This window comes from Vagococcus sp. QWL-13 (assembly GCF_058683555.1).
Map to the genome: position 1 here is coordinate 1 of NZ_CM178746.1, position 57,671 is coordinate 57,671.

Annotated in this window: 54 protein-coding genes (1 of these 54 running past the window's edge); 23 read left to right on the forward strand and 31 right to left on the reverse strand. The window is 40.5% G+C overall.

Annotation, left to right across the window (positions count from 1 at the left end):
• Positions 1 to 12 precede the first annotated feature (12 nt).
• Both rpsG and rpsL read right to left on the reverse strand, forming a co-directional pair.
• Positions 13 to 483 carry a 30S ribosomal protein S7 gene (rpsG, locus tag AC4PHI_RS00005; protein ID WP_492200307.1) on the reverse strand — a complete coding sequence of 157 codons (471 nt, stop codon included), beginning with the start codon at positions 481 to 483 and terminating at the stop codon, positions 13 to 15.
• A gap of 58 nt (positions 484 to 541) precedes the next feature.
• Positions 542 to 961, reverse strand: a complete 420-nt coding sequence (gene rpsL / locus AC4PHI_RS00010; protein ID WP_126809014.1) for a 30S ribosomal protein S12 — start codon at positions 959 to 961, stop codon at positions 542 to 544.
• A 381-nt stretch (positions 962 to 1,342) separates the two neighbouring features.
• Between rpsL and rpiA the strand changes: the two genes are divergently transcribed.
• Both rpiA and gpmA read left to right on the forward strand, forming a co-directional pair.
• Positions 1,343 to 2,020 (forward strand): ribose-5-phosphate isomerase RpiA, encoded by a 678-nt coding sequence (gene rpiA / locus AC4PHI_RS00015; RefSeq protein ID WP_492200308.1) that lies wholly within the window; start codon positions 1,343 to 1,345, stop codon positions 2,018 to 2,020.
• Between the two features lie 24 nt (positions 2,021 to 2,044).
• A complete protein-coding gene (gpmA, locus tag AC4PHI_RS00020; RefSeq protein WP_492200309.1) occupies positions 2,045 to 2,731 on the forward strand; it encodes a 2,3-diphosphoglycerate-dependent phosphoglycerate mutase in 687 nt (228 codons plus the stop codon).
• A 101-nt stretch (positions 2,732 to 2,832) separates the two neighbouring features.
• Here the strand turns inward: gpmA and AC4PHI_RS00025 are convergent, their stop codons facing one another.
• The 11 genes from AC4PHI_RS00025 to AC4PHI_RS00075 all read right to left on the reverse strand — a co-directional run bounded on the left by AC4PHI_RS00025 (position 2,833) and on the right by AC4PHI_RS00075 (position 14,619).
• Positions 2,833 to 4,002 carry an iron-containing alcohol dehydrogenase gene (locus tag AC4PHI_RS00025; protein WP_492200310.1) on the reverse strand — a complete coding sequence of 390 codons (1,170 nt, stop codon included), beginning with the start codon at positions 4,000 to 4,002 and terminating at the stop codon, positions 2,833 to 2,835.
• 112 nt (positions 4,003 to 4,114) lie between these two features.
• The gene (gene deoD / locus AC4PHI_RS00030; RefSeq protein WP_492200311.1) at positions 4,115 to 4,822 is read right to left on the reverse strand and encodes a purine-nucleoside phosphorylase; all 708 of its coding nucleotides are present in this window, start codon (positions 4,820 to 4,822) and stop codon (positions 4,115 to 4,117) included.
• 19 nt (positions 4,823 to 4,841) lie between these two features.
• Complete coding sequence (locus tag AC4PHI_RS00035; RefSeq protein WP_492200312.1) at positions 4,842 to 5,663, reverse strand: purine-nucleoside phosphorylase; 822 nt, start codon at positions 5,661 to 5,663, stop codon at positions 4,842 to 4,844.
• A gap of 16 nt (positions 5,664 to 5,679) precedes the next feature.
• Positions 5,680 to 6,852, reverse strand: coding sequence for a phosphopentomutase (deoB, locus tag AC4PHI_RS00040; protein ID WP_492200313.1), 1,173 nt, complete (start codon positions 6,850 to 6,852; stop codon positions 5,680 to 5,682).
• 97 nt (positions 6,853 to 6,949) lie between these two features.
• A complete protein-coding gene (locus tag AC4PHI_RS00045) occupies positions 6,950 to 7,912 on the reverse strand; it encodes an ABC transporter permease (protein WP_492200314.1) in 963 nt (320 codons plus the stop codon).
• 2 nt (positions 7,913 to 7,914) lie between these two features.
• The gene (locus tag AC4PHI_RS00050; RefSeq protein WP_492200315.1) at positions 7,915 to 8,973 is read right to left on the reverse strand and encodes an ABC transporter permease; all 1,059 of its coding nucleotides are present in this window, start codon (positions 8,971 to 8,973) and stop codon (positions 7,915 to 7,917) included.
• Positions 8,963 to 10,513 (reverse strand): ABC transporter ATP-binding protein, encoded by a 1,551-nt coding sequence (locus AC4PHI_RS00055; RefSeq protein WP_492201610.1) that lies wholly within the window; start codon positions 10,511 to 10,513, stop codon positions 8,963 to 8,965. The genes AC4PHI_RS00050 and AC4PHI_RS00055 overlap by 11 nt, the downstream gene beginning before the upstream one ends.
• A 69-nt stretch (positions 10,514 to 10,582) precedes the next feature.
• Complete coding sequence (locus tag AC4PHI_RS00060) at positions 10,583 to 11,665, reverse strand: BMP family lipoprotein (RefSeq protein WP_492200316.1); 1,083 nt, start codon at positions 11,663 to 11,665, stop codon at positions 10,583 to 10,585.
• 76 nt (positions 11,666 to 11,741) lie between these two features.
• On the reverse strand, positions 11,742 to 12,155 hold the full coding sequence (locus AC4PHI_RS00065) for a cytidine deaminase (RefSeq protein ID WP_492200317.1): 414 nt from the start codon (positions 12,153 to 12,155) through the stop codon (positions 11,742 to 11,744).
• A gap of 11 nt (positions 12,156 to 12,166) precedes the next feature.
• Positions 12,167 to 13,468 carry a pyrimidine-nucleoside phosphorylase gene (locus AC4PHI_RS00070; RefSeq protein ID WP_492200318.1) on the reverse strand — a complete coding sequence of 434 codons (1,302 nt, stop codon included), beginning with the start codon at positions 13,466 to 13,468 and terminating at the stop codon, positions 12,167 to 12,169.
• 131 nt (positions 13,469 to 13,599) lie between these two features.
• Positions 13,600 to 14,619, reverse strand: a complete 1,020-nt coding sequence (locus AC4PHI_RS00075) for a LacI family DNA-binding transcriptional regulator (RefSeq protein WP_492200319.1) — start codon at positions 14,617 to 14,619, stop codon at positions 13,600 to 13,602.
• Between the two features lie 452 nt (positions 14,620 to 15,071).
• Between AC4PHI_RS00075 and AC4PHI_RS00080 the strand changes: the two genes are divergently transcribed.
• From AC4PHI_RS00080 to AC4PHI_RS00090, 3 genes are read left to right on the forward strand one after another with little or no spacing between them, the layout of a single operon-like run.
• Positions 15,072 to 16,052 (forward strand): ABC transporter substrate-binding protein, encoded by a 981-nt coding sequence (locus AC4PHI_RS00080; protein ID WP_492201611.1) that lies wholly within the window; start codon positions 15,072 to 15,074, stop codon positions 16,050 to 16,052.
• Positions 16,053 to 16,084: 32 nt separating this feature from the next.
• Positions 16,085 to 17,020, forward strand: a complete 936-nt coding sequence (locus AC4PHI_RS00085; RefSeq protein ID WP_492200320.1) for an ABC transporter permease — start codon at positions 16,085 to 16,087, stop codon at positions 17,018 to 17,020.
• Positions 17,020 to 17,820 (forward strand): ABC transporter ATP-binding protein, encoded by an 801-nt coding sequence (locus tag AC4PHI_RS00090; RefSeq protein ID WP_492200321.1) that lies wholly within the window; start codon positions 17,020 to 17,022, stop codon positions 17,818 to 17,820. The genes AC4PHI_RS00085 and AC4PHI_RS00090 overlap by 1 nt, the downstream gene beginning before the upstream one ends.
• Positions 17,821 to 18,056: 236 nt before the next feature.
• Here AC4PHI_RS00090 and AC4PHI_RS00095 read toward each other — a convergent pair whose 3' ends face one another.
• The gene (locus AC4PHI_RS00095; RefSeq protein ID WP_492200322.1) at positions 18,057 to 18,317 is read right to left on the reverse strand and encodes a hypothetical protein; all 261 of its coding nucleotides are present in this window, start codon (positions 18,315 to 18,317) and stop codon (positions 18,057 to 18,059) included.
• A 156-nt stretch (positions 18,318 to 18,473) separates the two neighbouring features.
• Between AC4PHI_RS00095 and AC4PHI_RS00100 the strand changes: the two genes are divergently transcribed.
• A complete protein-coding gene (locus AC4PHI_RS00100; protein WP_492200323.1) occupies positions 18,474 to 19,445 on the forward strand; it encodes a biotin--[acetyl-CoA-carboxylase] ligase in 972 nt (323 codons plus the stop codon).
• 43 nt (positions 19,446 to 19,488) lie between these two features.
• Here AC4PHI_RS00100 and menA read toward each other — a convergent pair whose 3' ends face one another.
• From menA to pplA, 3 genes are all read right to left on the reverse strand, one after another.
• Positions 19,489 to 20,436, reverse strand: a complete 948-nt coding sequence (gene menA, locus AC4PHI_RS00105) for a 1,4-dihydroxy-2-naphthoate polyprenyltransferase (RefSeq protein ID WP_492200324.1) — start codon at positions 20,434 to 20,436, stop codon at positions 19,489 to 19,491.
• 12 nt (positions 20,437 to 20,448) lie between these two features.
• The gene (locus tag AC4PHI_RS00110) at positions 20,449 to 21,546 is read right to left on the reverse strand and encodes an FAD:protein FMN transferase (protein ID WP_492200325.1); all 1,098 of its coding nucleotides are present in this window, start codon (positions 21,544 to 21,546) and stop codon (positions 20,449 to 20,451) included.
• A 141-nt stretch (positions 21,547 to 21,687) separates the two neighbouring features.
• Entirely contained in the window at positions 21,688 to 22,599 is a 912-nt protein-coding gene (gene pplA / locus AC4PHI_RS00115; RefSeq protein WP_492200326.1) for an extracellular electron transfer flavoprotein PplA, read from the reverse strand.
• 248 nt (positions 22,600 to 22,847) lie between these two features.
• Between pplA and AC4PHI_RS00120 the strand changes: the two genes are divergently transcribed.
• From AC4PHI_RS00120 to AC4PHI_RS00130, 3 genes are all read left to right on the forward strand, one after another.
• The gene (locus AC4PHI_RS00120) at positions 22,848 to 24,779 is read left to right on the forward strand and encodes an NAD(P)/FAD-dependent oxidoreductase (protein ID WP_492200327.1); all 1,932 of its coding nucleotides are present in this window, start codon (positions 22,848 to 22,850) and stop codon (positions 24,777 to 24,779) included.
• 116 nt (positions 24,780 to 24,895) lie between these two features.
• On the forward strand, positions 24,896 to 25,423 hold the full coding sequence (locus tag AC4PHI_RS00125; RefSeq protein WP_492200328.1) for a Gx transporter family protein: 528 nt from the start codon (positions 24,896 to 24,898) through the stop codon (positions 25,421 to 25,423).
• 86 nt (positions 25,424 to 25,509) lie between these two features.
• Positions 25,510 to 26,496, forward strand: coding sequence for a polyprenyl synthetase family protein (locus AC4PHI_RS00130; RefSeq protein WP_492200329.1), 987 nt, complete (start codon positions 25,510 to 25,512; stop codon positions 26,494 to 26,496).
• A gap of 84 nt (positions 26,497 to 26,580) precedes the next feature.
• Here the strand turns inward: AC4PHI_RS00130 and AC4PHI_RS00135 are convergent, their stop codons facing one another.
• Entirely contained in the window at positions 26,581 to 27,603 is a 1,023-nt protein-coding gene (locus AC4PHI_RS00135) for a phosphotransferase enzyme family protein (RefSeq protein WP_492200330.1), read from the reverse strand.
• A 691-nt stretch (positions 27,604 to 28,294) separates the two neighbouring features.
• On the opposite strand from AC4PHI_RS00135, the gene AC4PHI_RS00140 reads away from it, so the two are divergent.
• The 5 genes from AC4PHI_RS00140 (at position 28,295) to AC4PHI_RS00160 (ending at position 33,027) form a co-directional block, all read left to right on the forward strand.
• Complete coding sequence (locus tag AC4PHI_RS00140) at positions 28,295 to 29,917, forward strand: ABC-F family ATP-binding cassette domain-containing protein (protein WP_492200331.1); 1,623 nt, start codon at positions 28,295 to 28,297, stop codon at positions 29,915 to 29,917.
• A 243-nt stretch (positions 29,918 to 30,160) separates the two neighbouring features.
• On the forward strand, positions 30,161 to 30,958 hold the full coding sequence (proB, locus tag AC4PHI_RS00145; protein WP_492200332.1) for a glutamate 5-kinase: 798 nt from the start codon (positions 30,161 to 30,163) through the stop codon (positions 30,956 to 30,958).
• Positions 30,959 to 30,974: 16 nt separating this feature from the next.
• On the forward strand, positions 30,975 to 32,222 hold the full coding sequence (locus tag AC4PHI_RS00150; protein WP_492200333.1) for a glutamate-5-semialdehyde dehydrogenase: 1,248 nt from the start codon (positions 30,975 to 30,977) through the stop codon (positions 32,220 to 32,222).
• A gap of 275 nt (positions 32,223 to 32,497) precedes the next feature.
• Complete coding sequence (locus AC4PHI_RS00155; protein WP_492200334.1) at positions 32,498 to 32,668, forward strand: helix-turn-helix domain-containing protein; 171 nt, start codon at positions 32,498 to 32,500, stop codon at positions 32,666 to 32,668.
• A gap of 20 nt (positions 32,669 to 32,688) precedes the next feature.
• Positions 32,689 to 33,027 carry a hypothetical protein gene (locus AC4PHI_RS00160; RefSeq protein ID WP_492200335.1) on the forward strand — a complete coding sequence of 113 codons (339 nt, stop codon included), beginning with the start codon at positions 32,689 to 32,691 and terminating at the stop codon, positions 33,025 to 33,027.
• A gap of 73 nt (positions 33,028 to 33,100) precedes the next feature.
• Here AC4PHI_RS00160 and AC4PHI_RS00165 read toward each other — a convergent pair whose 3' ends face one another.
• The 13 genes from AC4PHI_RS00165 to dnaA form a co-directional block, all read right to left on the reverse strand.
• On the reverse strand, positions 33,101 to 33,961 hold the full coding sequence (locus tag AC4PHI_RS00165) for a DegV family protein (protein WP_492200336.1): 861 nt from the start codon (positions 33,959 to 33,961) through the stop codon (positions 33,101 to 33,103).
• A gap of 78 nt (positions 33,962 to 34,039) precedes the next feature.
• Positions 34,040 to 35,332: an adenylosuccinate synthase gene (locus AC4PHI_RS00170; RefSeq protein ID WP_492200337.1), complete on the reverse strand. Its 1,293-nt coding sequence runs from the start codon at positions 35,330 to 35,332 to the stop codon at positions 34,040 to 34,042.
• A gap of 160 nt (positions 35,333 to 35,492) precedes the next feature.
• The gene (dnaB, locus tag AC4PHI_RS00175) at positions 35,493 to 36,854 is read right to left on the reverse strand and encodes a replicative DNA helicase (protein ID WP_492200338.1); all 1,362 of its coding nucleotides are present in this window, start codon (positions 36,852 to 36,854) and stop codon (positions 35,493 to 35,495) included.
• Between the two features lie 32 nt (positions 36,855 to 36,886).
• On the reverse strand, positions 36,887 to 37,339 hold the full coding sequence (gene rplI, locus AC4PHI_RS00180) for a 50S ribosomal protein L9 (RefSeq protein ID WP_492200339.1): 453 nt from the start codon (positions 37,337 to 37,339) through the stop codon (positions 36,887 to 36,889).
• 217 nt (positions 37,340 to 37,556) lie between these two features.
• Positions 37,557 to 37,799 carry a 30S ribosomal protein S18 gene (gene rpsR / locus AC4PHI_RS00185; RefSeq protein WP_492200340.1) on the reverse strand — a complete coding sequence of 81 codons (243 nt, stop codon included), beginning with the start codon at positions 37,797 to 37,799 and terminating at the stop codon, positions 37,557 to 37,559.
• A gap of 18 nt (positions 37,800 to 37,817) precedes the next feature.
• Positions 37,818 to 38,330: a single-stranded DNA-binding protein gene (ssb, locus tag AC4PHI_RS00190; RefSeq protein WP_492200341.1), complete on the reverse strand. Its 513-nt coding sequence runs from the start codon at positions 38,328 to 38,330 to the stop codon at positions 37,818 to 37,820.
• Positions 38,331 to 38,376: 46 nt separating this feature from the next.
• Positions 38,377 to 38,676: a 30S ribosomal protein S6 gene (gene rpsF, locus AC4PHI_RS00195; RefSeq protein WP_492200342.1), complete on the reverse strand. Its 300-nt coding sequence runs from the start codon at positions 38,674 to 38,676 to the stop codon at positions 38,377 to 38,379.
• A gap of 154 nt (positions 38,677 to 38,830) precedes the next feature.
• Positions 38,831 to 41,302 carry a DNA gyrase subunit A gene (gene gyrA, locus AC4PHI_RS00200; RefSeq protein WP_492200343.1) on the reverse strand — a complete coding sequence of 824 codons (2,472 nt, stop codon included), beginning with the start codon at positions 41,300 to 41,302 and terminating at the stop codon, positions 38,831 to 38,833.
• 38 nt (positions 41,303 to 41,340) lie between these two features.
• Positions 41,341 to 43,281, reverse strand: a complete 1,941-nt coding sequence (gene gyrB / locus AC4PHI_RS00205; RefSeq protein WP_492200344.1) for a DNA topoisomerase (ATP-hydrolyzing) subunit B — start codon at positions 43,279 to 43,281, stop codon at positions 41,341 to 41,343.
• Between the two features lie 51 nt (positions 43,282 to 43,332).
• Complete coding sequence (gene recF, locus AC4PHI_RS00210) at positions 43,333 to 44,439, reverse strand: DNA replication/repair protein RecF (RefSeq protein WP_492200345.1); 1,107 nt, start codon at positions 44,437 to 44,439, stop codon at positions 43,333 to 43,335.
• Entirely contained in the window at positions 44,426 to 44,689 is a 264-nt protein-coding gene (yaaA, locus tag AC4PHI_RS00215; protein ID WP_492200346.1) for a S4 domain-containing protein YaaA, read from the reverse strand. Before yaaA ends, recF begins: the two co-directional genes overlap by 14 nt.
• A 253-nt stretch (positions 44,690 to 44,942) precedes the next feature.
• Entirely contained in the window at positions 44,943 to 46,073 is a 1,131-nt protein-coding gene (dnaN, locus tag AC4PHI_RS00220; RefSeq protein WP_492200347.1) for a DNA polymerase III subunit beta, read from the reverse strand.
• A gap of 170 nt (positions 46,074 to 46,243) precedes the next feature.
• Entirely contained in the window at positions 46,244 to 47,587 is a 1,344-nt protein-coding gene (dnaA, locus tag AC4PHI_RS00225; protein WP_492200348.1) for a chromosomal replication initiator protein DnaA, read from the reverse strand.
• A gap of 487 nt (positions 47,588 to 48,074) precedes the next feature.
• Between dnaA and rpmH the strand changes: the two genes are divergently transcribed.
• From rpmH to AC4PHI_RS00270, 9 genes are all read left to right on the forward strand, one after another.
• Complete coding sequence (gene rpmH / locus AC4PHI_RS00230) at positions 48,075 to 48,209, forward strand: 50S ribosomal protein L34 (protein WP_126808899.1); 135 nt, start codon at positions 48,075 to 48,077, stop codon at positions 48,207 to 48,209.
• Between the two features lie 247 nt (positions 48,210 to 48,456).
• Positions 48,457 to 48,795 (forward strand): ribonuclease P protein component, encoded by a 339-nt coding sequence (rnpA, locus tag AC4PHI_RS00235; protein WP_492200349.1) that lies wholly within the window; start codon positions 48,457 to 48,459, stop codon positions 48,793 to 48,795.
• A gap of 62 nt (positions 48,796 to 48,857) precedes the next feature.
• The gene (locus tag AC4PHI_RS00240; RefSeq protein WP_492201612.1) at positions 48,858 to 49,649 is read left to right on the forward strand and encodes a YidC/Oxa1 family membrane protein insertase; all 792 of its coding nucleotides are present in this window, start codon (positions 48,858 to 48,860) and stop codon (positions 49,647 to 49,649) included.
• A gap of 45 nt (positions 49,650 to 49,694) precedes the next feature.
• On the forward strand, positions 49,695 to 50,435 hold the full coding sequence (gene jag, locus AC4PHI_RS00245; protein WP_492200350.1) for an RNA-binding cell elongation regulator Jag/EloR: 741 nt from the start codon (positions 49,695 to 49,697) through the stop codon (positions 50,433 to 50,435).
• A 288-nt stretch (positions 50,436 to 50,723) separates the two neighbouring features.
• Complete coding sequence (gene mnmE / locus AC4PHI_RS00250; protein ID WP_492200351.1) at positions 50,724 to 52,115, forward strand: tRNA uridine-5-carboxymethylaminomethyl(34) synthesis GTPase MnmE; 1,392 nt, start codon at positions 50,724 to 50,726, stop codon at positions 52,113 to 52,115.
• 14 nt (positions 52,116 to 52,129) lie between these two features.
• Positions 52,130 to 54,028, forward strand: a complete 1,899-nt coding sequence (mnmG, locus tag AC4PHI_RS00255) for a tRNA uridine-5-carboxymethylaminomethyl(34) synthesis enzyme MnmG (protein WP_492200352.1) — start codon at positions 52,130 to 52,132, stop codon at positions 54,026 to 54,028.
• Positions 54,029 to 54,324: 296 nt separating this feature from the next.
• Positions 54,325 to 55,299: a diaminopimelate dehydrogenase gene (locus AC4PHI_RS00260; protein ID WP_492200353.1), complete on the forward strand. Its 975-nt coding sequence runs from the start codon at positions 54,325 to 54,327 to the stop codon at positions 55,297 to 55,299.
• Positions 55,300 to 55,450: 151 nt separating this feature from the next.
• Positions 55,451 to 56,437: an aldo/keto reductase gene (locus tag AC4PHI_RS00265; RefSeq protein ID WP_492200354.1), complete on the forward strand. Its 987-nt coding sequence runs from the start codon at positions 55,451 to 55,453 to the stop codon at positions 56,435 to 56,437.
• A 537-nt stretch (positions 56,438 to 56,974) separates the two neighbouring features.
• Positions 56,975 to 57,671 carry the 5' portion of an SMP-30/gluconolactonase/LRE family protein gene (locus tag AC4PHI_RS00270; RefSeq protein WP_492200355.1) on the forward strand. Its footprint extends 263 nt past the window's final position, so only the first 697 of its 960 coding nucleotides appear in the window; the start codon lies at positions 56,975 to 56,977; its stop codon lies beyond the right edge, outside the window.

Sequence of the window (57,671 nt, forward strand, 5' to 3'; positions counted from 1 at the left end):
CTGTAGAGGATTTTACCAACGGTAGTGAGCAAATGCTCTGTTAGCTTCTGCCATTTTATGAGTGTCTTCACGTTTTTTAACTGAAGCACCTGTGTTGTTGGCAGCATCCATCAATTCTTTTGCTAAACGTTGTTCCATCGTATGCTCTCCACGATTGCGTGAATAGCTGACGATCCAACGTAAAGCTAAAGTGATTTGACGTTCTGGGCGAACCTCAACCGGTACTTGATAGTTTGAGCCACCTACACGGCGAGCTTTTACTTCTAAATCAGGTTTTACGTTATCCATTGCTTGCACAAACACTTCCAACGGATCGTTTCCTGTAGATTCTTTAATGATATCAAAAGCACTATAGATGATATTTGATGCCGTACCGCGTTTTCCGTCAACCATAACTCGGTTGATTAGACGGGTCACATCTTTTGATTGATAAATAGGATCTGGTAAAACTTCACGTTTCGCAACAGGACCTTTTCGAGGCATTCAAATTCCTCCTTCCAAAAATTCTTATTCCATGTATTTTAATAGTTCAGTTAATTATTTATTTTTTTGCTTTAGGTTTTTTCGCACCATACTTAGAACGACTTTGTTGGCGATCAGTAACACCCGCCGTGTCAAGCGCTCCACGAACGATATGATAACGTACCCCCGGCAAGTCTTTCACACGTCCGCCGCGGATCAATACCACACTGTGCTCTTGAAGGTTATGCCCGATCCCAGGGATATAAGCAGTCACCTCAATATTATTTGACAAACGAACACGAGCAAATTTACGTAAAGCTGAGTTTGGTTTTTTAGGTGTCATCGTACCTACACGTGTACATACTCCGCGTTTTTGAGGAGAGTTAGTGTCTGTATGAGACTTTTTCAAACTGTTATAGCCTTTACCCAATGCTGGTGAACCAGATTTAGTCGGCTTTGATTTACGAGATTTACGAATCAATTGGTTAATTGTTGGCATCCTTTTTTCCTCCTTCCCTAGCTGTCTTTCTAGTACCACACATCCTGGTGGTTCATTTTTTACGATAAAAAAGAATGCAAGTTTTCTTGCAATGACAATTACCGTGTAAAATGCTTTTTCTGAACAGTCAGAACGTCTATTCGAAATAGAAACCTGTACATAAAGCACCTTTAAAATCTTATCACAATTAAAAAAAACTGTCAATCACCACCTCGCACTTTTTTTAAGAATATGCTTTCAACTATTTCCAGTCATTTTCTCCCAATAATTATCTCTTCCTATTTTAATAAGAAAGATAAGCTCAATCAGACAGTTTCCCTATCTTTTTTCAGCAAACAAGGATAAAATAGTAGCAGAAAGTTAAAGGAGAGAGTGGAATAAATGAACTTAAAACAATTAGTCGGCATTGAAGCTGCCAAATATATCGAGGACGGTATGATCGTCGGTTTGGGAACCGGCTCAACTGCCTATTATATGGTAGAAGAAATCGGACGCCGGGTAAACGAAGAAAACTTAAAGATTATCGGTGTGACCACATCCAAGGCCACCGAAAAGCAGGCACTTGCTTTAAATATCCCTTTGAAAAGTATTGATGAGGTCACCCATGTGGATGTTACTATCGACGGGGCAGATGAAATCAGCAAAGATTTCCAAGGCATCAAAGGCGGCGGTGCGGCACTTTTATTCGAAAAAATTGTGGCAGAAAGTTCAAAGAAAAACATCTGGATCGTCGATGAATCAAAAATGGTCGACTATCTTGGCGCCTTTCCTCTACCCGTGGAAGTCATCCCTTACGGTTCACTGCAATTATTAAATTTATTCGCAGAAAAAAATCTGCAGCCAGTACTGAGAAAAGATGACCAAGGGACTGTCGTACAAACTGACAGCCAAAACTATATTATTGATTTGCATATAGGGAAAATCGAAGACCCTCATCAGCTGGCGGACTGGCTGATCAAGCAAGCAGGTGTTGTTGAGCACGGTTTATTTCTTGATACAGTGTCCACCGTCATCGTGGGACATCCTGAAGGGGTCGAAACCATTCACGTTCGGGATTAAATTTTTTTACGGAGGTACATATAAATGAAGACGTTAGTATTTATTCGTCACGGACAAAGCCAATGGAACCTTGAGAACAAATTCACCGGTTGGACAGATGTTCCTTTAAGCAAACAGGGAATGATGGAAGCAGCAGAAGCAGGCAAAAAACTAAAAGAAGCAGGTCTTACATTTGACATCGTCTATACTTCCTTGTTAAAACGTGCCATCAAAACCGCCCACATCGTCATGGAAGAAATTGATCAGCTGTGGCTGCCTGAAGAAAAATCATGGCGTCTGAACGAAAGACACTACGGCGCTCTTCAAGGTTTGAACAAAGCAGAAACTGCTGAAAAATACGGCGATGAACAAGTGCTGATGTGGAGACGCTCCTATGACATTTTACCGCCATTGCTAGATGATGACGACAAACGTTCTTCAACAAAAGAAGCAAAGTATCAGCACCTTGATTCCCATATCATTCCAAAGGGCGAAAGCTTGAAAGTCACCTTGGAGCGGACACTGCCATACTGGGAAGACGCCATTGCCCCATCCCTGTTGGAAAACAAAAGTGTACTGGTCGTGGCTCACGGAAATTCCTTACGTTCCTTAGCGAAATATCTGGAAGATATGACAGACGAGGAAATTTTGAAGTTTGAGATACCTACCGGAAAACCTCTCGTGTATGAATTAAAGGATGACTTAAGTTTCTCAAAAAAATATTATTTGTAATCTTTGTCTAAAAAACTGCTGTGCATGGGGTCTCCTTGCACAGCAGTTTTCATAATATCTCGGAAATTTTTTATAAAATATTGCCGGAAATCAAAGCATCGTCAACTGTTTAAGCTGGCTTTCAAAATACTAAGAACGTCCGCCACACCCAGCGGAACAAATCCTTTATCAAGGGTATTATGTTCTACAGCTTTTTCCGCCATCAGCTCAAGCTTTTCTTCATTGATACCCACTTCGACCAATGACATTGGGATGCCCCACGAGAGAAAATGATTTTTCAGGCAGCGGATGCCTTCCCTTGCTAAAGCAAAACGGTCGTCTATCAGCGACAAGCCCATCACATTGACCGCAAAGGAAACAAATTTATCCACCGTCGCTTCATTTAGTACGTGCGCCATCCAGCGTGGAGTGATAATCGCCAATCCTACCCCATGAGTGATGTCATAAAAAGCACTAAGTTCGTGTTCGATAGCATGACAGGACCATGAACCGCCTTTGCCCCGTCCGGTCAACCCGTTCAGCCCTAAGGAACTGGCCCACATCAAATTTGCCCGGGCCTCGTAGTTATCCGGCGTTTGCAAAGCGACCGGCGTGTATTGCAGCACCGTGCGCATCAATCCTTCTGCTATGCGATCCTGAACTTCCGCCCCCTTCGTCTGCTTAAAGTAATTCTCAATCAAATGACTCATGATGTCCGCAGACCCAGCGGCCGTTTGATACTGAGGCACCGTAAAAGTATAAGTAGGGTCTAAAATAGAAGCTTTGGGAATGGTGAGAGTGTTCCCTAAAGATAATTTTTCATTTTTAGCCATGTCGCTTATCACTGCTCCTGAATTCATCTCCGAACCAGTCGCAGATAATGTCAACACACTGACTAATGGTAAAGCTTTCGTGATCAAACTGCTGTCGGCGGTGAAGTCCCAAGGGTCCCCGTCATAAAAAACACCCGCAGCAATTGCTTTGGCACAGTCGATGGTCGAGCCGCCACCTACTGCTAAAATCACATCTATTTTTTTCTCCCGGCAAATAGCAACACCTGCCCGCACAGTTTCGATACGGGGATTTGGCTCTACACCAGACAGCTCATAAAGGTCAAAGGCATCTTCCGACAGTGACAAAACAGCGTCATACAAACCGTTTTTCTTGATGCTCCCCCCGCCGTAAACAAGCAGCACTTTTTTGCCATACTCATTTAAAATAGCAGGCAGATTTTCTAACTGTTCTTTACCAAAAAAAATTTTCGTTGGTGCATAAAATTCAAAGTTTTCCATTACACGATACCTCCTAGATAATCCTATCAATCGCCATCACCATTATACTATGCCCAACTCTGTCTTGGCTATTATTAACAAAAAAGCATCTGGTTTTACCCAGATGCCCAGACTATTCTTCTATGATTGTTTCCAGTGCCACGATGATCATCTCATCAAATGTTTTTTGCCGTTCTTCCGCAGACGTTTCTTCACCGGTAATGATATGATCGCTCACTGTCATCAGAGCTAGTGCTTGAACATGATATTTCGCTGCCAAATAATAAATGATCGCAGCCTCCATCTCAATACCCAACACCCCGTGATCACCCAAACGAAAAACATCATCCATGTTGTCTTTATAAAAGACATCATCTGACAAAACATTCCCCACATGGATATTGAATCCTTTTTCCACTGCCTTCTCATAAGCTTTCATCAGCAATTTGAAATCAGCGATTTGAGGGAAATCATGCTTAGGGAAATCGTTGCGAATAATCGCAGAAGACGTAGCTGCCGCTTGTGCCAAAACCAAGTCGCGAACGTGGACATCCTTTTGGATTGACCCACAAGTACCCACACGAATCAATTTCTTTACGTCATATTCACGAATTAGTTCCGTCACATAAATAGCCGCCGACGGAATCCCCATCCCCGTGCCTTGAACAGAAACAGGCACTCCTTTATAGGTCCCGGTATATCCTAACATACCTCGGACTTCATTATATAATTGAGGGTCATCCAAAAAGTTTTCAGCAATATATTTTGCCCGTAATGGATCGCCCGGCAATAAAATTTTATCTGCGATGTCGCCTTTTTCTGCACCGATATGCACGCTCATAATACACTTCTCTTCCTTTCTATAATCGTTTTAACGTTTCTTTTACTAATGATTTGAAGTCCTCTTTCACTCGTTCTGTGGTTTCTACCACTTCTTCATGATTTAGATTTGCCTGCATCCCTGCAGCCAAGTTAGTGACGCAAGTGATTCCTAATACCCGCATACCGCCATGACGGGCCACGATTACTTCCGGCACCGTAGACATCCCCACAGCATCTGCTCCCATTGCCCGGGACATGCGGATTTCTGCCGGTGTTTCATACGTTGGTCCAGAGTAGCCCATGTAAACTCCTTGCTGCAAGGTGATTTTCAATTCTGCCGCAACTTCACGGGCTGTTTTGCCATAAGCTTTGTCATAAGCTTCTGACATATCCGGGAAACGCGGACCTAAGTCTTCATCATTTTCCCCAATCAATGGGTTTGTTCCAGTAAAGTTGATTTGATCAGTGATCAGCATCAAATTCCCTGGAGTGAAAGAAGTGTTGACGCCCCCCGCGGCATTGGTCACAATGATTGAATGGGCAGAGAGAGCTTTCATCACGCGTACTGGAAATGTTACTGTCGCCATACTGTGCCCCTCATAATAGTGGAAACGGCCTTGCATAGCTAAAACTTTTTTCCCTGATAAGACACCGTAAACCAGCTGACCGGCATGCCCGGTAACCGTCGATACAGGAAAATTAGGGATTTCCTCGTAGGGGATAACGATGGGTTCAGCAATTTCTTCAGCCAGCTCTCCCAAGCCGGAACCCAGTATCAAACCAAAATCGACTTCTTTAACACCTTTAGATTGAATAAAGGCAGATGTTTCGTTTAATCGTTCACTCAAATTTTTTGTCATTTGTTTTCCCCTTTCGTTAGTTCAACTCTTTCAAGAAACTGACGCCATTTTCAGTTGCAGGAACATTAAAATTCTCTGCGATGGTTGCGGAGATATCTGCAAAATAACCTTGCTGCAATGCCCCTTGTCCGTTGAATTGTTTGCTGTAAACGACCAGAGGAACATACTCTCTCGTGTGATCTGTCCCTTTGAATGTGGGGTCATTCCCATGATCAGCAGTGATAATCAGCAGATCATCTTCTGCCATCTCATCGATAATTTCAGGCAAACGGTAGTCAAAATCTTCTAAAGCTTGGGCATATCCTGCCGTGTTGCGCCGATGACCGAACAGAGCATCAAAATCCACTAGATTGGTAAAACTCAATCCTTCGAAATCTCTTTTCATCACTTCCAGCAACTTATCGACCCCGTCCATATTGGAAGAAGTGCGGACAAAGTCAGTAATGCCTTGCCCATTGAAAATATCGTTGATTTTCCCCACAGCAATGACTTCTTTGCCCCCATCTTTCAAACTATCCAAGACAGTTTTGCCAAACGGATTCAGAGCATAATCATGCCTATTGGCTGTCCGGGTAAAATTCCCAGGCTCTCCTACGTAAGGCCGGGCAATGATACGGCCAATCATGTAAGGGTCGTCTTTAGTAATTTCACGCGTGTACTCGCAAATCTGGTACAGTTCTTCCAGAGGGATGATTTCTTCATGAGCAGCAATTTGCAAAACAGGGTCAGCTGAAGTATAAATAATCAAATCCCCGGTTTTCATTTGCTCTTCGCCGAAATCATCGATTACAGCCGTACCGCTGTACGGCTTGTTAGCTTCCATGATAATGCCCCGACCTGAAAACTCAGAAATTTTATCTAACAGCTCTTGGGGAAATCCTTGCGGAAACACTCGAAAAGGTGTTTGAATATTTAAGCCCATGATTTCCCAGTGCCCTGTCATCGTGTCTTTTCCAACAGAAACTTCTTCTAATTTTGTCACATAGCCTTTGTGGTCTTCGATTGCCGCCACTCCTTTAAGGGGAGTGATCATCCCTAGGCCCAAACGTTCCAAATTAGGCAGACGCAGTCCTGCAGTCTCAGCAATATGTCCTAACGTATGACTGCCTACATCGTCGAATTTAGCCGCATCGGGCGCCTCGCCGATTCCTACTGAATCCATCACAATTAAATGTACACGTTTAAACATCTAACAGCCTTCTTTCTATTGAAAAATTTTCTTATAATAAACGTGCCATAAGCTGCCTTTCTATGATGATAAAAAAGTCGCTTGGCACGTTTAAGGATTATTTAGATTTGATATACGTTTTCCCGCCGGCTTTAGGTCCTTGGGATTTTCCGATGAACACTACCAGCACGATAATCGTCAATACATAAGGTGCTGCCTGCAGATAAACTTCCGGCAAAGCGGCAAGGAACGGAATCTGTTTGCCGATGATTGCCAGACTCTGGGAAACACCGAAGAAAATCGCTGCTCCCATGACGCCGATAGGATTCCATTTTCCGAAAATCATCGCTGCCATGGAAATAAATCCTTGTCCTGCGATTGTCGAAACAGAAAATTGACCGGATATCGCCTGAACCACAATGGCACCGCCAATCCCTCCCAATAAACCTGAAATCAATACTCCGGCATATTTCATGGCATAGACATTTACACCTAGTGTGTCTGCCGCTTGAGGGTTTTCCCCCACAGAGCGCAGCCGCAAACCAAATTTGGTTTTGAAAATGATAAAATAGGCTAAAAATGCCACGAAAATCGCCACGTAAGCAGGTGCAGATGTATTTTTAAAGAAGATATCACCCAAAATAGGAATGTCCTTTAAAATCGGAAAACTGAATTTACCAAAACGCTGACGGATGATTTCAGTCTGTCCCTTACCGTCAAACAGCTGTTTCGTTAGAAACACAGTCAATCCCGGAGCCATCAAGTTGATAACCGTTCCGCTGACGATATGATCTGCTCTTAGATTGATTGTCGCTACCGCATGGATTAATGAAAAGAGCACTCCTACTAAACCGCCGAATATCATAGCGATCCAAGGCGTTGCTGCACCGAACAGATGCACTGTGTTCAAGTTAAACACTGCTGCACTAAAAGCACCGATGGTCATAATCCCTTCCAAACCAACGTTCACTATCCCGCTTCGTTCAGAAAAGGTACCGCCCAAAGCTGTAAATATCAAAGGAGCAGAATAAACCAATGAAGAGGAGACAATCATTGCTAAAATACCAACAAGTCCTTCCATAATTATGCCTCCTCCTTCTTCGGACTAAATTTGTCCATGAGATAACGAATGGCAAAACTGATACCGATGAAGAAGATGATGGAAGCGACCACCACATCTACAATTTCATTTGGAATATCCACACTCGACATCTTCAATCCGCCCGTTTTCAACGTTCCGAATAAAATCGCTGACAAGAGGATGCCAATCGGATTGCCTCCGCCAAGCAATGATACAGCCATACCGTCAAATCCTATGGCAGGCGCCGCGTCTAAAATATACAGATTTTCAAAAGTCCCTAGACCTTCAACGACACCGCCCAAACCGGCCAATGCCCCTGAAATCATCATTGCCAAAACAATGTTTTTCTTGGCACTCATCCCTGCATACTCTGAAGCAAAAGGGTTCAGCCCCACCGAACGCATTTCAAAACCGGCTGTGGTCTTTCTCATGAAAATCCATATCACAACAATCATAATCAAGGCCAAGAACAGACCCATATTCAATCTAGAGCCCCCAGACAAAGTACGTAAAAAATCTGTCCGTAAGGAAGCATTAGCACCAATCTTAGGCGTAGCATCTTTATTATCTGTCATAACATAACGGACTAAATGGTTACTGATATATAAAATAGTATAGTTCAACATAATCGTTACAATCACTTCACTGGTGCCGAACTGCGCTTTGAAAAAGCCTGCAATACCGGCCCACAAAGCTCCGGCTAACGCACCGACCACGATACATAAAGGTACTAGAATAATTTTTGGCAAGTCAGGAAAAGTCAAGGCCAGCCAAACCGCCGAAATCCACCCGGCAAGTGCCTGTCCTGCCAGACCGATATTAAAAAAACCTGCTGTACTGGCAACTGAAAATCCTAATCCTGTCAAAATCAGCGGAGTAGCCGAACGAAAGACTTCTCCAATATTGTAAGTCCGTCCAAAAGCACCCCGCAACATTGCCTGATAGCCTTCTATTGGACTATAACCGGAAACGGCCATGATGACAGCTCCCAAAATTAATCCTGCCAGGACTGAAACCACAGGAACTGCAATCGTCTTGATTCTTGAACTATTATTCATCAACGTCAGCTCCTTCCTGTGCCACAGCCTGACTTAACTCCTGCCGTGCTTCTTCCAATGGCACACCTGCCATCAACAAGCCTAACTCTTGTTCGTTTGTTTCTTTGGGATCAACGATGCCTACGATACGCCCGTCAAACATCACTGCAATCCTATCAGAAATGTTTAAAATCTCATCTAACTCAAAACTCACACATAAAACACCTTTGCCACGGTCCCTTTGCTCAATCAGCCGCTTATGAATATACTCAATCGCGCCCACATCCAGCCCTCTGGTCGGTTGTGCTACTATCAACAAATCCGGATCCCGATCGATTTCACGGGCAATGATGGCTTTTTGCTGATTTCCTCCAGAAAGAGCACTTGCCGGTACTAATTCACTGGAAGTACGCACGTCAAATTCTTCAATCAGTTCTCTCGCATGCTGATTGATGCTCTTATAATTTAAAAAGCCGTTTTTACTGAGAGGTGCTTTATAATAAGTTTGAATTGCCATATTTTCTGACACTGTCATCGGCAAAACCAGACCATATTTTTGGCGATCCTCAGGAACGTGAGCTGTGCTGTTTTCCGTGATTTCCCTTGGTTTGTTATTGGTAGCATCTTTACCGTTGATTTCAACCGTTCCGCTTTCTACCTTCCTCATACCAGTGATAGCCTGCAGCAGTTCGCTTTGGCCGTTGCCGTCGATTCCCGCAACTCCAACAATCTCTCCCGCCCGGACTTCCAATGTCAAGCCTTTTACAGCATCCAGCCCGCGATTTTCTTTTACGACCAGATCTTTGATTTTAAGCACTGGGTGTTTAGGTGCAGCAGGACCTTTCGGTGTCTTGAAAGACACCGAACGGCCGACCATCAAATCTGCCAATTCCTGAGGAGTAACGTCTGCCACATTGACAGTATCGATACTCTTTCCCCGACGGATAACTGTGCAGCGGTCTGCTACTGCTTTGATTTCATCTAATTTATGTGTAATGACGATGATAGATTTCCCCTCAGCCACCAACCCATGCATAATCTCGATCAACTCCTCGATTTCTTGAGGTGTCAAAACTGCGGTAGGTTCGTCAAAAATCAGCAAATCAGCACCCCGGTAAAGGGTTTTGATGATTTCTACCCGTTGCTGCATACCAACGGAGATGTTGCTGATTAGCGCTGTCGGGTCGATTTTAAATCCATATCTATCTGAAACAGCGGTTATTTCTTCAAGAGCTTTTTTTTGATCGATCACTCCAGCATTTGTGGGCTCGCTTCCTAAAATAATGTTTTCAGCAATTGTGAAGTTGTCAATTAACATAAAATGCTGATGGACCATCCCAATCCCCAATTTATTCGCAATCGTCGGATTAGCGATATCCACTTCTTCTCCATGAATACGGATCGTACCGGAAGTTGGCTCCAGCAAGCCTGACAAAATATTCATCAAAGTAGACTTTCCTGCACCATTTTCACCCAGCAGTGCGTGGATTTCGCCTTTTTTAACATTCAAGTTGATGTTGTCATTAGCTTTGAAAGTTCCAAATGCTTTCGTGATATTTTCCATCTCAATCACATAATGCGATTCTTCCACTCTTTTCACTTCCTAACTATTTCGGTCATTATTTACACAAGTTTATGGTGCTTCTGGTGCATCCGGTACTACGATTGTTCCGTCGATAATATCTTTTTTAGCTTCTTCTACTAACTGTTTGATTTCCGGATTAACATCATCCAATTGTCCAGCAGTCAAATCTACACCTTCTTCAGCCAAACCATAGTTCATGATTTCGCCGCCTGGGAATTCCCCTTTAAGTGCTTTGTTGGCAATGTCTTGAACAGCTGTCCCCACACCTTTAAGTGTAGAAGTCAATGTGACGTTGCCTCCGTCAAAGGCACCTTCATCTTCTTGGTCACGGTCCACACCGATAACCCATACTGGATTCTCAGGATTTGTATTCATCAAGTCGATAGCTTCAGAGAATACCCCTTGCCCTGTGTCCCCTGATGCGTGGAAAATAACGTCTACGCCACTTTGATACATGGCAGCAGCGATTGATTTCCCTTTAGCTGCATCACCAAATGAACCTACATACTTCACGTCTACTTTAATGTCTTCGTCAACAGAAGCAACGCCAGCCTCAAAACCAGCTTGGAATCGACCGATAACTGCCCCTTCCATACCTCCGACAAAACCTACTTTGTTCGTTTTGGTTGTTTTAGCTGCAGCGATACCAGCCAGATATGATGCTTCATGGTCTTTAAATAAGACAGAAGCTACATTGTCCAATCCTTCAATTACTTCATCAACAATAACAAATTCAGTATCTGTATTGGCTTCAGCGATTTCTTTTACAGCTGGCTGCAATTTAAAACCAACACCGAAAATAATATTATAGCCGTCATCAATGGCACTGTTTAAGTTTAGTTCAAAATCCGCATCTGAGTCAGACTGAAAATAATTGTAGCCGCCCACGCCTTTTTCCCTGCCGTTTTCTTCACCCCATGCTTGAAGTCCTTCCCAAGCTGACTGGTTAAATGATTTGTCGTCTACACCACCCAAATCGGTAACAAGTGCAGCTGAAAAGTCATCTTTGCCTGCACCATCTTCTTTAGCATCGTCGGTCGACTTAGTATCTCCGCCTCCGCCGCATGCTGCAAGTGCCACGGTCAAACCTAATGTTAGCAAACTTAATCCAAACTTTTTAGATGTTTTCATCTTTTTAAAGCCCCCTAATATTTTTTTATTTAACAGCTTTTGAAAAAAGCCGATTAAATCATACTAAAATCTACTGCTATAACTGCTTTTCGGTAAACGAATACGGTAATAATTCTCCTACCGTCGTTTCCTTTATGTCCCCTTTTTTGTTGACTAAGGTGACGCCCATGGTAGGCTCAAAAAATTCCACCATTACTTGCCGACAGGCACCGCAAGGCGAAACAGGCTCATCTGTATTAGCGGCGACGACAATATGCTTAAACTTACGCTCACCCTCTGAGACTGCCTTAAAGATAGCCGTCCTTTCCGCACAGTTGGACAAACCATACGAAGCATTTTCGATATTGACACCGGTATAAATTCCCCCGTTTTCTGCCACCAAACAAGCCCCCACCGGAAAATGAGAATAAGGAACATACGCTCTCTCATAGACCTTTCGTGCTATTTCTATCCACTCAGATTTTTCACTCATCAGACTGATTCCTTTCAACTTGAATTTGACTATTCTGTGATGATGCCGCGAATCAAAACTGGTTTCACTACTTTATCACCGATAATCACGTTTTCATACAGCATTTTTTTAACGTCATCGATTTGTTCCCTGTTAGCGTAAATAGTTGCCAAAGGTTCCCCCTTTGCCACTTCTTCGCCAACCTTTTTGTGAAGAACCACTCCAACGCTGTAATCGATGGTATCTTCCTTTGTTTGACGGCCAGCTCCTAAAAGCATGGCAGCAATCCCCACATTTTCAGCGTGGATTTGATGCACATAACCTGATGTTGTTGCCGGCAAATCGATCACATATTTTACTTTGCCGAATCTGCTGTAATCATCGATTACCTCAGCATCTCCGCCTTGATTGGTTATCATCTCTTTAAACTTCCCAAGTGCCTTACCAGATGTCAACGCCTCCTCAAGCAAGCCTTTTGCTTCTTCAAGTGAAGCCGCTTTGCCTGCCAGCACGACCATCTGACTGCCCAGTACATACACCATCTCTTTCAGATCTTCAGGTCCCCGGCCTTTTAGCGTTTCAATCGCCTCAATGATTTCAAGCGTATTGCCGATAGCATTACCTAGCGGCTGTGACATATCAGAGATGACCGCCATTGTTTTTCTGCCTGCCAAGTTGCCGATTCTTACCATGGTTTGGGCCAAGCGTTTCGCATCTTCAAGATTTTTCATGAACGCCCCTTCGCCTGTGGTCACATCCAGCACAATCGCGTCTGCTCCTGAAGCAATCTTTTTACTCATGATGGAGCTGGCGATCAAAGGAATCGAATCAACCGTCGCAGTCACATCACGCAAAGCATACATTTTTTTATCTGCTGGTGCAAGATTTCCAGATTGCCCTGTGACCGCTACTTGAGTTTCATTCACCAACTCAATGAAGCGTTCGTTTGGAATCTCAACTTGAAAATTAGGGATAGCTTCCAGTTTATCGATTGTGCCGCCCGTATGCCCTAGTCCCCGTCCCGACATTTTAGCCACCGGAACACCCACACTTGCAACTAAAGGAGCTAAAACAATCGTTGTGGTATCTCCCACACCTCCCGTAGAATGCTTGTCCACTTTTATTCCGTGGATTGTAGACAAATCAATCCTGTCCCCGGAATTTGCCATCGCTAGAGTTAAATGAGTGATTTCTTCATCTGTCATATCCTGAAAACAGACACTCATCAAAAAGGCACTCATTTGATAGTCGGGAATCGTTCCTTCCGTGTAACCTTCAACGATAAACTCAATCTCCCTCTTGGATAAACTGACTCCATCTTTCTTTTTTTCAATCAGATCCACCATTCTCATTTTTCTAATCCCCCTGGGTACTCATATTATAACTAAATTGCAATAAAAGGTAAAAAAGTAAATCAGTAAAACGTTTTACCAATCACAACAATGAATTAAAACCGCTTCCATAAAAGTTTAACACGACTGGCTCAGTCCGTCAATCGTTTTACAGAATCTCTAATCAAAAGCTTAGTAGGAAAAGTTTTATTAGGAATTTTTGATGCAGGTTTTTCGATTGCACCGATGATAAACTCGCCTGCTGTATAGCCCACATCATACACTGGCTGATAGACTGTGGTCAGTGCCGGAGACATATAGCGGGTGATCTCAATGCCGTCAAAACCGATAACTGAAATGTCGGCAGGCACTTTGAAACCTGCTTCCATGATTGCCTGATACGCACCGATAGCCATCTGATCGTTAGTACATATCAAAGCTGTAAAAGGGATTTCTTTTTCAAGAAGCCGGCGAGTCCCTTGATAGCCTCCCTCAATATCTAAAGGACTGCTCTCAATTAAACGATCATCCATAATAATCCCATGATCTTCCAAACAGTTTAAAAATCCGGTGATTCTTTCTGATAACTGATAATAGTCTCCTACTTCGCGCAAAAATGCAATTTCCCGATGCCCGTTATCGATTAAATATTTTGTACCTTCATAGACCCCTTGATACTCTTCCACAAGAAGTTTCCCCTCATTACGAGGGTTTTTCCCCAGATCCATCAACAGCAAAGGAACTTTTTTACCGACTACTTTGGGATGTTTGATAATCGTATCGTTCAACATGTTCGGTGTGGCAATGATGATCCCTTCCACCGACCGGCGCAGCAACTCTTCAAAATATTTTTCTTCTAATAACTTATCATGACTGGTGTTGCACAGCAGCATCATGTAGCCGAAAGAATTCAAATAAGCCTCCACGCCTTCAATGAGCTTTGAAAAAAAGAAGTCTGTCACATCAGGAACAATCATGCCAATGGTTTTTGATTTTTTAGTGATCATATTTTGAGCAAAAAAATCTGGCTGATAGTTGAATTTTTTGACTGTCTCCATCACCTTTGCTCTTGTTTCCTCGCTAAAGCGACTGCCTTTATTATTTAAAATTTGCGACACGGTCGTTGTGGACACACCTGCCGCTTCAGCGATGTCTCGTATCGTTATTTTCAAAGCCAATCCCTCCAAAGACCGTTTTCTTAATTAGAATCATATCATATTCCCTTTTGTTTGTGTCCAGAAAATCAATTGTCAGAATTTTCTAAATAGCACTTGACTTTTTTTAGGCGGTTGGACTATACTTATAACAATTCATTTGTGCGGAGGTTTTTAAAATGATCAAAACAAAACGTTCACAACTGAATACGAAAAACTTTTACTTTAGCTTTTTTAGATAGAGTTTGTAGACATGCACTCATGGATACAAACTGACATGTATCTATGATGGCTAAAGCATTTTGTACGAGCAAAACGGCCACATGGGATGAAATAATCTAAGTGGTGGCCAACGGATTTGCTAGAAAAAATCAATCTACTTTTAGTAACCAGACAACCATTTAGAAAAATCTAAATGGTTTTTTTGTTTTTAATAAGTCAATAAGAAAATGGAGGAAAGACAAATGAACATGAAAAAAATTGCGTTAGGATTGGCGGCCTCTCTGGCTATTTTAGGTCTGGCAGCTTGTAAAAATCAGCCCGACTCATCTACCGGAGACGATACAGGAAAAGAAGCAGGAACCCCAGTTAAAATCGGTGTGCTTCAACAAGTGGAACACGGGTCTCTTGATGCGGCTTACGCCGGATTCCAAGAAGGTCTGGAAGAAGAAGGCATCACAGATGTCACATTTGATTATCAAAATGCACAAGGAGCACAAGATCAGCTGAAGACGATGAGTCAAAAGCTGGTGAAAGAAAAAGTAGACTTGCTGCTGGGAATTGCAACACCAGCTGCCCAAGCCTTATTGAATGAAACCACAGAAATCCCGATCGTCGTGACAGCGGTGACCGACTTGGTAGAAGCCCAGCTGGTGGCATCCAATGAAGCTCCCGGCGGAAATTTAACAGGAACTTCTGACATGGTCCCTATCGAAAAACAAATTGATTTGTTACTGAGTGTGATTGATAACCCGGAAAAAATCGGCATCATGTATAATGCTGGAGAACCTAATTCACTGCTTCAGGCAAATCTTGCCAAAGAGTATCTGGAAAGTAAAAATATCAAAGTAAAAGAATTGACTGCAACTAGCACTAACGATGTCCAGCAAGTTACAAACAGCTTAGCCAAAGACGTGGACGGCATCTATATCCCGACAGACAATACTTTTGCCAGTGCGATGCCTGTGGTGAAAAAGGTAACAGAAGAAACAAAAACTCCTGTAGTGGCTGGTTCCGTAGAAATGGTTCAAGACGGCGGTCTGGCAACTTTCGGTATCGATTACCATTCCCTTGGCAAGCAAACTGCTAAAATTGCTGCTAAAATCTTAAAAGGTGAAGCTAAACCAGGAGATATCCCGGTGGAAACTTCCGATGATTTGAAATTAGAAATCAATAAAGAAGTGGCAGAAGCAATCGGTATCGATCCGGACTCAATCGTGGCACCTGAATAAGTTTTAAAAACAAACAAGCAAGGATGACGAACATGATAGCAAATTTTTTTACCAATCTTTTATCCATCGCTACCTTTTCCATCGCCGAGGGACTGATGTGGTCCCTTTTGGCTGTAGGTATTTTTGTCACTTACCGGATTCTTGACGTAGCCGATTTGACTACAGAAGGCTCTTTCCCTTTAGGAGGAGCTATTACTGCTGCTTTGATTATGGCTGATCTCCCCCCGATTGTTGCCACAGTGGGGGCAATTTTCGGCGGGATGCTGGCGGGGCTGGTTTCGGGCATCATTCATACAAAACTAAAAATTCCGGCATTATTAGCCGGAATTATCACAATGACCGGCCTTTATTCCATCAATTCCCGGGTCATGGGCAAAAAACCTAATCAGGCATTGTTGGGGAAAAAAACGATTTTCAACTTTATGGATGAGTTTAACTTTACCAGCAATACCGTAGTAATCATTATCGGTGTCGTGACTGTCCTTTTGGTCATCGGAATTTTATATACTTTTTTCCGGACAGAAATCGGCCTGTCTATTATTTCTACAGGGGACAACATTGAAATGAGTCAGGCTAATGGTATCAACACTGATTTCACGAAAATTTTAGGCTATATGATTGCCAACGGGATGATTGCCTTGAGCGGCTCATTGATTGCTCAAAACAATGGTTACGCTGATATCTCCTCAGGTATCGGAACTATCGTCATCGGATTGGCAGCCATCATCATTTCTGAAGTCTTGTTTTCAAAACAGCCGTTGCTTTACCGGATGTTTTCTGTTGTGATGGGTGCTATCATTTACCGTTTTATTCTAGCCTTAATCTTGGAATTGCCAATCGAAGCCAATGACAATAAATTTTTCTCAGCAGTGATTTTAGTCGTGGCACTATCTTTTCCGCTGATTCAGAAAAAATTACAGAGCAACAGCAAACGGCAACCGAAAAAACGCAAAGGGGGCGTTTTATAATGAAGACTATTTTATCTATTAAAAATCTTCAACATTATTTCGGCAAAGGGACAGTGGATGAGAACCATGTACTGAAAGGCATCAATCTGGATATCCGCGAAGGTGATTTTATTTCGATTATCGGGGGCAACGGAGCCGGCAAGTCCACTCTACTCAATAGTGTGGCAGGCAGTTTCCCTGTTACCTCTGGCTCTATTTCCCTTAATGGACAAGATATCACTAAACAAAATGTGATAAAGCGGTCAAAAAAAATCAGCCGGGTATTTCAAGATCCACGGATGGGAACAGCCGTCAGACTGACAGTGGAAGAAAATCTTGCTATTGCCATGAAGCGGGGACAGTCCAGAGGGTTCTCCAAAGGGGTCAAGAAGCAACAGCGGAAATTTTTCAAAGAACAGCTGGCAACCCTGGGACTGGGTTTGGAAAACAGACTGCAAACTGAAATCGGTTTGCTGTCAGGGGGACAAAGACAGGCGATTACTTTGCTCATGGCAACCATCGTCCGTCCTGAACTGCTTTTGTTGGACGAGCACTCTGCTGCCTTAGACCCCAAAACATCTCTACTGGTCATGGAGCTGACTGAAAAAATCATTTCTGAACAAAATCTGACAGCGTTTATGGTCACTCATAATATGGAAGATGCCATCAGGTACGGCAACCGGCTGATCATGCTCCATCAAGGGCAAATCGTGGTTGATTTAGCTAACGAAGAAAAAAAACAGCTTACAGTTCCTGATTTGCTGGAGCTGTTCCATAAAAAGAGCGGCAGCCAAGTCAGCGACGATGCTTTACTGCTATGATTTTATAAAAAAATTTAAAAAAATCCCGTATCATTTCAACCGCGGGCGGCTTTTTATAAAGTTATCCTTGCTAAAGAATCAGATAAAGTCTTGATTGACGATTGATTTTACCAGTATATGATATTCTACCTAAAAACAAAACAAACAGCTGACATTCAAAATGTATCAGCTGTTTGTTTTATTTGTTCAAATTTTCTAAATAATTGGATTCGATTGCTGTCAATTTATTTTCAAAACTATGTTAAATTTTTCCTTTTAATCTTTTCATAAAAATAATAACCCGTGATAAATATGGCAGAGACCAACATCCCTGTGGCAATAAGCCACCAGCCCAGAATATCCCACCCCGTCGCAAAAGTTCTGGCGCCAAAAAACAATAGAACTGGTAAGAGAAATAAAATAAGGAGCACCTGATAGCTCTTTTTAAGCCATTTCCTCAACAAACGCCAAAAGAAAAAACTTCCCCAAAAGCCCACACCTATAATGACCCAAAACATAATATCCCCTCCTTTATTACATTGATTGTAACAATATTGGGGTGTATTACAAAATTTTATGACCAGTTTTTTTCGCCATTAAAATTCATTTTAGTCACAAGTCAAAGGATTTGCTATACTAGAAGCAATAAATCATGACTAAGGAAGGATCATGTAATGACCACAAAAGAAAAATTGTTGGCTATTTTTTTGAATCAAGCGGAGCAGCCCCTGTCAGGCGAATGGTTAGGAGAAAAATTAAACGTTTCCCGAACCGCCATCTGGAAAGCTGTCCAGTCTCTGAAAAAAGAAGGCCATCTTATCGAAAGCCTGCCTAATGTGGGATATGTCTATTTACCCAGCGACACACTTTTGGCTAGCGAAATCATGAAACATCTGGACAGCCACGTCCCTCAACTCACCATCCAAGTAGAAAAACAAGTTACCTCAACCAATGACTTGCTGAAAAAAGCAAGCATTGACGGTACGGACCAGCCGATTCTCCTGATTGCGGAATCTCAGACGAAGGGACGGGGACGTTTTGGACGGGACTTTGTTTCTGCTGCGGAAAAAGGAATTTATTTCAGTTTGCTGTTAAACATCCAAAAAAAATTTACCGAGCTGCCCTCCTATACAGTGCTATCTGCTGCTGCCTTAACTGCTGCCATCGAAAAAAAGACCGGAAAAAATTGTCAAATCAAATGGGTGAATGATGTCTACTATCAAAATAAGAAAATCGCAGGCATCCTTTCAGAGGCTACTACAGATTTCGAAACTCACTCCATTACTTCAATTATTATAGGTGTGGGGCTTAATTTTCTGATGCCTCCTGAAAAAATCCCGAAAGAGTTACAGGAAAAAATCGGTTCGTTGTTTACTGAAAATCCTGAAATCACACGTAATCAACTTGTTGCCGAGTTTTTAAATCAATTTTTCCATATGCTGCAAGACAAGCAGCAGCATTTTCTGACAGAATACCGTGAACGCTCTTTTGTTTTGGGGAAACAAGTCATCTTTCAACAACGGGGGAAACATTATCAGGGAGTCGCTAAAGCCATCGGTGATGGAGGAGAGTTGATCGTCACTCTAGACACCGGCGAAGAAGTTTCCCTTTCTTCCGGGGAAATCAGCCTCTCATCAATCAAATAAAAACCCGCCGAACAGTTATTTGCTGTTCAGCGGGTTTTCCATTTTATTTAGTTGTCAGTAAAATACTCAAGACTAAGCCGATGATTTGAGCCATATTGAATAGCACGAGATTTTTTATGGAAATCGAAAATGTTTCACTCTTGACTTGCTTTTTACTGAACACGCGGACATTTTTGATAATCAAAGGCAATGTGGCAAAAACAAGCAACATCGCCGGGTGATATATTCTAAACAGGACACCAATCAAAACCGTCCCATAGCAGCTATACATCAGCCACTTGAACAAAAGAACGCCTTTTTCTCTGCCTATATAAAACGGCAGTGTGTAACGGTGATTGGAAATATCTTCATCCAAATCGCATAAATTATTTGCCAGCATGATGTTGGCAATAGTAAACACCATGGGTAAGGACGCCCAGAAAACAGGAATTATTTTTGTCAAATCTCCATATAACTTGAATGTCCAGTTATCTAACGTCAAAAAGAAAAAATATTGATCAAAAGTATTCACATAAATCGTCATAAGAAAAATGCCTAAGCCCATCGTAAACCCGCTGAAAACTTCTCCTAAAGGCATCCGTGAGAGCGGTACGGGCCCGAAAGTATAAAACACTCCGATAAAACAGCAGATGCCCCCCATCAGCAATAGCAGCCAGCCTGTTTCAATCGTTAAATAGATTCCTACTGCGGCCGCAAAAGCAAGCATGGCAAAAATCAGGCTGCTGACGGTTTTATCTGACAAACCCGCCTGCCCTACGATATTTGTTTTGTATTTGTAATCATCATTTTTAGCCTTCCTGTAATCCATATAGTTGTTGATTGCCGTCGTCGTCATATCAAACACTATCATCCCTAAAAAAAAGATTACTGTATTCAGCCATTTGACCTGCCCAAAATAAAACATCGAAAACAATACGCCGATAATAAAGGGGAATAGACTAGCTAATTTGGTTTGAATCTCCACTAATTTTAAAAAAATACTGACTGTCATTGTCTTCCCCTTCTAGTTTTCCCTATCTTTTATTTCTTTTAACGTGTAGCGAGCTTCTTCATTAAGTTTAAACGACTCTTTGAGACCGCTGCTCACATATATTTCGTCATCCTTCGTGACAAAAACGGCTTCCGTTTCTTCTAACTTTTCCACAAATGCCAGCCCTTTTTCCACACCCATTGAAAACACAACGGTGGACAACCCATCTCCGTCAATTGATTTTTCAGAAATGATTGAGACACCCGCCAACTCATTTTCAAAAGGATAACCTGTATCGGCATCAAACAAATGATGATAAAGGTTGCCGTCCACTTCTAAATTTCTTTCATAGATGCCCGAAGTCACTAGAGACTGATTGGTAGCAGGCAGAGAGCCTACGACTTGGTTACGTTCTTTTTCAGGATCCTGAATCCCCACTGTCCAGTAACCATTCTCTTTTTTAGGACTCTCACCCATCACATAAATATTGCCGCCTAAATCGACGATGGCAGTGGTCACATGATTTTCTTTCAGCACTTTCACGACTTCATCAGTGATAAATCCTTTGGCAATGGCTCCTAAATCCAGCGCCATATTTTTTCCCTTTAGAAAAACTGTTTTTTCTTCTTCATTCAAGACCACTGCTTCATGATTGACCAGCTTCAACGCTTCGTCGATTTCTGACTGTTCAGGCTTTCTGGCATCATCAAAACCAATGTGCCACAACTCTGTGATCGGCCCAATAGTCAAATCAAACCCCTGCTCCGGGATATCCGAGTAATCGTAGGCTGCTTGAATCAAATTGAAAACATCCGGAGATACCTTGACGGGCTGAATGCCTGCCTGCCGGTTGATTTTTGCTATTTCCGACTCTTTTGCATCCGGTTCATTAACCGTGGTCTTGTCTGCCAGTTCTTTTACCTTGTCAAAGGCTTGCGACAAGACGTCTTCTTTTCCGTCATCAAAAATTTGGATTCTCACATAAGTCCCCATCAAATATTGCTGTTCACTGTAAGGTTCTTTGTTAACCTTTACTTTATTGTCTGTATCTTCCGTTCTTCCGCACGCTGTCAATAAAAACACTGCTGCCAGCAAGAAGAAAAAAGATAGTCTCGGGAGGGTCTTTTTCATGTTGCCCACTCCTTTCCCAGAATCGATATATTTTTCTATATCCTACCTGTTTTTCAAAAAAATGAAAAGCAATCCTGCTTAAAACAAAAACAACAAACCACACGAGGCAGTCTGTTGTCTAAGATAGCTGACTGATAAAGATTATTCAAAAACGATATTATCTACTTCAATTTTATCTGTGTTGCCATTTTCAGCAGCATTGATCAACTGTTCAGCATACATTTGGAAAGCATTGAAAGAGTGAGTCGCACCAGTCACAACATCGATTTCAGATGGAACTTGCTCTGCAACTAAGGCTTCGTTGAATTTAGGAATAAATTCTTCCGCATTCGTTCCAGCGATTTCTTTCATCTTTTCATTGTATTCTTGATCGTCGACTTTAGATTTTCCGTCTTCGTTGATATAGTCATAATTTGATTCTGTGATTTTGTTGCCTTCAACAGTGATTGAGAAAACGACACGGTAACCGTTAGAATAGTTTTTCTCTTCTAAAGTGTATGTACCGTCTTGCAGTTCGCCGCCGTTATTGATTTCGATTGTTTCAGTATTGCCAGCTTGAGCTGCTTGAACCAATTGTTGTGCATAGTTAACAAAGCTGCGTGCAGAATGAGTGGCACCAGTCACTGCATCGATATCGATTCCTCCAGCATTTTGAGCCTCAACGAATAATTCATTCAATTTAGGGATAAATTCAGCTGGTCCTGTGCCTGATTTTTCCTTCATTGTTTCATTGTACTCTTCATTGTCTTTCTTAGATTCGCCGGCTTCATTCACGTTATCAAAGTTAGACTCAGTGATTTTACCGTCTTTTACTGTAATTGAGAAAGTGGCACGGTAATCATTTGAATAATTTTTCTCTTCCAGTGTAAATGTGCCGTCTTGCAGAGGTGCACCCGCTACCTGTTTTGCTTCTTCTTGCTCTGTTGTTTCTGCCGTTTCGACGGTTGTATCTTCTGTCTTATCTTTTCCAGCATCGTCGCTTTGGCAGCCTACAAATAACATACTTGACACTGCTACTAAAGCAACGCCTGTCAAAATTTTTGTCTTCTTCATTGTGATTCCCACCTTATATTTATTAATGGTATATTGTGAAATATGATACAAAGGTATTTTACCCTATCACTAATGATTTGGCAACTTATTTAAACTTTTTTTTATTAAATTCACAGTTTTTTTTCAGATTAAATGTAAGTAATTTTAGTAGACTTTTAGAGCAAAAAAAATTATAATAGGCCTAATTGTGTAATTATTATCAAACATTATTCGCAATCTTTTTTAAAATGGAAAAGGAGAGAAACACTATGACAAAGATAAAAATAGTCGTAGTTGGAGCTGGTTACGCTGGGGTTTTTGGTACCAAGTATTTATCCAAAAAACTTAAAAAAAATCCAGATGTTGAAATCACTCTAATTGATCGTCATTCTTATCAAACAATGATGACAGAACTACACGAAGTTGCAGGAGGGCGAGTCGAGCCTGAAGCAATCCAATATGATTTACAACGTTTATTCTGCCGCAGAAAAAACGTCAAGCTTGTAACAGACACTGTGACAGCTATCGATAAAGAAAATAAAGTGGTTCACACAGAAAACGGAAGCTATGACTTCGATTATGTGATGATCGGGATGGGAGCTGAGGCTAATGACTTCGGAGTGCCAGGAGTAAGACAGCACGGCTTTTCTCTATGGTCCATGGAAGATGCGATTCTTTTGCGTGAACATATCGAACAGACTGTTGCTCTAGCTGCTTTGGAGCCAGATGAAAAGCTGCGACGGGAGATGCTGACCTTCGTCGTCTGCGGTTCTGGTTTTACCGGTATTGAAATGATCGGGGAACTTGTAGACCTTAAAGACAGTATCGCAAAGAAAAATAAAATTTCACCTGACGAGATTTCGCTAAAGGTGGTCGAAGCCCTTCCTACAATTTTAAATATGCTGGATCGTTACGATGCAGACATCGCCGAACGCTACCTTGTAAAGAAAGGCGTGGAGATTCTTAAAAGCTCCCCTGTTGTCGAAGTCAGCGAAAAAGAAGTCACTTTGCAGGACGGGACTAAAATCCCCACAAGAACCTTGATTTGGACTGCCGGCGTTCAAGCCAACAGTGACACAAAAGATTTTGGTATGGAAAAATCTCACGCTAACCGATTGACAACCAATGAATTTTTACAGGCGGAAGGTTTTGAAGACAAGGGCATCTACGTGGTAGGTGATATCGTCTATTACGAAGAATTTGAAAATACGCCGACACCGCAAATCGTACAAGCAGCCGAAGGTACGGCCCACTATGCTGCCATGAATATTTTGGCAGACATCAATCAAACCGAAAAGCAAGCTTTCAAAGGAAACTATCAAGGATATATGGTCTCCGTGGGTTCTAAATTCGGTGTGGCTAGTTTATTTGATAAAATTCATTTAAGTGGTTTTCTAGCTATTATCATGAAGCATATTATCAATATCAAGTATTTCTTTGATATCCGCTCCGGCCATTATGCTTTCCAGTATATGATGCATGAATTTTTCCGCGTTGAAAATGAAAGAAACGTCACCCGGGGACACTCCTCCCGCAACAGCAATGTTTTATGGAGTGTGCCGCTGCGTGTCTTCTACGGACTGGTCTGGCTGGTGGAAGCCGGGAAGAAAATAATCGGCAACGGAGAAGTGTTGAAGCCAAGCACATGGTTTGGCGAAGGCTCTTGGTTTGTGGGAGATTCTGTTTTCCCATGGACTTGGGAATATGCTAAGGATGCAGCAGATGCCGCAACCGGCGCTACGGAAGCTGTTGACGCTGCAACCGCTGCTACTGATGCCGTCGACGGTGCTGTCGAAGTGGCTAAATTTGGTCTGAGTTATGCTCATGGGGAACAACCGATGGCAGTCATGGAAAATTCACCTGCCTGGTTCACAAAAATCATGCAGTTTATCATGCCGAACAACGATGTCGCCATGTTCTTCCAAAAGTTTATGGTCTTTTTTGAAGTAGCTCTGGCTTTAGCATTGATTGCCGGTCTATTTACTTGGCTGAGCAGTGCTACTACTATCGTGCTCGTCATCACATTTTGTCTCTCAGGTATGTTTTATTGGGTGAACATTTGGTTTATTCCTGTGGCCTTCGCCTTGATGAACGGTTCAGGAAGAACTCTTGGATTAGATAAATGGGTACAGCCCTGGATTCAGCGCACGCTGCACAAATGGTGGTATGGTGAAGTCAAGTCCCTTTACGGACAGGAATAACTTCCCTGCCAACAGATAAAAGTTCTAGGGAATTTCCTCTAGAACTTTTATTTTTCCTTGAGCTCGTTACCAATATCAGCTAAACAGATTTAGCTTTTTAGAAGGGGTCTTCATCAATGAAAAAAAATAAAAAGCTTATTTATATCTCTCTATTGGTCGCTCAGGGGGTAATCATCGGTCTGCTGGAAAATATGATTCCTTTTCCCTTTGCTATTGCGCCGGGCGCCAAGCTCGGTCTGGCAAACTTGATCACGATCATTGCTATTTTTACTTTGACAAAGAAAGAAAGTTTTCTGCTCGTATGTCTGAGACTGCTTTTGACTACGTTGCTGGGAGGGACGGTTTCTACATTTATTTACAGTGCTGCCGGCGCTCTGCTTAGTTTTTTCGGTATGCTCCTAATCAAAAAGCTGGGGCCTGAGCGGGTCAGCATCATCGGCATCAGCTCTGTGGGCGGTTTCCTGCACAATGTCGGTCAGCTGATGGTGGCTAGTTTCATTGCACGTTCGTGGTCGGTCATGCTATACTTACCTATCCTGTCAGGCATCGGTATTTTGGCCGGGATTGCTGTGGGAATCGCTGCCAACTATCTGTTGAAAAACATCAAGCTGCTGCAACAATTCCAAGCAGATCTGGAAACTTGAATACTGCAGCCATCAATCTATTTAAAAAAATGACAGCTGTGTAAAACTAAGAAACACCGGTTCATTAAACTAAAGGAGTACACATTGTGAAGATACATCCATTATGGGAAGACTATCCATCACTCAAAACGGAATTAAAAAAAACACTTGATTTAATGGAGGCATCCATCAATCTAGCAAATAAAGATGTGGAAAATGCCATCTTGGAAATGATTCGTTCAGGCGGAAAATTGCTGAGACCAGCCTATCTTTTCCTTTTTTCCCAATTTGGCAAAAAACAGGATGCACGGAAGACCATCGCTTTGGCCGCATCGATTGAAACACTTCACACTGCCACGCTGATTCATGATGACATAGTGGATGAAGCCGCCACGCGAAGAAGCCTGCAGACGATCCAGCATACGTTTGGAAAAGATGTGGCAGTTTATGCCGGGGATTATCTGTTCATCGTGTGTTTTAAACTTTTAGCCAACCACGTCTCCTCTTTAAAGAGTATCCAGCTGAATGCAAAAAGTATGGAAAAAATTCTTGACGGGGAACTGGGGCAAATGGACAATCGGTACGATTACGATATGTCTGTGGAAAATTATATTAAAAATATCTCCGGAAAAACCGCTGAACTATTTGCTTTAAGCTGTTTTTTAGGAGCGTTTGAAAATAATACCACTGCTGAATTTGCGAATAAAGCAAGGGAAATCGGCTTAAATATCGGCATTGCTTTTCAAATTTTAGATGATATTTTAGATTACTCTCAGCATGAAACAACCCTTGGCAAGCCGGTCATGAAAGATGTCCGTCAAGGTGTTTATTCTTTACCGCTCATTTGTGCCATGGCATCTCACCGGCAAGAATTGATGCCTTATCTTGATAAAAAAATGGAGATGAGCGATGAAGATACACGTGAAATATATCATCTCGTCAAACAAGCAGACGGTGTGGCAAAAGCCCGCCTGCTGGCAGAAGAATACACACAAAGGGCATTAAACCAACTGGCTGAATTACCGGAGACTAAGGAAAATACCAAAGCAACTTTGATAAAGCTGACCACTCAGTTATTAAATCGTCAGTCCTGAATCAATGGGTAGGATAAATTTCTGAAAAAACAATGAATCACCCCCGCATTCTTGAAATAGCAAGAATACGGGGGTGATTTTTACTTATTGCGTCGAATTTTCTACAAAGTCATCATATCTGCTGAAATCAGCGAAAAGAGACCATTTTTTTCTGTCCAGTTGAAAAATAGGTTGATGATTTTCTATTCTCTGGCGGCTTTCCTGTAAAAATCCAGCTTGCCAATCAGAAAGAGCAGCAAAATCCCATTTTTTATACGCCCCAACGTAAGCAATCAATTCTCTCAAACGCAAATACAAAGGGACAAAAGACAAATCATAATCTGCAGAAAAATGCTTCCTGTAACCCCGCTGAAAATGATAACAAAATTTTTCGGCTACCCTGTCCCGGCGGCTGTCATTGTTTAGCATCCCGTACAATGTATAATACAAAGCCACCGAGAAATCTTCACACAACAAACTATACTGACTCTCGTCATAATCAATGATAATCAGCTTATTTTCTTTCAATAAAAAATTTTCATGGTGGATATCTCCATGGACCAATCCGTAATCACTGGAATGTGCTACAGCATTTTTTATTTCTTTCACCAGTAAGTCGCAACTTTCGTAAACTTTTACTTGATCTTTAGGAATATGCTGGTCGAATTCCTTCAAGTATTGATTGTCATACCAATGGCGGCGTGTACCGGTTTTTAAAACAAAACCTTTGCTGGCGGCGTGTACCTTGCCTATCTCCACACCTAGTTTATAAAATAAATCCGTCCGGTTCAGGTAAGGAGCATAACTGATATGCTGTCCTTCAATTTTATCAAATAAAACAAAAAAGTACGGAATGGCAGGGTCCTCTAAATTGATACAATAGGTATTTTTAACCGTTGCCACTGGAGTAGGGACAGCTAAATATTTTTCCAGATGGAGCAGCCACTCCACCTCTCCCAAAATATCTTTTTCCCCGCGGTTAGCCTTTGGTGTGCAGCGCATAATAAAAGCACCGGAGTTCGTGCCGACCTCATAGACAATATTTTGCCAACCTGTTTTATTTTGACGTAATGCGCTTACATTTAAGTTGTAAAAATTTTTTAAAATAGCTTGGACTGTCTCTTCCAATACGCCACTCCCCTTCCTTCATCTAAAAAAACTCCTTTAACCGATTATACTTAATATAAATGAACAGTTATTTTATTTCAATCAAAATCCATCAGAAGACATGCCCAAGGTGATTTAATATGAAAATATTCTGTTCCCGCTCTAAGGAAAACTTGACCTAATATGTATGAGAAAGATTCAAGACAGGCTTGAAGTGAAGATATTTGGTTGCATAAAATATAGAATACTCAAGCTGCTGCCCTCCTAAAACAATAGCTCCTTTAAACTTTGCAACGGAAGTGGTGAAACAGTTTTGTTTAGCTTCACTTGACAAATGAAAATGCTCCAATAAAAAGTGAACAATAGCTCTTGAAAATTGCTAGGACTTATTTCGAAAAAAGCCTGCGAAAATTTTCGCAGGCTCTACTTTTTTTCAAATTTCCTATCTTCTAAAAATCATTATCAGATAGTGACAATCTTTTTAAAACCAACCTCTTCAGCTCTTTTTTTAAGTTCAGCCATTTTTTCTCCAGTGGGACTTCGATGATTTGCTAAAATTCCTCTGACACCGTTGTTTCTGAAAGTAATCAGTTTTAATAGAGAGCTTTTAAACAAATTTACAACCCATTCTTCTCAATGATTATCTTGCGAAAGCCCCGGTTAATCGTTATAATGCACTAGAGAGAAAATTCTACAAGAAGAGGAGCTACACATGATTACAGTAACTGATGTAAGTTTGCAATTACCTGACCGCAAACTTTTTGATAATGTCAACATTAAATTCACCCCCGGCAACTGTTACGGGCTGATCGGTGCTAACGGAGCGGGAAAATCAACCTTTTTAAAAATTCTTTCCGGCGCACTGGAGCCAAGTACCGGAAATGTCTCCCTAGGACCTGAAGAACGACTGGCTACTTTGGCACAGGATCACTTTGGCTTTGAAGAGTTCACCGTTTTGGAAACAGTGATTATGGGACATGAACGACTTTATGAAGTAATGAAAGAAAAAGATGCCCTTTACATGAAAGAAGATTTTTCAGAAGAAGACGGCAATTTGGCTGCAGAGCTCGAAGGGGAGTTTGCCGAATTAAACGGATGGGAAGCTGAGCCGGAAGCTGCTACATTGCTGCAAGGTTTGAATATTCCTGAAGACCTCCACGAGAAAAAAATGAGCGAACTGCCAGAAGGACAAAAAGTCAAAGTCCTCCTTGCTCAGGCCTTATTTGGTCAACCAGATGTTTTGCTCTTGGACGAGCCGACAAACGGTTTAGATACTCAGTCAATCGAATGGCTGCAAGAGTTTCTAATCAATTTTGATAACACTGTTATCGTTGTTTCCCATGACCGCTACTTTTTAAATACGGTGTGCACACACATGGCGGATTTAGATTTCGGAAAAATAAAACTGTTTGTGGGCAACTACGATTTTTGGTTGGAGTCAAGTCAACTGGCAGCAAAATTACAAGCCGATCAAAATGCTAAAAAAGAAGAAAAAGTCAAAGAATTGCAAGAATTTATAGCAAGATTCAGTGCCAATGCTTCTAAATCCAAACAGGCAACATCGAGAAAAAAAATGTTGGAAAAAATTGAGATTGATGACATCCAACCTTCGTCTCGCCGTTATCCTTTCGTGGGTTTCTCACCTGAAAGGGAAATAGGAAACGACTTGCTCCATGTAGAAAATATTTCTAAAACGATTGACGGTAAAAAAGTTTTGGACAATGTTTCCTTTACACTGGCAAAAGATGATAAAGTCGCCTTCTTGTCAAACAATGACATTGTCTTGACCACCCTTTTCAAAATACTGATGGGGGAAATCGAACCTGATTCAGGCTCGTTCCGCTGGGGCGTTACTACTTCCCAAGCCTATCTGCCAAAAGATAATTCTTCTGAATTTTCTTCTGACACAACTATTTTGGATTGGTTGAGACAATATGCTTCTAAAGAAGAAGACGACAATACTTTCTTGAGAAGTTTCCTCGGCCGTATGTTGTTCTCTGGAGAAGATGTGATGAAACCAGTGAATGTTCTGTCCGGTGGAGAAAAAGTCCGCTGCATGTTATCCAAACTAATGCTGTCGAAAGCCAACGTCTTAGTCCTTGACGACCCGACAAATCATTTGGATTTAGAATCTATTACAGCACTCAATGATGGGCTAATTACTTTCAAAGGTTCCATATTATTTGCTTCCCACGACCATCAATTTATTCAGACTACAGCTAACAGAATCATTGCTGTTTCTGATAAAGGCATCGTAGATTATCCAAACTCAACTTATGATGACTTTTTGGAAAATCAAAGAATTCAAGAGAAAGTCAAAGAAATTTATGCCTAAAAAAAAGCTGAGAAATTAATTTCTCAGCTTTTTTGTGCTTTCTTTATTGTCGTAATGAAAAAAATGATTCTGAGACTTCCTCTTAAAATTTTTATTCAGCTGCTGCTTGTTCATTATGATAAACAAACCTTAGTTTAATCTTTTTTTAATGTTGAACTTTTGATATAATGAGAACCAATTATCCTATGTTGAAAAGGCATCAGTCTTATGCCACTAAAGGAATTTATAAAGGAGCGAAGAAATTTGCGCACATCTATTAAAAATGTTAAACGAATTGTGGTAAAAGTAGGCACCAGCTCCTTGATTTTACCCAACGGTCGAATCAATTTGAAAACTATTGATCAACTGGCCTTTACTTTGTCAGATTTAGCAACACAAGAATATGAAATCATCCTCGTATCATCAGGTGCTATCGGGGCCGGCATGGTCCATCTTAATTTAAAACACCGGCCTGAATCAATTGCGGAACAGCAAGCACTTGCAGCTATCGGTCAATTGGAATTGATGAATTTATATAATCAGCGGTTTAAAGTTTATTATCAGAAATCTGCCCAAGTCTTGTTAACGAGGGATGTCATCGATTTTCCTGAAAGCCGGAGAAATGTTTACAATACTTTTCATGAACTGCTTAAAATGGGCATCATCCCGATTGTTAATGAAAATGACAGTGTCGCCGTGGATGAATTGAATCATCAAACTGTGTTTGGTGATAACGACCAGTTATCAGCCATCGTGGCAAATCTTGTTCAGGCGGATTTACTTATCATTTTGTCAGACATTGACGGTTTCTATTCTGACAATCCCCGGACAAATAAAAAAGCAAAATTTTTCCATCATATTCCTGAAATCACAGATGATTTATTTGAATATTCAGGCGGAAAAGGAAGCGATCTGGGGACAGGTGGAATGATTACAAAATTAAAAGCAGCGGAGCTCATTTTGAAAAACAATGGCAAAGTGGTGCTGGCTAATGGGAAAAAACCAAGCATTCTTTTTGATATCTTGGATGGAAAAGAAATAGGAACTTTGTTCGGAAAATAGAAGAGGAGGAATTCTTATGGATGATTTGATACAAATGGGAAAGCATGGGAAAGAAACAGCTGTCTTTCTCAACAACTTAGACGCAAAAAATAAAAATTTAGTTCTAAAAACAATCATCGACAATTTAGAAAAAAATACTGCAAAGATTATCGAAGAAAATAATAAAGATATTGCCCAAGCTAAAAAGGCTGGAAAGACAAGTGCCATCATCGATCGACTTCTTTTAACAGAAGATCGGATCACAAACATGATTGAAAGCATTGAAACCATCATCGATTTGAAAGACCCTATCGGCAATGTGGATAAAATGTGGCAAACTGATGACAATTTACTAATCGGGAAAAAAAGAGTGCCTATCGGTGTCATCGGTATCATTTATGAAGCCCGTCCTAACGTGACTATCGAAGCCGCAACTTTGTGTTTCAAAGCAGGAAATGCGGTTATCTTAAGGGGGGGCAAAGATGCGTTCCACTCGAATAAACTGCTGGTTTCTTTGATGCAGCAAGCCTTGGAGTCTTGTGATGTCTCTAAATATGCTATTCAATATATTGAGGATGTTTCACATGAAACGGCCGTTAAATTAATGACCTTAAATGAATACCTTGATTTGCTTATTCCTAGAGGCGGAGCGAATCTTATTCAGACAGTAGTCAAAAATGCCACAGTTCCAGTAATTGAAACCGGAACAGGCAATTGTCATCTGTATATCGACAAAGATGCTGATCAAGCAAAAGCGGTCGAAATACTTGTGAATGGCAAATGTCAACGACCATCTGTTTGTAATGCGTTGGAAACTCTTATCATCCATCAAGATGTGGCAGAAGCATTGCTGCCAGTGATTGAAAAACGTTTGGCAGAATTTAATGTGGAAATAAGAGCCGACGAAATTGCCAGCCGTTACTTAAAGGAAAGTACACCTGTGACAGATGAAGATTATGCCACTGAATTTCTAGATTTTATCCTAGCCGTCAAAACTGTCAGTTCACTGGAAGAAGCTCTTGAACACATTCAAACTTACAGTTCAAAACATTCAGAAGCCATCGTCAGCGAAAACTATTCTGCTACACAAGCTTTCTTACAGCAAGTAGATGCAGCTGCCGTTTATGCCAATGCTTCCACCCGCTTCACCGATGGCAGCATGTTTGGTTTCGGCGGAGAAATCGGTATCAGCACTCAAAAACTCCATGCTAGAGGTCCGATGGGCTTGGAAGAATTGACTTCTATCAAATACATTATCTACGGTGATGGACAAATAAGAAATTAATGAAAAAAAAATGATATAATAAACTTTAGTTCACAGAAGAACGGCTTCATAATATTTTAAAAAACACCTCTCAGATAATTTTAAATTTCCTGAGAGGTGTTTTTGATTTTCAAGTGTTTTGATTGAAAATCCAGAAAAAGTTAAAAACTTTTTCTGAAAAGCTCCTTTTGTTTCGAACTTTTAATGTTTGCAACTGTCTGTTGCGTCTATGCAACAAAATGAATCTTGTTTTTTTAACATCCTTTCTTTAATATACAGATATAGGAGGTGACACAATGTTTGGTGAAAAGTTAAAAGAGTTACGAAAGGAAAAAGGAATTTCACAAGAACAATTATCAGAATTGCTAGATGTTTCCAGACAATCGATTTCGCGTTATGAAAATGGCACTGCCCAACCAGATTTTGATAAATTGATTATCTTGTCAAAATATTTTGGGTTTCCATAGATTTATTACTGGATAACTCAATGGAGGAAACATCTAGCTCAAATAAAAATATCAAAGGAAGTAATAAAATATCCATAACCAGTAAGCTCAATGGTAAGGTATCCTCTTTTTATAAGTTTATTTTATCTCCTGTGGCATGGAAAAAGGATTATCATCCAGAAATTTTGCTGATGGGTGTTGATGACCACAGTTTTTGGGGTGATAACACCGTAGCACTAGGGTGGTATAAAACAAGAGACGATGCTGAAAAAGAACTTAAACAAATTTTGAATGATATGTCACAAGGAAAAACAGTATATGATCTGCAATATCATGTAAACATTAAGAAAAAAGGGGTTTTCGATATCCAAGTAGAATAAATGAGTCTTGCTTTATCTTTTAAATAAAATAAAAATTCCCTCAGAACGTTCTTCAAAACATTCTGAGGGAATTTTATTTCACGATGGAAAACACTGCCAGTGCACCTGCTCCTGTATGACAAGCAATGGTAGGACCCATAGGATACATCTTGATAGGAAGTCCTAAATCTGATAAGGACTCCTTTAGATACTCCCCTGCTTCGATATCCCCTGCGTAAGCAATATAGATGGCAGGAGTGTCCTCTACTGACATATGTTCCTTCGTTTGCTCCACTAACTTGTCCAGCGATTTGCGGCGACCGCGCACTTTCCCTTGATTTACCAGTTTTCCTTGTTCGTCGACCACGATAATCGGCTTTATATTCATTAAGCTTCCTACTGTTGCCGTTGTTTTAGAAATCCGTCCGCCACGTTCTAAATATTTTAAATCATCCACGGTGACCCAAGACTGTACTCTTGTTTTAAGCTGATTGATTTTTAACAAAGCTTCATCCACACTGGATCCTTCATTTCTCAAATCTATTAATTCCTTCACCAACATGCCTTCCCCAAGGCATGCTTGCCTGGAATCAACCAGCACGATAGGTGCCTTTGATCCTCTTTCCTCATTCAAAAGTTCCAAGGCCGCCAAAGAATTAGAATAAGAACCGCTTAAACCTGAAGAAAATCCTAGATAGATGATAGGTGTCTGATCATTTTCCAGCATCTCTTTGAATTTTTCCAAATAAACACCGATATTGATTTGAGAAGTAGCTCCTAACTTCCCCTGCTGGATTTCTTTTATCAGCCATTCACTGCTGAAAGTTTTTCCCAAATCATCTTCATATTCTTTTCCATCCAATGTCACAACCATCGAAACAATCTGGACGTTTTCTTTTTCTAACAAATCATAAGGCAAATCACAACATGAATCCGTTAATATTCTAAAGTTCATTTTGATGCTCCTCCCTGATTGTCCATCATCCATTAACTAAAACAACCTGCTTGCAGTAACAAAACTATCTCTTAAAAACTAATGATTCCCCCACACACCTTCAAGGATATTGGTTTGAGAACGGTCTGGCCCCACTGAAAAGGTCGAAATACGCACACCGACCAGCTCAGATATAAAATGAACATATCTCCTGGCATTTTCAGGCAATTCTGCCAATGTTTTGCACTGAGTGATATCCTCGGACCAGCCTGGCAATTCTTCGTAAACAGGGATGCAGCGTGATAATTCTTTTAAACTGGCAGGATAGTGATAGATTTTTTGTCCATCCAACTCATAGGCCGTACAGATTTTTACTGTTTCTAAACCACTTAGCACATCAATCGAATTGAGAGATAAATTAGTGATACCTGACACACGTTTTGAATGGCGCATGACTACTGAATCAAACCATCCCACCCTTCTCGGTCTGCCCGTTGTGGTTCCGTACTCTCTGCCAATTTCACGGATACGCTCACCCACTTCACCAAATAACTCGGTTGGGAAAGGCCCGTCCCCGACCCTTGATGTATATGCTTTACAAACACCTACCACCTTATCGATTTTAGAAGGTCCTACACCGCTGCCAATAGTCACACCTCCGGCAACCGGGTTAGATGATGTGACAAAAGGATAGGTCCCTTGGTCGATATCCAGCATTACTCCTTGGGCACCTTCAAACAGTACTCTTTTCCCATTATCTAAGGCATCATTCAAAATCACTGAAGTGTCACAGACATATTTTTTAATTTCCTGTCCATAGCGATAATATTCTTCGAAGATTTCTGAAAAATCCATCGGGTTATCTCCATAAACTTTTTCAAACTGAAGATTCTTTTCTTGCAAATTGATTTTTAGTCTTTCTGAAAAAACTTCTTCGTCCAATAAATCGGCTATTCTGATACCCACTCTTGCAGCTTTGTCCATGTAGGCTGGTCCAATCCCTTTGATTGTGGTACCGATTTTCTGATCCCCTTTAGCCTCTTCTTGCAACTGGTCCAGTTTAATATGATAGGGCAAAACAACGTGGGCTCTGTCTGAAATTCTTAGATTTTTTGTTTCAATGCCCCGCTCTTCCAAATACTTTAATTCCTCTGTTAAGGACTTTGGATTGATGACAACGCCATTTCCGATAACACTTGTCTTGTCCTCATAAAAGATCCCTGAAGGAACAAGATGCAGCTTGTACGTCACACCGTCAAACTTAATCGTGTGTCCGGCATTATCCCCTCCTTGATAACGGGCAATGATTTCAGCATTCTCACTTAAAAAGTCAGTAATCTTTCCTTTTCCTTCGTCTCCCCACTGCGTTCCCACTACCACTATTGACGGCATATGAAGGCTCCTCTACATTTTTTTCTAATTCTTGCTTATTTTACCAAGTTACACTTATAAAATCAATAAATATCGAACATTGAAAACACATCTATTTCTTTTAACACTAATACACGAACTTTATTGTTTTATATCCGTTTAAAACAAACAAAACCGAACATTAAAACTCTGTTCGGTTCGAAATAGATGAAAATTTATTAAATTGTTTGATAAAGAGTAATTCCACCGTTCCTCTAGCACCGCTTCTATTTTTCTCGATAATCACTTCTATGATATCATTTTCTTCTCTTTCGTCTGCATCCTCATCGCTGTCCCGCTGATAGTAATCTTCACGATAAAGAAACGCTACAATATCCGCGTCTTGTTCAATGGAACCTGATTCACGTATGTCGCTTAAAACCGGCCTTTTATCTTGACGCTGCTCCACTCCCCGTGACAGCTGGGAAAGGGCGATGACTGGCACTTTTAATTCCTTAGCTAATTTTTTTAATTGTCTGGAAATATCAGAAACTTCCTGCTGACGGTTTTCTTTATTATTCCCTTCAATCAATTGTAGGTAATCAATCAGTATCAGACCAAGGTTGCCTTTCTCCTGTGCCAGTTTCCGGCATTTGGCACGAATTTCACTGATTTTTATTCCTGGCGTGTCATCAATGTAAATATCAGCCTTTGATAGACTTCCCATTGCCATAATCAAATTAGACCATTCTTCTTCAGTTAACTGACCTGTTTTCAAATGACTGGCTTCTATCGTTCCTTCCGCACAAAGCATCCGGTTAACCAATGACTCTGCACCCATTTCCAAACTGAATACAGCCACTGCCCGGTCGGTTTTCGTTCCGACATTCTGAGCGATATTCAAGGCAAAGGCTGTTTTCCCCACAGCAGGTCTGGCAGCTAAAATAATCAATTCTTCCGCCTGCAATCCGGCTGTCATTTTATCTAAAGCCAAATAACCGGTAGGCAAACCTGTGATGTCTTCCTCTAATTGGGATAGACGGTCGATTTCCGCAAAGGAAGTATTCAACACTTCTGCAATAGGCAAAAATCCAGAACGATTTCTTCGCTCAGAAACTTCTAGGATTTTCTTCTCAGCTTCATCCAAGATTGCTTCCACATTATCACTTTGCTCAAACCCTTTTGTCACAATTTCAGTGGCAGTAGCAATCAAATTTCTTAATAAAAATTTTTCTTCGACAATCCTGGCATAATGCCCCACATTGGCTGCTGTAGGCACGACTAGAGCCAGCTCTGTTAAATAATTCAAACCGCCAACATCTTCTAACAAATTTAATGATTCTAACTGATCTTTCACCGTGATAACGTCGATAGCTTCATTACGGTCATTCAAATGACTCATCATTTGAAAAATAAGCTGATGGCTTCTACGATAAAAACTTTCGCTTGTCAGATATTCCATCGCTTCGATAATAGCATCGGAATCTAAAAAAACTGAACCTAGTACGGCTTGTTCCGCTTCAATATTTTGAGGAGGAATTCTATCTTGCATCAATTCACTCATTTACTCATTCCCCTTGTACTTTAAAGTATTAATTATTCGTTCACCACATGAACTTTCAAAACAGCCGATACTCCTGAATGCAATTTAATTGGAACCTTCGTATACCCCAAAGACCGGATAGGTTGAGGCAGTTCCATTTTGCGGCGATCAACTTTAAGTTTGTGTTCTTTTTTTAAACCTTCTGCAATTTGTTTAGAAGTAATAGAACCAAACAAGCGGCCGTCTTCACCGGATTTTGCTTTTAAAAGCACTTCGAAACCTTCTGCTTCAATTGTTTTTTTCAGTTTTTCAGCCTCTGCTTTTAATTCCGCTTCTTCCCGCTCTCTGGCTTTTTTCTTGGCTTTTAATTCAGATAAACCCGCTGCTGTGGCTTCTTTCGCTAAACCTTTTTTTATAAGAAAATTTTGTGCGTAACCGCTAGAGACTTCTTTAACTTCCCCTTTTTTTCCTTGTCCTTTGACATCAGATAAAAAAATAACTTTCATATTCATTTCACACCTTTTGTATGTTTTCTCTTACCCATTCTATCACATATCACACAAGCAATAAACCTTGTTACTCACTCTAAATGTTTCACGTGAAACATTTAGAGTGAGTAACACTATACTTGCTGATTTTATTCACAGTACTTCATCAGAGAAAAAAATATTTTAAAATAAAAAAGACTTGCATTTCTGCAAATCTTAAATATTAAAAATTTTATTAGTCTTCAGCCACAAACGGCAATAAAGCCATGATTCTGGAACGTTTGATTGCTGTAGTCAATGTACGTTGATGTTTTGCACATGTTCCTGTGACACGACGAGGCAAAATTTTACCTCTTTCAGAAACAAATTTACCTTTTAATAATTCTACATTTTTATAATCTACATGATCCATGTGATTTGCACAAAAATAACATACTTTACGACGGGGTTTTCTTCCGCCTCTTCTTTGTTGCGCCATTATATTCCCTCCTCGATTTTAGAATGGTAAGTCATCATCAGAAATATCGATTTGCGAACTGGATGCGAAAGGATCTGCATCTCGGCCGAAATCTGGAGTATTAGAACTACTATTCTGTGATGGGTTTGAAGATTGGTTAAATGATTGATTAAATTGTTGGTTGCCGCTATTACCGCTGTATGACTGATTATTTAGTCTTTGTTCATTCGTCGCTTTAGACTCCAAGAAATGGAAAGCTTCACAAAGGACTTCTGTCACATAAACTCTTTGACCTTGTTGATTTTCATAATTACGTGTTTGAATTCTGCCTTCAACCCCAATCAGGGATCCTTTACGTGTGTAATTAGCTAGCGTTTCAGCACTTTTTCTCCAAATGACACATTGGATAAAGTCTGTTTCACGTTCTCCAGCCTGATTCGTAAAACGGCGATCAACTGCAAGGGTAAAAGTTGCTACGGCTAATCCGTTAGAAGTATATCTCAAATCCGGATCTCTGGTCAGTCTCCCTACAAGTACAACATTGTTAATCACATTTACAGCCCCCTTCCGTTCAAAAATGTTTCACGTGAAACATTTTTTAGTTTTCTTCTTTGACGATCATATGACGTAAGATATCATCATTAATTTTAGCAAGACGATCAAATTCATTGATCCCATTTGCATTTTCAGAAGAAACTTTGACGATCCGGTAATAACCCTCACGAAAATCATTGATTTCGTAAGCAAGACGGCGTTTTTCCCAATCTTTCGATTCTAAAACCTCAGTACCGTTATCTTTCAAAATTGCATCGAAACGTTCTACTAAAGCATTTTTAGCTTCTTCATCAATGTTTGGACGAATAATGTATGTGATTTCATAATTCGTTGCTTTACTCATTGATTCCACCTCCTTATGGTCTCTGGCTCCAATGTTTCATTAGAGCAAGGAAGAGTAGTTGTTACACTACCCACAATTAAACACTATACTACGAAAAAACAATAAAATCAAGGAAAAAAGGAATCAATAATCCGAATTATTGATTCCTTTTAATTTAATTGTTTTCAACAGTATCGCTTTCAGTTTCATCCTCTTCATCAGGCTCAACAATTGCCATAGTAGCAACTTTTGTATCGTTATCCACCCTGATCAAACGAACACCTTGTGTGGCTCTGCCTGTCTGAGAAACAGAATCGATATTAAATCTGATAATCACACCTTGATCAGTGATGACTAAAACATCTTCATCTCCGCTGACAGTTGTCAAACCGACTAAAGGACCATTTTTTTCGGTAATATTGGCAGTCTTGATTCCTTTTCCGCCTCTTCCTTTTACCGGATATTCGTCCGAAGAAGTCCGTTTACCGTAACCTTGTTCAGTAATGACAAACACTTCGCTTTCCGGTTCCAAAATGTCCATCCCAACAACAAAATCATTTTCTCTCAGGCGGACACCGCGGACACCAGTAGCAGTTCGTCCCATATCTCTTACCGTATTCTCATTAAAGGTTACAGAATAACCTAAATGAGTACCGATAATGATGTTTTTCTTGCCAGTGGTGATAGAAACATTGATTAATTCATCATTTTCTTTCAATCCGATAGCAATCAAGCCATTGCTCCTGATATTAGCAAAAGCGGAAGCATTGGTTCTCTTTACTACACCCATCCGGGTCGTAAAGAATAGATATTTATCTTCATCTGCCTCTCCTGAAACATTGATGATGGCTTGTACTTTTTCGGAAGAATCCACTCCTAATAGATTGATGATAGGAAGACCCTTGGCCGTCCTTCCGTACTCTGGTATTTCATAACCTTTCGCACGGTAAACTTTACCAGTATTGGTAAAGAAGAGCAGAGAATCATGGGTAGAACAAGATACCAATGTTTCAATAAAATCATCATCATGCATCCCCATTCCCTGAACCCCGCGGCCGCCGCGTTTTTGAGTCCGGAATTCAGAACTCGGCAAACGCTTGATATAACCGTTATGGGTCAGCGTAATCACGATATCTTCTTCTTCAATCAGATCTTCGTCTTCCAGACTTAGCACTTCCCCTACTAATAATTCAGTACGGCGGTCATCGCTGTATTTCCGGTTGATTTCATCCAGTTCTGTGGAAATGATTTCTAAAATCCGATGATGATTTTCCAAAATATCTGTCAAATCAGCAATCAATTCCAATAGTTCTTGATATTCTTTTTCGATTTTATCTCTTTCTAAACCAGTCAAACGTCGCAAACGCATATCTAAGATAGCTTGAGCTTGGCGGTCAGATAAATCAAATGTTTCTATCAAGGTGTTTTTTGCTATTTCATCAGATTGAGACCCGCGGATGATTTTAATGATTTCATCGATATGATCTAGAGCAATTCTTAATCCTTCCAAGATATGGGCACGATCTTCTGCACGCTTTTTATCAAAGAGGGTTCTTCTTCTGATTACTTCTTCCTGATGAGCTAAATAATGTTCTAAAATAGCCTTGAGGCTTAGTAGCTTAGGCTCGCCGTTGACGATGGCCAGCATATTAAAGCCGAATGAACTTTGCAGTGCTGTCAATTTATACAAATTGTTCAATACCACAGTAGCACTCATATCCCGGCGGATTTCAATGACTATCCGCATACCTTCTCTTGAAGATTCATCTCTCAAATCTGTGATTCCTTCGATACGTTTTTCTCGGTGTAAGTCCGAAATACGTTCGATTAATTTAGCTTTGTTTACCATGTAAGGCAATTCTGAAACAAGTATCCGCTCTTTTCCGTTCGGCATTTCCTCGATATCAACTTTTGCCCTTACCGTGATGGATCCTCTGCCCGTTTCATAGGCTCTGCGGATACCTGATTTGCCCATAACCAGTCCCCCGGTAGGAAAATCCGGTCCCGGCAATACTTCCATCAATTCAGTAGTGGTAACTTCAGCATTTTCCATCAACAATTTTACTGCATCAATAACCTCTCCCAAGTTATGAGGAGGGATATTAGTCGCCATCCCCACTGCAATCCCTGTTGTTCCGTTTACTAAAAGGTTGGGAAATCTTGCAGGCAAAACACTTGGTTCCTTTTCAGACTCGTCATAGTTCATCTGAAAATCAATTGTATCTTTATTGATATCCCGCAGCAGCTCCAACGCGATTTTACTCATACGCGCCTCGGTATACCGCATTGCAGCAGCACCGTCTCCGTCCACTGAACCGAAGTTTCCGTGACCATCCACCAGCATGTTGCGGTAGCTGAACGGTTGTGCCATTCTAACCATTGATTCATAGATGGCACTGTCCCCGTGAGGATGATACTTACCCATTACATCCCCAACAATTCTGGCAGATTTTTTATGAGGTTTGTCTGGTGTGATTCCCAGTTCATGCATCCCATATAAAATACGTCTATGTACTGGTTTCAATCCGTCTCTCACATCAGGCAAAGCTCGGGACACGATAACACTCATTGCATAGTCAATAAATGATGTTTCCATTTCATTGGTCAGGTTGACATCAATAATATTTTCGTTTAATTCTTCTGACATGAATGTTTTTCTCCTTACTTTTCACTTTAAATTTATACTTATACGTCCAAATTGCTAACATACCGTGCATTGACTTCAATAAATTCTCTTCTAGGTTCCACACGGTCACCCATCAATTTTTCAAAAATTTCATCTGCCCGGATAGCATCATCGACCGTCACCCGCAGCATCACACGATTATGGGGATCCATTGTGGTTTCCCACAACTGGTGATCATCCATTTCCCCCAGACCTTTGTATCGTTGAATCGAAGGTTTAGGTGTTGCCGGAAGTGCTTCGATAGTAGCAGCCAAGTTGTCATCTGCATCTTTTCCAGGCTGGATATAGGTAATGTTTTTACCTTGTTTCACACCATACAGAGGCGGTTGGGCGATATAGACAAAACCGGCTTCGACGATCGGACGCATATAACGATAAAATAAAGTCAGCAATAAGGTCCGGATATGAGCACCGTCCACGTCAGCATCGGTCATGATGACCAATTTATGGTAACGGGCCTTTGACACATCAAAATCATCCCCGAACCCGGTACCCATGGCGGTAAATAGGGAACGAATTTCTTCGTTAGCTAAAATTTTATCCATAGAAGCTTTTTCAACATTCAAAATTTTTCCGCGAATCGGCAAAATAGCCTGAAATTCCCGGTCTCTGCCCTGTTTGGCAGAGCCTCCTGCCGAGTCTCCTTCCACAATAAATAATTCACACTTTTCCGGATCTCTGCTGGAGCAGTCTGCCAGTTTCCCAGGCAAATTACTGATTTCCAATGCCCCTTTGCGGCGGGTCATTTCCCGGGCTCTTTTAGCCGCCATTCTCGCTTTAGAAGCTAAAATCCCCTTTTCCACCACTTGTTTTCCGACAGAAGGATTTTCAAGCAAAAATTTAGAAAGTGCTTCGGAGAATAATCGGTCCGTCACACTTCGGACTTCCGAATTTCCTAATTTCGTCTTGGTCTGTCCTTCAAACTGAGGGTCAGGATGCTTGATTGAAATGACTGCTGTCATCCCTTCGCGGACATCTTCCCCTGAAAGATTGTCTTCAGTTTCTTTGATAAGTCCTTTTCTTTTCCCATAATCATTGATGGCACGGGTCAATGCAGTTTTAAAGCCGACCTCATGAGTCCCGCCTTCATAGGTATGGATATTGTTCGCAAAACTCAATAGATTGGTGTGAAAACCATCTGTGTACTGCAATGCCACTTCGATGATGATTTCATCTTGTTCGCCTTCGATGTAAATCGGATGTTCAAACAAAACTGTTTTATTCGCATTCAAGTGCTCTACATAGCTTTTTATTCCGCCTTCGTAGTGATATTCGGCAGTTTTTTCTCGTCCTTCCCGTCTATCCTCGACGGTTAATTTCAATCCTCTATTTAAGAAAGCCAGCTCTCTTAAACGCGTGGCTAATTTATCAAATTCAAATTCCACTGTTTCTTTAAAAATTTCCGGATCTGGGATAAAGTGAACTGTTGTTCCCTGTCTGTCTGTTTCACCGATGATCTTTAAGTCATCAACCACATGTCCCCGTGAAAATTCCTGATAGTGGATTTTTCCGTCCTTATAGACCTTGACTTCTAATGTGGCAGACAACGCATTGACCACAGAAGAACCGACCCCGTGGAGGCCCCCAGACACTTTATAACCGCCACCGCCGAATTTTCCTCCCGCATGCAGAACAGTAAAAACTGTTTCCACTGCCGGACGGCCGGTTTTGGCCTGAATCCCTACCGGAATCCCCCGGCCATTATCGATAACAGTGATGCTTCCGTCTGTTTCGATAAAAACATTGATTTCATCACAATAGCCGGCTAAAGCCTCATCGATAGAATTATCCACGATTTCCCATACTAAATGATGCAATCCTTGCCCGCTGGTTGACCCGATATACATCCCTGGACGTTTTCTGACAGCTTCTAATCCTTCTAAAACTTGAATCTGACTAGCATCATATTCATGCTGTATGTTTTCCTTTTCTTCAGTCATTTAGTTGCTTCAAATCCTTTCTGTTCATCTGATTGATCCCATCAGTTCTGATTATTTAATCTTTCCATTCACCACATTAAAAATTTCTGGAGCAGTGGTCATTTTATGACTTAAATGGTTGAGTGTAGTGGTTGAAAGAAATGTTTGTATCTTACCGTCAATAGCTTCCAATAGATGGAGTTGACGCTCATCATCTAATTCACTCATCACATCATCTAGCAATAAAATCGGATATTCCCCTATTTCTTCCCGGACAAGCTCTAATTCAGCTAATTTCAAGCTTAGAGCTGTGGTCCGCTGCTGTCCTTGAGAGCCAAAACTTTGCACATTTTTATCATCAATAAAAAACAACAACTCATCCCGGTGGGGACCTAGATTGGTGCTTTGAGTAAGTAAATCCCGTTTAAGATTTTTTTCCATCTTTTCAATGAAATTTTCTTTGATTGCTTCCAAAGTTATCGAAGAAATGATGTCTACTGTGGGGACATAACGTATTGATAAGTTTTCATTATGTCCAGTGACCTTTTCATGAATTTTTTTCGCCCATTTTTCTAGTTTTCGTAAAAAATGATGTCTTAAATAAATAACATGACTGCCAGAAGATGCCAGCTGTTCTGTCAAGATTTCCAAATAAGTAAAATCAACTTTGTCATTTCCTGTCTTCTTTAAATAACGATTCCGTTGTTTCAGTACTTTTTGATAGACCGTCAGATAATAAAGATATAAAGGGTCGATTTGACCTAATTCCATGTCTATAAAACGTCTTCTAAGCTGGGGGGAACCTTTGATTAAAGATAAATCTTCAGGAGCAAACAGCACTACATTGAGTTGTCCCACATAATCGCTCAACTTTCTTTGTTCCAAGTGATTGATTTTGGTTTTTTTACCATTAGGAGTGATGGACATTTCTAAAATCAGCTGACTGTTCTTTTTCTCCACCTCGCCGGTGATTCTGGCAAAATCCTTTCCCCACTGGATGATTTCTTTTTCCTGATTGGTTCTGTGACTCCTTGTCATAGCAAGAACGTAAATACTCTCTAGTAAATTCGTTTTCCCTTGAGCATTTTCTCCTAGAAAAATATTAAGTGATTGAGAAAAATTCAAATCTAATTCATGGTAGTTGCGGTAATTTTCAAGAGACAATCTAGTCAGCTTCATCAGTGATTTCCTTATTAGAAAGAGGTTTTTCCGGGTTTTTAGCCATAAAAAAAATACCTCCATCAGGTAATTCTACCATCGTCCCCGGATAAAGCTTTTTGCCTCTGCGATTTTCAAGTTCTCCGTCCACAAAAACGGCATGTTCTTGTAAATACCACTTGGCCATACCGCCACTTGAAATTTGATCAATTTCTTTTAAAAACTGACCCAAGGTAATAAACTCACCCTGAATAATGAATTTTTTCTTCAAAATATCACCTTCTTCTTACTAATGACTACTCATTTATTATAGCATTTTTTCCAAGCAAAACCAAATAAACCTTAATATTATTTGATTTAAGGCTTTTTAAGTTAAAAAAGGTGTTTAATCCTAAAATGATTAATCCCCTTAAAATTAGCTTTATTTTTAGTTTTTTGATTTTCTGGTAATTTTCGTAAAAAAATCTCCTAAAAATTAGATTTAAAAATCCAACTTTTAGGAGACCGGTACATAGCCAACTTTTTTAACTTGTCCTGACAGGAGTGATCAGCTGAATAAAGGCTAGTTCACTGTCTGTTGGTTCTAAAGTGAATGGACGCAGGGCAGAAATAAATTTTATCGTGATATCGATAGCCCCAAAGGCTTTTAGAGCTGCTTTCATATAATCTGGGTTGAAAGAGATTTCCAGTGGGTCGCCGGAAACTTTTTTGAAAGTAAGTTCTTCTTGAACATTTCCGATTTCAGGTGAATTCCCGTAAATAGTGACTTCATCAGACTGAATAGAAAGACGGACCACATTGTTTCGCCCTTCATGAGACATCAGTGACGCACGGTCGATCGCCGCCATAAAGGAAGGGGCATTGAATTCGATTTCCGTATTAAAGCTCGTAGGGATCAATCTTTTCGTATCCGGATATTTTCCTTCAAGCAAACGAGAGTAAAAATTCATGTTTTCTGTACGGAACAGTACTTGGTTTTCCATGATATTGATTTCCACAAGTTCTTCCTCATCTGAAAAAGAACGGGAAAGTTCTATCAAACTTTTTCCAGGGACAACAATATCAAAGTCTTGCTCCACATCTGCGATAGGTATTTCTCTTTGAGACAGGCGGTGACTGTCCGTTGCAACTGCAAGCAAAGTCCCTGCTTCCAAAGTGAAATGGACACCAGTCAGTATCGGGCGGCTTTCATGCATGGATACGGCAAAGACTGTCTCATTAATAATTTTATTCAACACACGGGCGGAAAGTTTCAACTGATTATCTTCTTCTATGACGGGCAGATGAGGATAGCTGTCTGCACCAATCCCATTGACAACAAATTCTGCTGTTCCGGAAGTGATTTTTACCTGGAGATTGTCCAGTACTTCAAATGTAAAAAGTTCTTCTGGTAATTTTCTAACGATATCCCCAAAAAAACGCGCTTGTAAAACAATGGCACCTGTACTTTCAATCAATAATTGTGCTTTTTCATTTTCTTTCGGTAAAAATTTTTCAATAGAAATATCCCCGTTGCTTCCTGTTAAAAGCAGACCTTCCTGACTGAGTTCGATTTTGATCCCTGTCAAAATCGGGATGGTGGTTTTAGAGGAAATAGCTCGTTGGACTACATTGAATTCATTTAAAAAAAGATTGCAATTCATACTAAATTTCATGATAGAGGGATTCCTTTCGTTTATATTTATATTATATATTAAAAAGATAATAGTAGTAGTAGGGCCTGTGTATTCTGTGGAAAACCTGCTGCGGGATAAAGGCATCAAGAGTTATCCACTTGTGCAAAACTTGTGGACAACTTTCCGTTTTTTCAATACTTATTCACAGGCTAAATTAAAAGCATCCCTTTGATGTCATCCACTTCTTTTTCCAGATTACTGTCGGATGTTAGTAATTTTTCGATTTTTTCATGGGAATGTATCACCGTGGTATGGTCTTTGCCGCCAAACTCTGCACCTATTTTAGGCAGAGAGTTATCGGTTAATTCCCTAGACAAATACATGGCAATTTGCCTTGGTAGTACAATGGATTTGACTCGACGTTTGCCTTTTAAGTCTTTCAGTTCAATATGATAATATTCGCAGACTTTTTCTTGAATGGCTAAAATCGACAGCTGATTTTTTTGAATAATTGGACGCAATGTTTTCAGCGAATCAGCCGCAAGACTGGTGGTAATATCTTGACCATTCATAGTTGCGTAGGCTTGGACACGCACAAGGGCACCTTCAAGCTCCCGAATATTAGAATCGATTTGGCCGGCGATATAACTTAAGGTGTCGTCCGGAATTTCAAGACGTTCTGCATCAGCTTTTTTTCTTAAAATAGCGATCCGAGTTTCTAAATCTGGCGGAGTGATGTCTACCGACAATCCCCAGGCAAATCTGGAGACCAGACGCTCTTGTAATTTAGGAATCTCATTAGGCAGCCGATCGCTAGTCAATACAATTTGTCTACCATCATGGTAAAGAGCATTAAAGGTATGGAAAAATTCTTCTTGAGTTCCTTCTTTTTCTGCAAAAAACTGTATGTCGTCAACTAACAGCAAGTCTACATTCCGGTAAGCTTGACGGAATTCTTCAGATGTTCGATTTTGAATAGAGTTGATAAAGTCATTGGCAAATGTTTCACTGCTGACATATTTCACCTTGGCATCAGGATAATTCAGCAGCATCTGATGACCGATAGCATGCATCAGGTGAGTTTTACCTAGACCAACACCGCCGTAGAAAAATAATGGATTGTAGGTGCCCCCAGGATCTTCTGCTACCACTAAAGCAGCAGCATGTGCCATTTGGTTTCCTTTACCGATTACAAAAGTATCAAAGGTATACTTAGAATTCAAAAAAGCTTTTCTGCTGTTTTGTCTGGCCTGTTCAGACAAAATGGTGTGTTCTTCAATCTTCGGTTCTTCAGCGACCGGCTGATTATTTTGAATGATGAACACAGGGGTGATTTCTTCTCCTGTTAATTGAAAACCCGTTTCCACGATTTTGATAGACAAATTTTTTTCCCAGTATTCTTTGTGTAAGGCAGAAGGAACTTCAATGGTCAGTAAATTATCAACTAAGCTAATAGGTGAAGCTTGTTCGATCCAAGCATTGAAGCTGGGGGTAGTTAAAATTTTTCGGTAACTGTCTTCCAACTCTTTCCAAATATATTCGATATTTGGCATGTTTCATTTCCTCCTCACTCATAGAATGTCTTTCTTATTTTAGCATTAAAAAAAAAAGTTTTCCACTGGTGTCGATAATTGTGTAAAAGAAATGAACAAATTAAATCGAAGGTTTTCCACAAGAGAGTGCTGCTGTGATTATTTTCAAGAAAATTTCCCAATAATAACAAAAGGTTGTGGAAAAGAAAAGCTGATTTAACAATCTTTTTATGACTTTTACACATAGAATTCATCCCTGTGGAAAAAAATGTTAACAACCTTGAATCTGTGCGTAAACCTCTGAAAATCCTGTGGAGAGTTAAATGGCTGAAAAATAGTTTTCCACAAAAAATAAAAATTATCCACAACTTTTGTGGATAGATTGAACAGTAAAATTTAAAAGTATCAGATAAAAAGTTGACATATTTTCGATAAATTCGTATAATATTAAGGTCTGTCTAGTTAATTTAGAGAGTAGATACATAAAAAGTCAAGGAGGTGGCTCGGGATGAAAAGAACCTATCAACCAAGCAAACGTAAACATAAAAGAGTCCATGGATTCCGCAAACGCATGAGCACAAAAAATGGTCGTCGAGTGTTAGCAAGCAGACGTCGCAAGGGAAGAAAAGTATTATCTGCATAAAGTAAGACTTATTCAGTGGTATATTTTTTATCCCTTACTGAATCTAGTTGAACTAATCGGGCATTTTGAGGCGCTTTATTTCCCACTAAAATGAGTGGCAGACAGCGCAGCTGAATGCGGGATAAACCGCTGAACTTATTCAGTGGTTTTTTTATTTATATCTGCGGATTTTTAGTTTTTTTACCTGCTTTTATGCTATCATGGAAGAGTGTAAAATTTGTTACGCTGCAGATGAAAGGAAATCTGTATGAAAAAGAAATACCGGATAAAAAAAGAAACTGAATTTAGAGAAATCATGAATGAACGACGGTCTTTTGCTAATAAACATTTGGTCGTTTATATAAAAAAAAGAGAAGGCACTTTTTTTAGAGTGGGGCTGTCAGTAGGGAAAAAAGTCGGAAATGCTGTGGAAAGAAACAGGGTCAAACGCCTTTTACGTTTGGCTTTGACTGAAATGAAAAATGAAATCGATAGTGATTACGACTTGATTTTGATTGCCCGTCCAGCCATCATTTCATTATCTTATGAAGAAGTAAAAAAAAACATTCATCATGTCTTAAGTTTGGCGAGTGTCATTAAACGATAGAACGCGAGGTAGCAGAAGTGAAGAAATCAAAAAACAAGAAAAAATTATTATTGTCTTTAGGAATGGTCGGTCTGGTTGTATTTTTAACCGCTTGCGGTACGGGAGAAGTCAGTGCGCAAAGTTCAGGAATTTGGGAAAGATATATCGTTTACAATTTTGCCCGTGTCATTGATTTTCTTTCTTTTGGAGGAAATAAAGGGATCGGTATCATTTTATTTACGGTTATTGTAAGGATTATTTTACTGCCGTTGATGCATTATCAGACCCAGTCAACCAAGAAAACACAAAAAATCCAACCGGAGATTAAAAAGTTACAAGAAAAATATGCTTCGAAGGATCCGGAAACTCAACGTAAACTTCAAGAGGAACAGCAAAAACTTTATGATGAACATGGAGTCAATATGTTTGCCGGATGTTTACCTTTGCTGATTCAGATGCCAATCATGATGGCAGTCTGGCAAGCGATTTCCCGTTCGCCTGAATTGACTAGAGGTCAATTTATGTGGGTAGAGCTGGGGACTCCCGATAAGACATTGATTTTGCCGATTTTGGCTGCTATTTTCACTTTTGCCAGCACCAAGTTGACCACCATGTCTCAAGCGGAAAGCAATACTAGTATGACGATCATGAACTATTTCATGCCTCTGATGATCTTTGGGATGGGGGTATCTCTTGCAAGTGGTTTGTCTCTTTACTGGGTAGTCTCAAATGGTTTCCAAGTGATTCAGACATTGCTGATCAACAATCCTTTCAAAGCCCGCCGGGAACAGGAAGAAGAAGAGCGAAAGAAAAGAGAGCTGGCCAGAGCCTTGCAAAAAGCTAAAAATCCTAAGAAAAAACGTCTAAAAAAATAAAGTTTTTACATTGTAAAAATTAAATGATTCAAAGGAGGTCATTTTTTGTCACAATTTAAAGGAGCAACAGTAACAGAAGCCATTGAGACTGGCTTGAAATCGTTAGGTTTAACGAGAGAATCAGTTGACATTAAAATTATCGAAGAAGAAAAAAAAGGATTTCTAGGTTTTGGCAAGAGGGAAGCTTTAGTTGAATTGATACCTATAGAGGAGAAATCAGAGACAGAAGAAGTAAAGGTACAGGAAGATACAACTGTCGCTGAAAAAGCACCTGAGAAAAAGAGCGGCAAAGAGCAGAGTGTCAAAGTGCTTGAAAATCTATCCGAAGACCAGACGATTACAGAACTTGCCTTGTATTTGACTGATATAACGCGAGAACTGGGAGCACCAGCGATGGTGAAAGTTGCCAGGGAAAAAGATTTGATCGTCTTCCATCTGGAAAGTAAAAAAGCCGGGATGCTAATCGGAAAACACGGCAGAGTATTGAATGCCATGCAGTATCTGTCCCAAGTTTTTGTTCACAGAGTTTCCCGCGAACGTATGTCTGTGGTTGTCAATGTGGGAGATTACCGCGAGCGACGTCAAGCGACCATGGAAAAACTGGCAAGAAAAACTGCCCGGCGAGTGGAAGAGACAGGCAGAGCCGTTTCTTTGGAACCAATGCCAGCTTTTGAGAGAAAAATCATTCATGGAATTTTAACGGACCATCCTTATGTTAAAACCCATTCAGAAGGGGAAGAACCTTATCGATATCTGGTTGTGGAACCTCAAAAAGATGTTTTTTAATGTGAAATATGGTTGACAAGCAGGTACAAACTAGCGTATATTTTCTATGGTAATCATTCTTATCAAAGTAGAAATACGATGATAAAAGAAGAACTCTTTATCACTGGAACAGTGAGGGGTTCTTTTTTTTAGTTGCCATCGCTCTAAAAATAATGTATGATCATAATGACTTAAAGGTAATAACGTTGAATTGAGCAGTCAAAGTGCTGATTCACCCTAAAGAAAGTGTGGGGTGGAGTGGGCACTTTTTTTTGTAGAAAAATCCAACGGGAAGGGCGGAAAAACAAAGTGAATATAACCAAAGAATTTGATACCATTGCAGCGATTTCCACGCCGCCGGGAGAAGGGGCAATCAGTATTGTCCGTTTAAGCGGGCAAGAAGCTGTTGAAATTGCAGATAAAATTTTTAGCGGAAAAAGTAGTTTAAACACAGCTGCAAGTCATACGATTCATTATGGCCATATCAAGGACCCTAAAAACCAGCAAATGCTTGATGAAGTCATGGTCACTGTGTTATTGGCTCCCCGTACGTTCACCAGAGAAAATATCGTGGAAATCAATTGTCATGGGGGCATGGTGGTCACCAATCAATTATTGCAGCTGCTCCTAAGGGAAGGGGCGCGTTTGGCGGAACCGGGAGAATTTACCAAGCGGGCATTTTTGAACGGGCGTATCGATTTGTCTCAAGCGGAAGCAGTCATGGATTTGATTCGTGCGAAAACAGATAAAGCCATGCATATTGCACTGACTCAGCTGGACGGCAACTTATCACAGTTGATTAAAAATTTGAGACAGGAAATTTTAGAAACGTTAGCTCAAGTAGAAGTGAATATCGACTATCCTGAATATGATGATGTAGAGGAAATGACCTCACAGATGCTAAAAGAAAAAGCTTTGACAGTCAAAAATCAAGTAGGTCATTTATTGCACACAGCCAAGCAAGGAAAAATATTAAGAGAAGGTTTGGCAACGGCAATCATCGGACGGCCCAATGTGGGAAAATCGAGTTTACTTAATTATTTATTGAAAGAAGATAAAGCCATCGTCACTGACATTGCTGGAACCACTCGAGATGTGATTGAAGAGTATGTCAATGTGAGAGGGGTTCCTTTGAAACTGATTGATACAGCCGGTATCAGAGAAACAGAGGATATCGTGGAAAAAATCGGAGTGGAGCGCAGTCTGAAAGCTCTGAAAGAAGCAGACTTTATTTTATTATTGTTAGATCAGGGGCAGCCGTTAAGTGATGAAGATATCCAACTGCTCCAAAGCACAGAAGAACTAAAGCGCATTGTTATTTTAAACAAAATGGATTTGCTCAATCAATTAGACAAATCAGTTTTATATCAGTATGTGGCAGAAAAAGATGTGCTGGAGATTTCTGTCTTGGACAGCTCAGGGGTAGATGAATTAGAAGAACGCATTGTTACATTGTTTTTCGGCGGAAAACTTGGGGAACAGGACGGCACCTATGTGTCTAATGTCCGTCATATCGGGTTACTGGAAGAAGCCGAAGGGGCACTTGACGAAGTTGTTTTAGGTATCGAACAGGAAATGCCGGTAGATTTGGTGCAGATCGACATGACACGGGCATGGGATTTGCTCGGGGAAATTATTGGAGAAAGTGTCCAAGACGAATTGATCACCCAATTATTTAGTCAATTTTGTTTAGGTAAATAGGAAGGAAGACATGGATGGAAAGATATTTTGCAGAAGAATATGACATCATCGTTGTAGGCGCAGGACATGCCGGCTCAGAAGCGGCTCTGGCTTCAGCGAGAATGGGTCATCGGACATTATTACTGACGATTAATTTAGACATGGTTGCGTTCATGCCTTGTAATCCGTCTCTAGGCGGTCCCGCAAAAGGTGTAGTAGTCAGGGAAATCGATGCTTTAGGGGGCGAGATGGGCCGCAATATCGACAAAACTTACATTCAAATGCGGATGCTGAATACCGGAAAGGGACCTGCCGTCCGCGCTTTGAGAGCTCAAGCAGATAAGAACGATTATTCAGAAAGTATGAAACATACCTTGGAACAGCAAGAGAATTTGATGCTGCGCCAAGGGATGGTGGACGAGTTAATTGTAGAGGATGGAGTGTGCCGGGGCGTGGTCACTTCCACTGGCGCCGAATACCATGCAAAAGCTGTAATCATCACTGCAGGAACAGCTTTGCGGGGGGAAATCATTATTGGTGAATTAAAGTATTCCTCGGGACCGAATAATTCTCAGCCTTCTTTGAAACTTTCGGAAAATTTGAAATCCTTGGGATTGGACCTTGATCGTTTCAAAACGGGCACACCTCCAAGAATTCGCTCAGGTTCGATTGATTACAGTGTTACGGAGGAGCAGCCAGGAGATATGGAACCTAATCATTTTAGTTTTGCCACAGCAGATGAAGATTACAAAAAGGAACAATGGTCTTGCTGGCTGACTTATTCTAATGGTAAAACCCATGAAGTCATCCGGGAAAACCTGCACCGGGCACCGATGTTTACCGGTATCGTTGAAGGGGTTGGGGCACGTTACTGTCCGTCCATCGAGGATAAGGTTGTCCGCTTTAGTGACAAACCCCGTCATCAGATTTTTTTAGAACCTGAAGGAAAAGATACGGAAGAAATATATGTTCAAGGACTGTCTACTTCTTTGCCGGAGGACGTCCAGCACAGGATGCTTCACACTATTCCGGGATTAGAGAAGGCGGAATTGATGCGCAGCGGGTACGCAATCGAATACGATGTGGTCGTTCCCCATCAGCTTTGGCCTACATTAGAAACAAAAAAAATCGAAAATCTTTTTACTGCCGGACAAACGAATGGCACCAGCGGCTATGAAGAAGCTGCCGGACAGGGATTAATTGCAGGAATCAATGCTGTGTTGAAAATTGAAGGGAAAGAGCCCTTTGTTTTAAAACGCAGTGACGGATATATTGGTGTGATGATCGATGATTTAGTCACTAAAGGAACCAATGAACCATATCGTCTATTGACTTCGCGAGCGGAATATCGTTTGATTTTACGGCATGATAATGCTGATTTCCGTTTGACAGAAAAAGGTTACGATATTGGATTGGTTTCTGAGGAACAATATCAGAGATATATGACTAAAAAAAGTTTGGTAGAAGGGGAGCTTAAACGTATCAAAAAGACACGTTTGAAACCAACGCCGGAGCTGCAAGACTTTTTGGCAAGCAAGAACTCTGCTTTACTAAAAGACGGTATTTTGGTATCAGATTTATTAAAACGTCCCGAAATGTCTTATTTAGAAATTTTGCCGTTTTTTGAAGAAGCACCTGAGAAGCTTGATCGCCGGGTCATTGAGCAAATTGAAATACAAATCAAGTACGAAGGTTATATCAAAAAAGCCATGGATAAGGTGGATAAATTAAAACGGATGGAAGCTAAAAAGATTCCGGATAATATCGACTATAAAGCGATTGACAGTTTAGCCACGGAAGCTCGGCAGAAGCTGATAAAAATACAGCCGACGACGATCGCTCAGGCTAGCCGTATCAGCGGGGTTAATCCGGCAGACATCAGTATTTTGATGGTCTATCTGGAACAGGGAAAGTATCAGACCACAAGTGAATGAAACGTTGATATACCAGTGTTTAGAAGAGGTCAGAAATGACCTCTTTTTTGATGATGAAAAATATGTTAGTTATTTTACCGGAAGATTTTATTTTGAAAATTAATCAATTTTTTTTAAAATGAAAAAATAAGAAAATCCCCTATTTCCACTTAACTAAAATGAATTGCTAAAAAATTATGAGGTGATAAAACTTGTTATATCACAAACTAGCCAAATAAATGAAAAAAGTGTAAAATTTTCATATGAGATAAACATGGATAAGGTTAATAATTAATAAATGAAAAGAGATGAGACCAATGATACGAGTAGCAATAGTAGGTTACGGCAATTTAGGACGGGGTGTGGAGAAGGCGATTAAAAAAAATCCCGATATGTCCTTGATAGGAATTTTTACCAGAAGAAAACCGGAGACAGTCTCATCAGAAGGAAGTCCAGTGTTCCAGATGGCTGAGTTGTTGGACAAAAAAGAGGATATTGATGTTTGTATCCTTTGTGGCGGTTCTGCCACAGATTTGCCGGAACAGACACCCGAATTGACACAATGGTTCAATACAGTGGATAGTTTTGATACCCATGCTAAAATTCCAGAACATTTTGCGGCGGTGGATAAAGTTGCCAAAAAAAATCAAAAGACGTCGATTATTTCTGTTGGTTGGGACCCAGGCTTGTTTAGTTTGAATCGTTTGCTGGCAGAAAGTATTTTGCCTCAAGGAGAAACACTGACGTTTTGGGGGAAAGGTGTCAGCCAAGGACATTCAGATGCTTTGCGACGAGTTTCAGGTGTGGCAGATGGGATACAATATACCATTCCGAATGAAGAAATTATCGAACGGTTGAAAGCCGGAGAAAACTTGGAATTGACAACAAGGGATAAACATATTCGTGAATGTTTTGTGGTTCTTGAAGAAGTTGCAGATCAAGACAAAGTAAAAAATGAAATCATCACGATGCCCAATTATTTTGCTGACTATGATACCACGGTACATTTTATTTCTCAGACGGAGTTGGATTCGGAACACAAACAGGGGATGCCCCATGGCGGGAAAGTGCTGAGAGTCGGTGAAACTTCGGAAGGAATGAAGCAAGTGTATGATTTTTCATTGGATTTGCAGAGTAATCCGGAATTTACAGCCAGTGTAATCGTTGCTTATGCCAGAGCATGTGTCAGGTTGGCTGGCGAAAAAGTTTACGGTGCCCAGACGATTTTTGATGTTGCACCAAAATATTTAACAAGCTTGACTGACGATACCCTCAGAAAAGATTATTTGTAGCAGCTATTTTAAATAAATGAAAGATAAAAAGTTCTCTTCGACTAAATTTTGTTTAAAAACTTAGTCGAAGAGAACTTATTTTAATAAAGGGACTAGATATGATACATTATAGAAAATATGTGAAAAAATCATGAAAGGATGGAGAGGATAGATGTTTTATAAAGAAACTAAACAAATTCCAGAAAAACTTTCAGTCATTGGGATAGGCACTTGGAGATTTGGCGGAGTCTGGGATAACTGGGATGAAAAAGCGTTTATCAGAACAATTCACTATGCTTTAGATGCGGGTGTCAACATGATTGATACAGCCCCTTTGTATGGCAATGGTGTATCAGAAAAAATAGTTGGAAAGGCTCTTAAAGAAAAATGGGACAAAGCATTTCTTGCCACAAAAGTCGGAAGAGTATGGAATGATTCTGATGGAAAAGCTGCCTACAACTTGACGAAAGAAAGTATTTTATGGGAAGTTGATCGCAGTTTAAAGAGATTAGAAACAGACTATATCGATTTGATTCATCTTCACTGGCCGGACCCTCAAACGCCTCTTGAGGAAACGGCAGAGGCTTTGGATATCTTAAAAAAATCCGGAAAGGTGCGATACTTGGGACTTAGTAATTTTTCAGCTCAGGATGCTGAAAAAATGATGAGGTTAATTGACATCAATAGTCAGCAGTCTTTATTTAATATGCTGGAGAGAAATACTTTGGATTATCGAAATCACACCCTTGAGTATCGGACGGAAAAGGAAATTTTTCCGATAGTCAGAAAATACGGTCAAGCGTTTTTCCCTTATCTTCCATTATTTCAAGGATTATTAGCAGGCAGATTTTTTAATGAGGGCAGATATTATTCTAATAAAGATGAACGAGTAGGAAATCCGAAACTTAGTGACGATATAAAATATCATCAATACTTGGAAGCTGCTAAAAAGCTTGATAATATTGCCCGCAGTATGGGAAAACCTTTGGTACAGTTGAGCCTGAACTGGTTGAGACAACAACCGGAAGTGACGAGCATTATTGCGGGAGTATCCTCTGTTGAACAATTAGAGGAGAATCTGGGAAGTCTGAATTGGACAATTGACGAAGAAACTAACAGAAAAATTGATGACGTCATTGAACCCTTCCGTAATCTATAAAGCAGTATTTGCAGAAAATAAGTATGAAATTTAATAATGCTCACATTTACATTCTTTTTACATAAAGTTAAGCATAAGTTTACAGTCGATCGCTATAATAAAGTAAAGCACAGGTGATGTGTTCTGTTTGACAGTAAAGTGTGGTTTTCTTATGTGAGGAGTGGGTGTATTATGAAAAACTTATTGATGAATCCTTTTGTTCTCGTACTTTTCTCACAGCTTATTAATCTGTTACTGATCGGCGGTTTTTTGAAGTTTAAAAGAAGAAAAAAATATTGTTAGTCCTTTAGATGAAACAGCCAGAAGTTCTGGCTGTTTTTTTGGCTGTAACATTAAATAATTCCCTAGTTGCAGAAAAATGTGAAATAAAACCCATATTTTATTTTTTTGATTAAACATTTAATGTTTTCAAATTGATTTGTTGAAAGTTTAAGCTTTCTTTAAGACTATGAAAAACGCTTTCTTTCTTTGTTATACTATAGGAGCTAGAAGAGAAGTCGAAGAAAAAAATTATCAACTAACTAAGGGGCCGATACAATGAATAAAGCATCCAATACGCTTGAAAAATGGTTAAAAACGGGTCAATTGCCTGTGTCAGAAAAAAATTTGCCGGCACAACTTGCCGAACCTTGGTTTTGTGTTTCAGAAGCACAACTTCAACTAGAGGGATTGTGTTTTGACCGGAAAGGTGATTTGTATTTTGTAGAAGTTTTTGGCGGGAAGATTTTCAAACTGGAGCTGCCAGAGAAAAAACTCATAACGATTGCTGAGTTGCCAGGTGAGAATCCGGCAGCTATTAAGATCCACCGGGACGGGCGGTTGTTTGTTGCTTGTCTAGGGAATTTCAAAGATTCCGGCTCTGTAATCGCGCTGTCTCCTGATGGCAAAGAACAGGAAATTATTATCGGAAAGGACCAGCATTTCGTCATTGACGATTTGGTTTTTGATAAAAAAGGCGGCTTTTATTTTACTGATTTTAAAGGCTATTCCTGTGAACCCACAGGAGGTGTGTATTATGTTTCTCCTGACTATCAGAATGTGACGAAAGTCATGGGGAATTTGGCTGTCCCTAATGGGGTGGCTTTGACACCTGAGCAGGATGCTTTGTGGGTAACTGAAATGAGCAGCAATCGTCTGCATTACTGGTTGTTGGAAGAAGGAGGGGTGACGATTCCTGCTTTTGGCAGCAGTGTTCCTTACCATTTTACGGGACTGGAAGGGCCGGATTCTTGTT

Coding starts and splice junctions, on each gene's coding strand:
- menA (WP_492200324.1), bottom strand. CDS start 20,436: ATGACAGTCAGTATTTTTTTAAAATTAGTGGAGATTCAAACCAAATTA.
- AC4PHI_RS00265 (WP_492200354.1), top strand. CDS start 55,451: ATGTTTTATAAAGAAACTAAACAAATTCCAGAAAAACTTTCAGTCATT.
- AC4PHI_RS00150 (WP_492200333.1), top strand. CDS start 30,975: ATGGATGATTTGATACAAATGGGAAAGCATGGGAAAGAAACAGCTGTC.
- pplA (WP_492200326.1), bottom strand. CDS start 22,599: ATGAAGAAGACAAAAATTTTGACAGGCGTTGCTTTAGTAGCAGTGTCA.
- AC4PHI_RS00085 (WP_492200320.1), top strand. CDS start 16,085: ATGATAGCAAATTTTTTTACCAATCTTTTATCCATCGCTACCTTTTCC.
- AC4PHI_RS00170 (WP_492200337.1), bottom strand. CDS start 35,332: ATGCCGTCAATAGTGGTAGTGGGAACGCAGTGGGGAGACGAAGGAAAA.
- rpmH (WP_126808899.1), top strand. CDS start 48,075: ATGAAAAGAACCTATCAACCAAGCAAACGTAAACATAAAAGAGTCCAT.
- AC4PHI_RS00045 (WP_492200314.1), bottom strand. CDS start 7,912: ATGGAAGGACTTGTTGGTATTTTAGCAATGATTGTCTCCTCTTCATTG.
- deoB (WP_492200313.1), bottom strand. CDS start 6,852: ATGTTTAAACGTGTACATTTAATTGTGATGGATTCAGTAGGAATCGGC.
- rplI (WP_492200339.1), bottom strand. CDS start 37,339: ATGAAAGTTATTTTTTTATCTGATGTCAAAGGACAAGGAAAAAAAGGG.
- dnaA (WP_492200348.1), bottom strand. CDS start 47,587: ATGCCAAATATCGAATATATTTGGAAAGAGTTGGAAGACAGTTACCGA.
- AC4PHI_RS00140 (WP_492200331.1), top strand. CDS start 28,295: ATGATTACAGTAACTGATGTAAGTTTGCAATTACCTGACCGCAAACTT.
- AC4PHI_RS00025 (WP_492200310.1), bottom strand. CDS start 4,002: ATGGAAAACTTTGAATTTTATGCACCAACGAAAATTTTTTTTGGTAAA.
- AC4PHI_RS00060 (WP_492200316.1), bottom strand. CDS start 11,665: ATGAAAACATCTAAAAAGTTTGGATTAAGTTTGCTAACATTAGGTTTG.
- rnpA (WP_492200349.1), top strand. CDS start 48,457: ATGAAAAAGAAATACCGGATAAAAAAAGAAACTGAATTTAGAGAAATC.
- dnaN (WP_492200347.1), bottom strand. CDS start 46,073: ATGAAATTTAGTATGAATTGCAATCTTTTTTTAAATGAATTCAATGTA.
- AC4PHI_RS00160 (WP_492200335.1), top strand. CDS start 32,689: ATGGAGGAAACATCTAGCTCAAATAAAAATATCAAAGGAAGTAATAAA.
- rpsL (WP_126809014.1), bottom strand. CDS start 961: ATGCCAACAATTAACCAATTGATTCGTAAATCTCGTAAATCAAAGCCG.
- AC4PHI_RS00165 (WP_492200336.1), bottom strand. CDS start 33,961: ATGAACTTTAGAATATTAACGGATTCATGTTGTGATTTGCCTTATGAT.
- gyrB (WP_492200344.1), bottom strand. CDS start 43,281: ATGACTGAAGAAAAGGAAAACATACAGCATGAATATGATGCTAGTCAG.
- recF (WP_492200345.1), bottom strand. CDS start 44,439: ATGAAGCTGACTAGATTGTCTCTTGAAAATTACCGCAACTACCATGAA.
- AC4PHI_RS00070 (WP_492200318.1), bottom strand. CDS start 13,468: ATGAGAATGGTGGATCTGATTGAAAAAAAGAAAGATGGAGTCAGTTTA.
- gpmA (WP_492200309.1), top strand. CDS start 2,045: ATGAAGACGTTAGTATTTATTCGTCACGGACAAAGCCAATGGAACCTT.
- AC4PHI_RS00240 (WP_492201612.1), top strand. CDS start 48,858: ATGGTCGGTCTGGTTGTATTTTTAACCGCTTGCGGTACGGGAGAAGTC.
- mnmG (WP_492200352.1), top strand. CDS start 52,130: ATGGAAAGATATTTTGCAGAAGAATATGACATCATCGTTGTAGGCGCA.
- AC4PHI_RS00095 (WP_492200322.1), bottom strand. CDS start 18,317: ATGTTTTGGGTCATTATAGGTGTGGGCTTTTGGGGAAGTTTTTTCTTT.
- rpsF (WP_492200342.1), bottom strand. CDS start 38,676: ATGAGTAAAGCAACGAATTATGAAATCACATACATTATTCGTCCAAAC.
- rpiA (WP_492200308.1), top strand. CDS start 1,343: ATGAACTTAAAACAATTAGTCGGCATTGAAGCTGCCAAATATATCGAG.
- AC4PHI_RS00055 (WP_492201610.1), bottom strand. CDS start 10,513: ATGGAAAATATCACGAAAGCATTTGGAACTTTCAAAGCTAATGACAAC.
- dnaB (WP_492200338.1), bottom strand. CDS start 36,854: ATGAGTGAATTGATGCAAGATAGAATTCCTCCTCAAAATATTGAAGCG.
- AC4PHI_RS00120 (WP_492200327.1), top strand. CDS start 22,848: ATGACAAAGATAAAAATAGTCGTAGTTGGAGCTGGTTACGCTGGGGTT.
- AC4PHI_RS00125 (WP_492200328.1), top strand. CDS start 24,896: ATGAAAAAAAATAAAAAGCTTATTTATATCTCTCTATTGGTCGCTCAG.
- AC4PHI_RS00090 (WP_492200321.1), top strand. CDS start 17,020: ATGAAGACTATTTTATCTATTAAAAATCTTCAACATTATTTCGGCAAA.
- AC4PHI_RS00260 (WP_492200353.1), top strand. CDS start 54,325: ATGATACGAGTAGCAATAGTAGGTTACGGCAATTTAGGACGGGGTGTG.
- deoD (WP_492200311.1), bottom strand. CDS start 4,822: ATGAGCGTGCATATCGGTGCAGAAAAAGGCGACATCGCAGATAAAATT.
- gyrA (WP_492200343.1), bottom strand. CDS start 41,302: ATGTCAGAAGAATTAAACGAAAATATTATTGATGTCAACCTGACCAAT.
- rpsR (WP_492200340.1), bottom strand. CDS start 37,799: ATGGCGCAACAAAGAAGAGGCGGAAGAAAACCCCGTCGTAAAGTATGT.
- AC4PHI_RS00080 (WP_492201611.1), top strand. CDS start 15,072: ATGAAAAAAATTGCGTTAGGATTGGCGGCCTCTCTGGCTATTTTAGGT.
- rpsG (WP_492200307.1), bottom strand. CDS start 483: ATGCCTCGAAAAGGTCCTGTTGCGAAACGTGAAGTTTTACCAGATCCT.
- AC4PHI_RS00100 (WP_492200323.1), top strand. CDS start 18,474: ATGACCACAAAAGAAAAATTGTTGGCTATTTTTTTGAATCAAGCGGAG.
- AC4PHI_RS00155 (WP_492200334.1), top strand. CDS start 32,498: ATGTTTGGTGAAAAGTTAAAAGAGTTACGAAAGGAAAAAGGAATTTCA.
- AC4PHI_RS00035 (WP_492200312.1), bottom strand. CDS start 5,663: ATGACAAAAAATTTGAGTGAACGATTAAACGAAACATCTGCCTTTATT.
- AC4PHI_RS00110 (WP_492200325.1), bottom strand. CDS start 21,546: ATGAAAAAGACCCTCCCGAGACTATCTTTTTTCTTCTTGCTGGCAGCA.